This is a genomic window from uncultured Ruminococcus sp. (assembly GCF_946415235.1).
In the GTDB taxonomy this organism is placed as follows: domain Bacteria; phylum Bacillota; class Clostridia; order Oscillospirales; family Ruminococcaceae; genus Ruminococcus.
This window is the reverse complement of the sequence record NZ_CAMKRR010000003.1, coordinates 57,278-113,333: the sequence shown is the minus strand read 5'-3', so window position 1 is coordinate 113,333 and position 56,056 is coordinate 57,278. Positions and strand designations below refer to the sequence as shown.

The following is a 56,056-nucleotide window of genomic DNA, read 5'->3' as shown; positions in this document are numbered from 1 at the left end:
GCGCCACCTTGCCAAGGTGGAGGTAGCGAGTTCGAGCCTCGTAATCCGCTCCAAAGACGGCGCTATAGCCAAGTGGTAAGGCGTGGGTCTGCAACACCCTGATCCCCAGTTCAAATCTGGGTGGCGCCTCTCCTAAGCACTTGCGTTCGCAGGTGCTTTTTTACTTTTGTGAAGTACGTTCTTTCTTTATGGAAGAGCGTTTTTATTTTATAATGATATTCTTTTTATATATCCTTTTTTCTATCGAAAACAGGTGTTTTGTTTGTTAATGATATAATTTGTTCTCAGAATATTATTTTTTTGTAAAAACCTCTTGAATATTTCCTTGAAATAATATATAATTATATTGTATGGGCTTTTTGCTCAACTTTTTACATAATATTATGCATTTTAATTTGCAGATTTTCTGCTTTTCAAGGAGATCTATATGAAAAAACTGAACGGAATAAAGCTGAAGCACCGTAAAAATACGGAAAACAGCGCAACAGTTCAATTTCCTGTTCCCGATATCGTCCGTATCCCTATGTCAATGACTATGGGTGCGCCCTGCCAGCCTCTTGTGAAGGTCGGAGACGAGGTCAAGGTCGGACAGAAAATAGGTGATACCGATGCAGCCTTCAGTGCTCCCGTACATTCGGGAGTTTCGGGCAAGGTAAAGACTATAGCTGATTATCGAAATGCTATGGGTGTCGTCTGTAAAATGATTGAGATAGAATGTGACGGTTTGCAGACTGTTTCGGATGAAGTAAAGCCGCCTGTTGTGACTGATAAGGAAAGCTTTATAAAAGCTGTTAGGGAGAGCGGTGCCTGCGGACTCGGCGGTGCAGGCTTCCCGACGCATATAAAGCTTAATCCCAAAAATGATATAGATACGCTTATTATAAACGCTGCCGAATGTGAGCCTTATATTACTGCGGATTATCGTGAAATGATCGAAAATCCCGAGGATATAATAAACGGTATCAATATGGTAAAATCTCAGCTCGGCATAAAGACCGCAAAGCTTGCCATAGAGTCAAATAAGCCTGAGGCTATAAAGAACTTTACGGAAATGGCTAACAATGACGACAGTATAGACATCATAACTCTGCCGTCAGCTTATCCTCAGGGAGCCGAGAAAGTGATTATATACAATTCTACAGGCAGAATTGTCAACGAAGGAAGCCTTCCCGCTGATGTCGGCGTAATAGTAATGAATGTTTCCACAGTCGCTTTTCTTTACCGTTATATGCAGACTGGAATGCCTCTTGTTACCCGCAGACTTACTGTTGACGGAAATGCTGTGAGAGAGCCTAAGAACGTCAGTACGGTTATCGGAACATCATTCAGGTCTGTCCTTGAATTCTGCAAAGCGGATGTGGATTCCATAATAAAGCTTATTGCGGGCGGTCCGATGATGGGAATGAGTGTTCCCGATATTGATATGCCTGTTGTAAAGACCTCAAATGCGCTTCTTGCTTTTAATAAATATGATGAGCGTCAGACCTCGAGCTGTATACGCTGCGGACGCTGTGTCAGAGTATGTCCTCTCGGGCTTATGCCTGCTGAAATTGACAGGGCTTATAAGATAAAGGACATTGAGGAGCTCAAAAAGCTTAAGGTCATGCTTTGTATGAACTGCGGAAGCTGTACTTACGTATGTCCTGCGAACAGGAAGCTTGCGGAGACAAATCAGCTTGCAAAAGCTCTTATCCCCAGAAAGTAAGGAGACTGACCGTTAATGGATAAACTTATCGTTTCACCGTCACCGCACGATGAAAATTATACCAAAACCTCTACTATCATGCTGAATGTTATAATAGCTCTGCTTCCTGCATGGGGAGCTGCTGTGTACTTCTTCGGCATGAGAGTTATACCGCTTACAGCCGTTTGTATCGGCAGCTGCGTTTGTTTCGAGTATTTCTGCCGCTCTCTTATGAAGCGCTCAAATACTATCAGCGATCTTTCAGCCGTTGTTACGGGTCTTCTGCTTGCCATGAATCTTCCTGTCACAGCTCCTTACTGGATGGGCGTCATAGGTTCATTTGTTGCTATCGTTGTTGTAAAGCAGCTTTTCGGCGGAATAGGACAGAATTTTGCAAATCCTGCCATTACAGCACGTATCGTGCTTATGGTAAGCTTTCCGTCGATGTCACACTGGATAAAGCCGCTTGAATATAATTATGATGCTGTTTCCTCGGCAACTCCCCTTGTACTCGCAAGCAGCGGCGATAATGTGCCGTCTTACCTTGATCTTTTCATAGGTAAAACAGGGGGCTGTCTCGGAGAGGTCTGTGCTTTAGGACTTCTTATCGGCGGACTGTATCTTGCGTTCAGAAAGATAATCTCACTGGCAGCACCGATATCATTTATCGGAAGTGTTTTCCTGCTCAGCTGGCTCGGCGGTGAAGACCCTGTATACCAGATACTTGCAGGCGGACTTTTCCTCGGTGCTTTTTTTATGGCTACCGATTATGCAACAACGCCTATCACAACAAAGGGTAAGATCGCATTCGGTCTCGGATGCGGTATCATCACCTTTGTTATCAGACATTTCGGTACATATCCCGAGGGTGTGTCTTTCTCCATACTTCTCATGAATGTGCTGACTCCCTATATAGAGCAGCTTACAAGAACAAAGGTGCTCGGTGCGAAGGAGGCGGCAAAGAATGAAGGATAAGATAAAACCTACTCTCGTGCTTACGGTTATCTGTGTTATTTCTTCACTGCTGCTTGTATTTGCTTATGAGCTCACAGCAGACAGGATAGAAGAACAGAAGGCGCAGAAGTTCAACACCTGTGTAGAATCTCTTTTCGGCAAGACCGAAAGCAGGATAGTTTCTCTGAAATGCAAGCTCGATGACATTGAGACGATTGCGGTCACACCCGATAAAAAGACTGTTATACAGGTCTGTTCCGACGGTTATGTCAAGGACGGAATAAATATCCTCGTTGGTATCGACGAGAACGGTGCGATTTCGGGAATTGAATTTGTTTCACTGGGAGAAACCCCGGGTCTTGGCTCAAAGGTGCGTGATGAAGCGGATTTCCGCAAGCAGTTCTACGGACTCAAGCATCCTCGGAATGAATTTGACGCTATAAGCGGAGCAACCTTTTCTTCAAAGGGAATGAAGCACGCAGTTGATACTGCACTTAATGCATATAATGAAAACAAGGAGGCGATCCTCGGTGGCTGACAAGAAAATATCTCTTACAAATGAGCTGACAAAGGGCATCATCAAGGAAAATCCCACACTTGTAATGCTTCTCGGAATGTGTCCGACTCTTGCGGTCACTACTCAGGCTCTCAACGGAATAGGCATGGGACTTGCCACGACTTTCGTTCTTCTTGGCTCAAATATCGTTATATCAGCACTCAGAAAGGTGATCCCCGATAAGGTGCGTATACCTGCATTTATCGTTGTAATAGCAAGCTTTGTAACGCTTATCGGCTTCCTGCTTGAGGGCTTTGTGCCGAGTCTTTATGACAGCCTCGGAATATACCTCACACTTATCACCGTAAACTGTATCATATTCGGCAGAGCAGAAATGTTTGCCAGCAAGAACGGAGTCACAGCTTCGGCATTTGACGCGATCGGAATGGGAATAGGTTTTACTCTTGCACTTTTCCTTATGGGCTCTGTCAGAGAGATAATAGGCTCGGGAAAATGGATGGGAATAACTCTCCCTGTGCTGAGTGATGATCCTATGCTCCTGTTTATAATGCCCGCGGGCGGATTCTTTACACTTGGTGTAATAATCGCAGTTGTCAATAAACTGTCAAACAAAAAGCCGCCGCAGGAGCTTGGCTGCAAAGGCTGTCCCAATGCGGAAGCCTGCGGAAAGGCAGGTGACTGTCAGTGAAAGCTATATTTGTTATAATGTTTTCGGCGATGCTTACCGACAATTTCGTGCTTTCAAAATTTATGGGAATATGTCCCTTCCTTGGTGTATCGAAAAAGCTTGACAGCGCTTCGGGCATGGGAATTGCGGTCACTTTTGTAATGATATGTGCGACAGTTGTAACATATCCTATCCATCACGGTATACTTGTCCCGAATCATCTTGAATACTTTGATACCGTTGTATTCATCCTTGTTATAGCGCTGTTTGTGCAGCTTGTGGAGAATTTTCTCAAGAAATGCGTTCCTGCACTTTACAAGTCACTGGGAGTATATCTTCCGCTTATAACCACCAACTGTGCTGTGCTTGGCGTTACAGTCCTTAATATAGACAACGGCTATAGCTTTGGTCAGTCTGTTATAAACGCACTCGGCGGCGGACTTGGCTTCATGCTTGCACTCGTTATTTTCTCGGGAGTCCGTAAAAAGCTTGAGTATGCGGATATCCCCGAGACATTCAAGGGAGTTCCTGCAACGCTTATTGCGGCTTCTATAGTTTCCGTAAGCTTTATGGGCTTCTCGGGACTGTTTAACTGAGGAGGTGGGATAATGACTTATTTAATTCCTGCACTTATCCTCGGAGGCTGCGGAGTTCTTGCAGGTGTACTGCTCACTGCTGCGGCTAAGGTGTTCTATGTAAAGGTCGATGAAAGAATAGAAAAAATAAGCGGATCCCTGCCGCAGGCAAACTGCGGAGCCTGCGGATTTGCAGGCTGTGCCGACTATGCGGCTGCTATAATCCAAAAGGGCGCTGCTGCAAATTTATGCCGTCCCGGCGGTGCGGAAGCCGCAGGCAAGATAGCAGAGATCCTCGGAACTGCTGCCGCGGAGGTCGTTCCAATGACAGCCGTGGTACATTGCAGCGGAGACTGTGAAGCTACAGATAAAGCTTTCATTTTTGACGGAGTTCAGTCATGTAAGGCAGTAAAGCGCTTTTACGGCGGAAACGGTATGTGCAAGTACGGCTGTATCGGTCTTGGCGACTGCGTAAAGGAGTGCGAGCACGACGCTATAAAAATAATAAATGGAGTAGCAAAGGTCAATCCCGCATTATGCGGAGCCTGCGGACAGTGCGCGGCAGTATGTCCGAATCAGCTTATTTCTATAAAGCCTGTCGCAAAGCGCATGGACGTTATGTGTTCATCGGGCGATAACGGAAAGGCTACCAAGCTTGTCTGCAAAAACGGCTGTATCGGCTGTAAGATATGCGAGAAAAAGTGTCCTAATGAGGCTATCATCGTTAATAACTTCCATGCTTCCATTAATTACGGGCTGTGCACGAACTGCGGCATATGTATGGAAGCCTGTCCTTCAAAGGTTATCCGCAGATGTGAAAGCACCTGACAAAAAATGTAATTATCAAGGCAGTCTGTATAAAAAATACAGGCTGCTTTTTTAGTAGATAAAAGTGCTGAAAATAAAGAAGCGTGAAAAAAGTACTTGATTTTTTTATATCAAGGTGATATAATATTAAAAGTGTAACAGGGGAGCTCGCATTACGGGCTGAGAGGAAGGTATTCCCTTCGACCCTTTGACCTGATTTGGGTAACGCCAGCGTAGGGAGTCTGTTATGTGATGAAGATACATTCAGGGAACTGCGTCTGACGGTTCCCTGAATTTTTTTATCGGGAGTGAGCAGAATGGTAAAGATAAACGGTGAAATACTTGATAAGGACGGAAAAAGCGTTTCGGAAGTATTGTCCGAAATGAATATAAACGTTAAGCAGGTCGCTGTGGAGCTGAATGAAGAAATAGTTCCGAAAGTGAAGTATGACGAGACCATACTAAAAGACGGCGACGTTGTTGAGGTCGTCCGTTTTGTAGGAGGCGGCTGATATGAGTATTCCTTCAAGGGAAGAGATGTATGCGGCGCTTGCAGAAAGGCACGGAGCAGAGCTTCAGGAAAAGCTGAGCAGCGCTTCGGTCGCAGTATGCGGACTCGGAGGGCTCGGCTCGAATACTGCGATCGCTCTTGCAAGGGCAGGAGTAGGAAAGCTGCATATAATTGATTTTGACAAAGTTGATATATCAAACCTTAATCGTCAGCAATATTTCCCTGAGCAGCTCGGTGAGCCCAAAACAGAAGCACTTTTCGACACATTGAAGCGTATAGCGCCATATTGTGAGATAAAGAAAGACTGTGTAAGGCTCTCGGAGAAAAATATGAAGCAATTGCTGTCAGATGAGAGCATTATTGCCGAAGCCTTCGATAAAGCAGATCAGAAAGCCATGCTTGTTAACTATGTTCTTGAGAATATACCCGAGAAGTACCTTGTTTCTGCTTCGGGAATGGCAGGGCTTGCACCGTCAAATATGATAACCACAAAGCGGATAGCATCTCGTTTTTATATGTGCGGCGACGGAGTAAGTGATATCGCCGATGGTATGGGACTTATCTCGTCAAGGGTACTCATATGTGCCGCGCATCAGGCTCATGCGATCATAAGGATAATTGCGGGCGAATATGAAGTTTAAGGAGTAATAGCAATGAAAGATGATAAGCTTATTATTGGAGGACATGAGTTCTCCTCGCGTTTTATTCTCGGCTCGGGAAAATATTCTCTCAGTCTTATTGAAGCTGCGGTGAAGTATGCAGGTGCAGAGATCATTACTCTTGCAGTCAGAAGGACAAATTCAAAGGAGCATGAGAATATTCTGGACTATATTCCGGAGGGAGTTACATTGCTCCCCAATACCTCGGGTGCAAGGAATGCCGATGAAGCAGTCCGAATAGCAAGGCTTGCCCGCGAGCTTGGCTGCGGCGATTTTGTAAAGATAGAGATAATGCGTGATACGAAGTATCTTCTTCCTGATAATCAGGAAACTGTAAGGGCTACGGAGATACTTGCCAAAGAAGGCTTTGTCGTAATGCCTTATATGTATCCCGACCTCAATACAGCCCGTGACCTTGTGAATGCGGGAGCGGCTTCCGTAATGCCGCTTGCTTCTCCTATAGGTTCAAATAAGGGGCTTGCGACTAAGGATTTCATACAGATACTCATTGACGAGATAGACCTGCCCATAATAGTTGACGCAGGTATCGGCAGACCTTCACAAGCCTGCGAGGCTATGGAAATGGGTGCAGCTGCCGTAATGTCCAATACTGCTCTTGCTACGGCAGGCGACCTCCCGGTAATGGCGGAGGCATTCAGACAGGCTATAGAAGCTGGCAGAAAGGCATATTTGTCGGGTCTCGGAAGAGTACTTACAAGGGGGGCTTCACCATCCGATACACTCACGGGCTTCCTTAGAGACTGAATTTATAAAGAGGGTAATTCAATGGAAAATCATTATTTTGTGGACTCGGACAAGCTCTCCGAAGCTGCACTGAAAAAGAAGCATGAGCTTGAAAATGATCCGTCGTCGCGTACCGATCATATGGAATATATGGAGGGCATGGAGCACATCAACTCCGATATTATGGAAAAAGTCCTTACAGAAATGGATGACTACGATTATTCGCAGTATACTGCCCGTGACGTAAACGCAGCGCTGAGCCATGAGATATGCACGGTGGAGGACTTCAAAGCACTTCTTTCGCCTGCCGCGGAGCCGTTTCTTGAGAAAATGGCAGAAAAGGCAAGACTTGAAACACAAAAGCACTTCGGAAATACAGTATATCTCTTCACACCCTTGTATATTGCCAATTACTGTGAGAATTACTGCGTATACTGCGGTTTCAACTGCTATAATGATATCAGGCGGATGAAGCTGGATATGGAGCAGATAGAGCATGAAATGAAGGTCATCGCAGACAGCGGCATGGAGGAGATACTTATCCTCACAGGCGAAAGCCGTGCACAGAGCGGTGTTGAGTATATAGGTGAAGCCTGTAAGCTTGCCCGTAAATACTTCCGAATGGTGGGTATAGAGATATATCCTCTCAACACCGATGAATACAGATATCTTCATGAATGCGGAGCCGACTATGTGACTGTGTTTCAGGAAACATACAACAGTGACCGCTATGAACAGCTCCATCTTCTCGGACACAAGAGAGTATTCCCGTATCGCTTTGATGCTCAGGAGCGTGCTTTGATGGGCGGTATGAGAGGTATTGCCTGTTCGGCTCTGCTCGGGCTTTCCGATTTCAGAAAGGACGCACTTGCAAGTGCGCTTCATGTTTATTATTTGCAGAGAAAGTATCCGCAGGCTGAGATATCACTGTCCTGTCCGAGGCTTCGCCCCATAATCAATAACGAGGGGATAGATCCTCTTGATGTTCATGAAAAACAGCTCTGTCAGGTACTTTGCGCGTACAGGATATTTCTGCCGTTTTGCGGTATAACCGTATCCTCACGGGAAAGCGAGACATTCCGCAACGGTATTGTAAAGATAGCTGCTACAAAGGTATCGGCAGGCGTATCCACGGGTATCGGAGATCATGAAAGCAAGTACACGGGAAAGGAAAATGAAGCTGCAGAGGGGGACGAGCAGTTTGAGATAAACGACAGCCGAAGCTTTGAAAAGATGTATAATGATATGTCTTCTGAGGGACTTCAGCCTGTGCTGAATGATTATCTTTATGTCTGATATTGTATGTGTTACGGCGAGAAAGCTGTGTTCTGGCGGCTTTCTTGAACAGCTTGAACTTATAGCCGATGCAAGGCCGAAATTTATTATCCTGCGTGAAAAGGATCTGAGTGAAGAAGAATATACCGCTCTTGCTGAAAGAGCGGCTGAAATATGCAGAAATAAAACCGAGCTTGTGCTTCATTATTACTGGAAAGCGGCAATTGCTCTCGGAGCAGGCGGTATACATCTTCCGCTTGGGATCTTTCGCACTCTTACAGATGGTGACAAAAGAAAATTTTGCCGTATAGGAGTTTCGTGTCATTCTGTTGAAGATGCCGTGGAAGCCCGGAAGCTTGGTGCCGATTATATAACGGCAGGTCATATTTTTGAGACTGACTGCAAGAAAGGACTTGCTCCTCGGGGACTTGACTTTCTTCACAATGTCTGCTATAGTGTTGATGTACCTGTATATGCCATAGGCGGAATATCACCTGATAATATAAGCTCTGTTCGTAAATGCGGAGCAGCAGGAGCCTGTGTTATGAGCGGATTTATGCGATGCTCTGATCCGTCTGCATTTATAGGCGAATTTGACAGGAAGTGATATATATGAAAATAGACAAGGATTCTCTTTTACTTTACGCGGTTACAGACAGAGGCTGTCTTCGGGACATTAGTATCGAAGAAGCCGTAGAACAAGCTATACTCGGCGGAGTAGGAGTAGTTCAGCTGCGCGAGAAGAACATCAGTGAGCATGGGCTTTTGAAAGAAGCGGAAAAGCTTCTTAAGATATGCCATAAATACGATGTGCCGCTTATAATAAACGATGATTATGAGGCTGCTCTGAAATGCGGAGCTGACGGTGTCCATGTCGGCATAGAGGATGCTCCCGTGTCTGAGATAAGGCGGATCGCAGGCAATGATTTTATTATTGGAGCAACTGCGAAAACAGTAGAACAGGCAAAGCTTGCAGAGCGCTCGGGAGCTGATTATCTTGGAGTAGGCGCTGTTTTTCCGTCCCCGACTAAGAAAAATGCTGTAAGGATAACTCCGCAGCAGCTCAAAGAGATATGCAGCAGTGTAAATATCCCTGCTGTGGCTATAGGCGGAATAACAGCTGAGAATGTTAAAGAGATAAAAGGCTGCGGACACTGCGGTATTGCAGTAGTATCCGCTGTTTTCGGAGCAGCCGACATAAAGAATGCAGCTGATGAGCTTCGTATGGCTGCTCTGGACACTATATAAGGAGATAATATGATAAAATACTATGATATCGGGCTCAATCTTTTCTGCAAGCAGTTCAGGGAGCCTGAAAAGATAATAAATGACGCAATGAATGAAAATGTCAGCTGTATACTTACAGGTTCTGATATGAAAAGCAGTGAAAGTGTAAATATATTTGTAAAAGATCATGAGTGCTTCGGTACCTGCGGAATACATCCTCATGGTGCAGACAGAGCCAAAGCTGAGGATTTTGCGCGTATACGTGAGATGGTTTCGGGCAATGAAAAGATAGTAGCGGTAGGGGAGTGCGGACTTGATTACGACAGGATGTTCTCCACCCGTGAAAATTAGATACGCTGTTTTGAACATCATATAAAGATCGCGGAAGAGTTTGGAAAGCCGCTGTTTCTCCATGAAAGAGAAGCTGCCGATGATTTTGCTGCAAGATTCAGAAAGCACAGTGATATATGCAGCCATTCTGTAGTGCATTGTTTTACAGGAAACAAGGAAACCCTGAAAAAATATCTTGATATGGGCTTTTATATCGGCATAACAGGCTGGATATGCGATGAAAGAAGAGGAGGAGCACTTCGTGAAGCCGTTAAAATGATACCATTGGACCGCGTGATGATAGAAACTGATGCTCCGTATCTTACTCCGCACAATATAAAGGGCCTTGACCGCACAAATGTGCCGCAGAATATAAAATATGTTGCAGCCGAGCTCGCAAGGAATATGCGTATAGACGAAGATGAGCTTACAGCGGCGGTAAAAGAGAATACGGAACGTTTTTTCAAAATATAAAAAGCTGCATGGGCATGACCATGCAGCTTATACTTATTTTAATGGGATAATGCTGTTAAATACAGCATAAAAACTCAGGGGGATGCGCTTATCTATATGGCATTTCCCGAAAAACCACTTCTTATATCTGCAAACCTTTATAATTTCTTCAAAAAAGGCGTGCATTTCGATCCTTTGGAGCACATCGACTCCGAGGCAGTCTTTCAGCGATGAAGGCGGTTCATGGGTTATGATATAATCAATGTCGTAACTGTTTTCTTTAAGGTTGGCGATACCCTCCATTATTTCCTGATGAGTCGGCTGTTCACGTTCCCACCAGTCGGTATTTTCTCTGAAATCCTTGTCCTGACTGTGACCGCCGCCGAATGTGAATATCTTCTTTTTCTCGATAGTATAGACCTGTCCGCGCATGAGATGAAAGATGTTTTTTCCTATTTTTCGTATCTTTCCGCCGTTCCATGTCTCTACAGGGTATTTTTCAAGAATGTCGAAGTTTTCATGGCAGCCGTCAACAAAAGCGATCCTGTAATTCTTTTCGGCGAGCTTCTTTAAATTTGCTCTTTCTTCCTTTGAATTGTTCCAGATAAAGCCGAAATCTCCTGCGACGATCAAAGTATCGCCGTATGACAGCTTTTTCATTTCAGGGCTTTTAAAGCGGGTGATGTCTCCGTGCATATCTCCTGTAACAAAGATCACATTAAAAACCTCCGTTCTTTTCTTTTGTTCTGTATTATAGCAGCTTTTTCTTTGTACTGCATTCTTTTTGTATGTATTTTTATTTTATCACATTTTCCTAAAAAGGTAAAGAGCTGATGAAAAATTTTAAAAAATAAAATTTTTTAGAAACCCCTTTTAAAATTATAAAAAATCTGCTATAATAATATAGTATGATTAATTTTATCGTACATTTTATTTTTAATAAGATATCATCGCGGTATTTCCGCTTATATAAAGGAGTTAAAATGAAAAGAGTATTGTCATTGCTGTCGGCGCTTGTCATTGCGCTGCCTTTTCTTGGATCATTCGGGGCAAAAGCTGTAAATTTCCCTCTTAATACAACTATAATGAGTGAATCGGCAGTTTTGCTCAATCTTGATACAAATACTGTTATACACCGTAAAAATTCGGACAGGCGGCAGGCTCCCGGACCACTCGTAAATATAATGACAGCTGTGGTCTGTCTTGAAAATTACAAGACACTTTCACAGCAGATAACGATAGACAGTTCTGTTTATGAGCATCTGTACAATATCGAATATCCCGAAGACCTGATATTTATCGGTATAGAGGACGGAGATGTGCTTACAATGACGGATCTTCTCTATGCGATGATGCTCAGATCCTCTGTGGAAGCTTCGGAAACCATTGCCTATACTGTTGGAGATAAGGATACTTCAAAATTTGTTGAGATGATGAACGAAAAAGCTGCGGAACTCGGGCTTATAGATACCCATTTCACCAATGCTACGGGTATGTATGACAAGGATCAGTATACCACAGCAGATGATATGGCAAAGCTTACTGTCTACGCGCTGGGAGTTCCCGGGTTTGAAAAGATCGCAACGACTTACACATATACGCCGTCTCTTCCGAATATCAAGAATCATCCCGATCAGGAAGAATGGTACTGGACTCATTCAAATATTATGATGGAACCCGAAGGTGATTATACTTATAACGGCGCAAAGGGTATAAAGACTGCTAATCTTGAGGTCGCGGGAAGAAACAGTATCATTATGGCAAGCAGAGACGGAAACAAGTACCTTTCTGTGCTTATGAAGTCGCCGCTTAACGATGAAAGAGGAGAAATAACTTTTTATCATCTTACCGATGCAAAGGCTTTATTCAACTGGGCGTTCAATCATTTTTCGTATCAGGTTATACTTGCCGATACTGCTGAGGTCGGTGAGCTTCCTGTTGAGCTTGCAGAGGGAAATGATTATGTGCTTGTCCGTCCAAAAGAAGAATTCACGCTGCTTTGGTATGACGGCGTTGATATATCGACCATAAGCCGTGATAAGGTAGTATGGTACAAGAACACTCTTCAGGCTCCCGTAGTCAAAGGACAGCCCCTTGGAACTGTCACACTGGAATATTCGGGAGAAGAGCTCGGAACAGTTGAGATAGTGGCAGTAAGCAATGTTGAACGCTCAACATCAAAATACAATATATATGCAGCAAAAATGTTTACTAAATCAAGGTGGTTCCATAAAGCTCTGCTTATATCGTTCCTTTTGTGTGCTATTTATATCATGCTCTGTGTGTATTCGTATATTGTTTTCAAGAGCAAATCCAAGCCTATGAAGCCTATATACGCTGTTCCTAAGGTCGATGACAAGGCAAGGCGCAGAAGAGGACTTCCGCCTGAGGATGATGAATAAACCGTTTATATAACGTCAAATACCGTACAGCTGAGCTGTACGGTATTTTTTCATATTGTAATGAAGCTGCTGCTTGAATATCCTGTTATACCGTTATAATTTACGACATACCAGCCATTTGTCTCTCCGTTTATCATCACAGATGCCCCGTCAGGCATAGAACCGATTATTGTTCCCGATAAACTCGGATAGCTTCGTATATTAAGATTGCTGCCGTTTGTTGTAACTGTACCCCAACGAACTGCTCCTGCAGGTACAAATGGGATTCCGAAATAATCGCATAAAGAAGCTGTGATATTCCGTGCGATGTTTTCAAGGTTATTCTTCAGCCATGCTTCGTCGGCATAATTATCATGATATCCGAGCTCACACAGGACTGCTACCGCTTTTGTACGCAGGACCTCACCAAGACTGTATGTGGGTACTGCCCTGACCTTATCGGGAAGGGGATAGATTGATTTAAGGTTATTGGCAATTATATTTGCCAGTTTTTCGCTCAGATTACTTTTGGGGGCGAAATATATATCTATCCCGCGTAATCTTCCTGACAGATCGGGAGGAGCAGCGTTGGAATGGAGGGCAAGGTGTACATCATAGCTGCCTGCGTTAGAATCGGCGATAGCTCCTGTAACATTTCTGTCAGGATCGTTTCTGACAAAGCTTATACCGCAGGATCTGAGATAGGGTTCTATTCTGTCTGCAAGAAGGTTCATATAGAGCTCTTCGTTGCCGCTTGTTGCGTATTCGTTCCATTCCTGAGTGGAAGGACTTAAAAATACCTTTGGCATAAAACCATTCCTTTCATAGGATTTGAGAGAACTCTCTCTACTATTTTATGCCGTTTGAAAATAAATGTTATTTTTATATAAATTAGCACTTGACTTTTTGCATTTAAAGCGTTATACTTTAAATGATAAAAGAACAGGAGGAGTTTCCATGAATATTCTTGTTGTTGGACTTGGTCTTATAGGCGGTTCATTATGCAAAGCATTGAAAAAGTATACATATCACACTGTTACAGGATGTGATCTTAACCATGATATCGAAAACGCTGCCCTGAGGGATGTTGCGCTTGATAATGTATTCAACGGCAATTATAAGGGATATGACCTTGTTATTATTGCTCTTTTCCCCGAAGCGTCCGAAAAATTCCTTGAAGATCACGCTCATGAAATTGAAAAAGGTACGCTTATCACTGATGTATGCGGCATAAAAGGCGATTTTTCCGACAGAATGAAAAAAATATCCGAGTCAAACGGACTCAGATATGTCGGTATCCATCCAATGGCAGGAAAAGAGTTCGGCGGTTATTACAACAGCACAGCCGATCTTTTCTTAAAGGCAAATTTTATCGTTGCACCTTTTGCGGACAGCAGTGAAAAGGATATCGAAATGCTTACAAGTGTGGCAAAGGAGATAGGCGCGGGAAAGATAGTTGTTACAAGTCCCGAAAATCATGATAAAATGATAGCTTATACATCACAGCTCGCACATATCGTATCCAGCGCTTATGTAAAAAGTCCCGAGCTTAGTCTTGAATGCGGTTTCAGCGGAGGAAGCTTCCAGGATATGACACGTATTGCCACAATGAACGAAAAAATGTGGACCGATCTTTTCATGCAGAACAGGGAAAACCTGCAGTATGAGCTCGATACGCTGATCGCTAACCTTAATAAATACAGTGAAGCTCTTAAAAGAGGCGATTCCGAAAAACTACGTTCGCTTATTGCAGAGGGCAGAGAGCTCAAGGAAGAAAATCTTCGTCACAGAGTCGGACAGCCTAACTAAAGAACTTCTTTTCAAAATCAGGCTTGGGAGCATTTATTTCCAGCGAATTAAGGTAAAAAAGCTCGGAATCTTCACTTAATCCAAATCTGAGAGAGTAAGCACAAAGAGCCTGCCTGAAAACTCCGTAACGCTTGTTTACGGCTGTTATACCATATTTTCCGTCACCGAGCACGGGTGCGCCGATATGGGCAAGGTGAGCTCTTATCTGATGAGTGCGTCCTGTATACAGTGTTACTTCCGCAAGAGAAAGAGGCGGTTTTGAGTCAAGCACACGATAGCCTGTTTTTATTGGCTTGAAGCCATCCGATGGAGCATCAATTATTTTAACGGTGTTTCTTGCTTCGTCCTTCTGATGATATGCAGTGATTATGTCCTCACGTTTCGGCAGAGGAGCTGCAGTGATGCAGTGATATATTTTGCTTACTTTTCCGCTTCGTATCGCTTCGTTTATCTCGCGCAGCGCAGCGGCTGTTTTGGCGGCAGTTATGAGCCCGCAGGTGTTTCTGTCAAGTCTGCTGCAAAGTGCGGGAGCAAATGAGCTTTCAATCTCGGGTATATATTCTCCCTTGGCATACAGATATTTTTTTATACGGTCGATCATAGTATCTTTCATGGGACTGCCGTTAGAATGAGAGTCAAGTCCAACAGGCTTATTGACTATAATAATGTTCTTATCCTCATAAACAATATCCATCTCAGATGGTGACCTGAGAAAGCTCATATCATGCTTCTTTTCGGCTGAGACTTCGTCTTTGACATAAACAGTTATAATATCTCCGTTTACCAGACGGGAAGAGCTATCGCATCTCTTTCCGTTTATTTTTATATCCTTTTTGCGGATAAGCTTGTACATCATGCTTTTTGGCAGTTCAGGCAGAGCTTTTGATATGAATTTATCTATTCTCTGTCCGCTGTCGTTCTCATTTACATTAAATTTTTTCATTTAATTATACCTCAAATATTACATAAATGTATCTATAAGTTACAAAAAGATTGCAGGAATTTCTTCAATCCTGACAAAAATAAGCGCTTCCTCCGATTTTATGAGCTATTTGTATTGAAATAAATTAAAAACTATGTTATAATGAACAAAATACACAACGTAGAAGTTCATTTTTCTGACGCTTTAGAAAAGAAGGAGTACGATCAGTTATGAAGATATTCAGAAGCTTAATTTCGATATTGATCGCCTGTTCCGTCGGTGCAGGTTCGGCTTTAACTGCCTCTGCTGTATTTGCGGCTGAAAATAACGGCTCTTATACATATGATAGCATATTTGAAACAGAAAGTAAAGTGGGTGCTGTTTCTGCCGAAATAGACGGGCAGCCCGTTGAAACTGCCGATGAAACACCGTTCAACGTTTTTGACATTTATGACGCTCATCAGTCATATGCCAAATCGCATTCGGGTGATAAGAGCTATATGTACAAAAAGAGCGAGGGCATAGATGTTTCACACTGGCAGGGCGACATTGACTGGGAACAGGTCGGAAGATCGGGCATAGATTATGTAATAGTCAATGCAGGATACGGTAAGGAACTGTATCAGAAGGACCCTAAGTTTGATGAAAATATGCGCGGAGCACAGTCCGTGGGACTTGACTGCGGCGCTTACTGGTACAGCTACGCCCTGAGCGTTGAGGATGCTTATAAGGAAGCGGAGGTATGCTATGAGGTCATCAAGGATTATGATTTCAAGTATCCTATTTATTTCGATATAGAAGATCCGAGCCAAAAAAGGCTTTCTACTGCTGAGGTTTCAGCTATAATCGAAGCTTTCTGTTCAACTCTTGAGGCAAAGGGATACTATGTGGGAATTTACAGCTTTGCAAATTTCCTTACTACGAGAGTATATGAAGAAACACTTGAAAAATATGATATATGGGTAGCTCACTTTAAAGTTGAAGCTCCTTCGTATTTCAAGGATTACGGAATGTGGCAGTATACAAGTGAGAGCAGAATTGACGGTATCAATGGCGATATAGACAGAGATCACTGTTATATCAACTATCCGTATATAATCTCTCCGGATACATATGTTTTTGACGGTACCGAATCGGGAAACTGCGATTCATTGTTCCCTGTAAGCGTCAATAAGGGCGTAGCCTGCGGAATAGATGTTTCGGTATGGCAGGGAGAGATAGACTGGGAACAGGTCGGAAAATCAGGCATTGATTACGCAATGATACGTGCAGGATACGGAAATCTTTCAACTCAGAAGGACAAGTACTTCGATGATAATATTGCAGGAGCTGAAAAGGCGGGACTCGATTACGGGATCTACTGGTACAGCTATGCTGATTCCCCTGAGGACGCTGCTCTTGAAGCGGAAGCCTGTTATGAAGTAATAAAGGATCACAGGTTTACTTATCCGATATATTTCGATATTGAGGATCAGAGCCTTGCGGATCTGAGCAAGAAGGAGCTTACTGATATAGTCAAGGCGTTCTGCTCGGTTCTTGAAGAAAAAGGCTATTATGTCGGAATAAAGAGCTACGCCAATTTCCTGAATACACGGCTTGACGAGTCGGTTTATGCAAAATACGATGTATGGGTAGCACATTACGGAGTTTCAAGGCCGGCTTTCAAGAAGGGCTATAATATGTGGCAGTTTGCTTCGGATGCAAAGATAGACGGCATAAACGGAACAGTAAACTGTAATTATGCTTATCTTAATTTCCCGAGTGTAATGAACGAAGCTCATCTTAACGGTTTTTGATATTTGAATTGTATATGCATACCGTTCCTTTGCGGTATGCATATTTTATATAACAGGAGTCTTTATGATTGAATTTATAACAGGACCTGCAGGAAGCGGAAAAACAACTCTGATGTTTGAACGCATCAGGAGCAAGTGTGCGGAAGCTGACAAGCTCTGTATCATCGTTCCGGAGCAGTTTTCCCAGAATTTTGATAAAAAACTCTATTTTTACCTTGGAGCTGAAAGCTTCAACGAATTGTTCTCACTGAGCTTTACGGGACTTGCGAGACAGCTCTTTCAGCTGTACGGAGATCCCGGCAGAAGCGGTGAATTTGCAGGCGAAATGGCTAAAATGATACTTGTTTATCAGGCTGTTGAGTCTGCTTTGTCGCGTCCCGAGGCAGTCAGCAGTCTTCGCAGACAAAGCGCATATGACGGCTTTGCGGAAGAAATGTTAAAGATTATACGTGACATAAAGCGTTCGGGAGTTACGGCTGACGAGCTTTTAAACAAAGCACAGCTTCTTGACAGAAGATTAATGGACAAGACATGTGATATCGCCGTTATTTATCTTGAATACCAGCGTCTTATGTCTGAATACGGGTTCAAGGACGAGCTCGATAATATCCGTGCGGCAGCCGCTGTTGCCAATCTTAACAGGTATTTCAAAGAGAAAACTGTCTTTATAGACGAATTTGAAAGCTTTACCGCAGATCAGTATGAAATGCTGCGAGTAATCATATCAGCAGCCGAAAATGTGTGCATAACACTCAGGACAGATGATGTCTGCGCGGGAGAATACACTCTTTTTGAGACAGTAAATGATACATACAGGAAGATCAAAGGGATATGCACCGATCTCGGCAAGGATAGCTGCATAGTATTATGTAAAGATATATACCGTTTCAGCTCCCCTGATCTGGAATACATCAGCCGCAATGCGCTGAGTCATTCATCGTTCGATGCCAAAAGTGCTCCGAAAGCTGAGAACATCCGCATTTTTGAAGCAAGGGATATGTACAGTGAAGCAGAATATGTATGCGCTTCCATAAAACATCTTCTTTATGAGGATAAAACGCTTCATTATAATGATATCGCAATTATCTCGAATGACATAGCAGGATATTCCGAAGTTCTTAAGGCAGCGTTCAAAAGGTATGATATCCCGTATTTCATGAGCCTTGAGAAATCAGTAGAGCATACAGCTGTTATGGTATTCTTTACAACTCTTATTGATCTGCTCAGCAGCAGAAAGCTTCACTCTGAACAGATCTTCAGGATGCTAAAGACAGGCTTGCTCGATGTCGAGCTAACTGAAACTGCTCTTCTCGAGAACTACTGCTATAAATGGGATATCGAAGGCGAAACATGGGAAAATGAATTTACTGCTGACGATAATCGGCTCGAACTTATTGAGAGTGTGAGAAACAGAGTAATATCGCCGATCATTAAGCTGAAAAAGAAGCTGAAACGCAAAAATACAGCTTCGGCTGTATGCAGGCTGCTTTACGATCATCTTATAGACTGTCGGGCGGAAAAGAACACAGGGCGGCTCATGAGTGAGCTTATCAGGCAGAATAAGGACTATGAAGCAGCTGAGATCAAAAGACTGTGGGGCTGTCTCATAGATGTACTTGATTGCATAAACGAGACCTTGGGTGAAAGTGAGATAAGCTTCTCTGATTTTGCGCGGCTCATACGTTCTTTGATAGGAAGAATAAAATATTCCATGCCGCCGCAGACTCTTGATTCCGTAACGGCTGCTTCTGCAAGAACTGCAAGGCTTGATTCCCCGAGAGTGGTTTTTGTTATGGGAGCCAATGATAAGGATTTCCCGAATCAGGTAAGTGTGCATGGTTTGTTTTCCGAGGCTGACAGATCAAAGCTTGCCGAAAACGGTATAGTTATATCAACTCCCGTTGCAGAGCTGATAGCTTCTGAGCGACTTGTTGTGTATAAGGCTGTTTCGGCAGCTTCCGATAAACTGTACATAACATATCCGCTTTCCGATCTTTCAGGGCAGGCGAAGTATCCTGCACAGATAATCGACCATATAATAGGCTTGTTCGGGGATGCAGAGATAAGGAAAACAGATGAAGATATACCTGTTGACTACTATGCGGTAACGCTTCATTCTGCGTTTTATCATTATATGCAGGAAAGAGATAGGACAGATAAGTCTGTAGTCTCCATAAAAAGCATTCTGATGAGCGACCGCGAGTATAAAAGGCGTCTGTCATATGTATTCAGCAGAGGATATCACGATCAGAATTATCGTATTGACAGCGATATAATGGAAAAGCTACAGAGCTTTGAGCCGCTGACACTTTCTTCAACAGGATTTGAGGAGTACAACCTCTGCCATTTCAAGTATTTCTGCGATAAATGTTTAAAGCTCAGGATAAATGAAAAGATCGAGCTTGATACAAGAATAGCGGGAGAGCTTACTCACGAATGTTTTCTCGGCATACTCGGTTCGCGTTCAAAGCAGGAATTCTTAGGTATGTCATATGATGATGTGAAGCAGGAGATAAATCTTTGTGCCGAGAAGTACAAAAACGAGGCTCTTGCAGGTGATTTCGGAAAAGATGCAAAGTTTGAACTCATTTTCAACAAGCTTACCGATCGTATGTCAGAGGTCGTTATGTATACTCAGCATTCACTTATGGCTTCGGAGTTCATACCTCACAGCTTCGAGCTTGATCTGCGTGAAAGCCATTCGGTGGTTTTGCCTTTTGGCGGCTGCAAACAGCTGAGTTTTGGCGGAATAGTTGACAGAGCTGACGTTTGCAAGGTCGGAAATACCGATTATCTCAGGATAATTGATTATAAGAGCAGTCACAAGGAAATCACTGCGGAAACTCTCTCCTGCGGTATCAATATGCAGATGCTTCTTTATCTCTTTGCAGCTACGGACAATGGCGGGTTATTCGAGAAATATACTCCCGCAGGAGTGCTTTACTCGCCTGTACGTATTTCTGACGTTCGCCTTGAAGCTTACAGGATAGATTCAAAGAACAGCAATGCAGTTAATTCCGCACTTCGTACAAGCGGTCTGGTGCTTGGCGATAAGGAAGTGCTTCAGGCTATGGAAAAGAGCATAAACGGTGAATATATTCCCGTAAAGCTTGACAAAAACGGTGTGCCCGACAAGAATTCCGAGTGTATTTCGGCTGACGGTATGGCTCTTTTGAAGGATTATACCTATAAAAAGCTTACTGCTATGGCTGAATCGCTGTTCAGCGGTGATGTGGAAGCTGTACCTCTCTCTCTTGGCGGAAAGATGCCGTGTACATACTGCAATTATATCAATATATGTGATAATTCCGAAATGACAAGATACAGAGAGCCTGCCGAAGCCGATATTGCGGAAGCACAGAGTATACTTGACAAAAAATACAGCGAAAGGGGGGATTGAGAGTGGCATGGACCAGGCAACAGCAGGAGGCGATAGACGCAAGAAATACGTCGCTTATCGTATCTGCTGCCGCAGGAAGCGGTAAGACAGCTGTTCTTACCGAGAGGCTCGTACAGCTGATCGCAGACAAGAACTCGGGAGTCAGAGCGGACAGGATCGTTGTTGTAACTTTTACAAATGATGCAGCTGCCGAACTGAAAAAGAGGCTTGAAAACAAAATAAGGGCATTGATAAATGAGCACCCTAAAGACAGGCATCTTCTTAAACAGCAGATCTTGCTCCAGAATGCAAAGATATCCACTATCAATTCCTTCTGTTTTGATCTTATACGCGATAATATAGGCGAAAACGGTATTACATCGAGTTTTAGCGTGCTTGATGATATTGATAACAAGGTCCTAAGATCAAAGGCACTTGAAGAGCTTATCAATTATTTAAGCGAAAATGAATATGATAAGATATCCTTTTTGTTTGACCGCTTTTGTATAAAAGACGAAAAGCGTCTGACGGAAGTTATCGAGAGATCTGATAATTTCCTTTCTTCTGTGGCTTTGCGTGATAAATGGCTGGAAAAAGCTGTTGAGATGTACAGCTGTGAGTTTGAAAGCTCTGAATACTACAAAAGACTGGTGGGAAATCTTCGCATATATGTTGAAAAGGCTCTGAAAGCCGCTGATGAAAATCTTGGTATGATAAGGGAGATCTTTCCCGATATGTCTGCGGCTGCTGCCGAAAAGTCGTCTGCACAGGCAGAAGAGGACTATGATACAGTATCCGGGCTGCTGACTGTCTTAAAAAGCGGACGGCTTCCGAGTGAAGCTGAGGCTTCTCTTGTTTTTTCCGATCTTGTCAGGATAGGAAAGAAGGAGCATAATAAGAGCTTAAGGGAGCTTTACAAGAAAAAGCGTGATTACATCAAAAAAACTGCCGCAAAAGTCGCTAACAGCATTATAGCTGTTGAAAGCGATTATAACGAATGCGGAGAGGTTACAAAAGTCCTTGTTGAAGTACTGAAAAAGTATCATGAGATACTATGGGAGAAAAAATGCGAAAAAAACGCCCTGAGTTTTGATGACGGTGAGCGTATAGCACTTGAAATGCTTGTTTCTGTGGACGATGACGGGCGTATAATGCAGTCTGAAGTCGCTCAGAGGATATCCGAGTACTTTGATATCATCATGATAGATGAGTATCAGGATTCCAACAATAAGCAGGACCTCATTTTCAAGCTGATATCAAAGAATTATAAGCTTGATGAAAACGGCGAGCCGCTTTATGGTGATAACGTGTTCCTTGTGGGCGATGTGAAGCAGTCTATTTATCGTTTCAGACTTGCCAATCCGAAAAACTTCATCAGAACGCTGAGACATTCTGACAGATACAGCCGGGAAAGCACAAGTAAAAATCAGTATATCATGCTGAACAGGAATTTCCGAAGCTCCGAAAAGGTCATAGACTTTGTCAATGATCTTTTTTCGCAGATCATGTCGGAAAGCTGCGGAGATATCGAATATTCGCAGGATGAGATGCTTTATTTCGGAGCGCAGCAGTATTCTGACTGCCAAAGCAATGAGTGCCTTACCCATTTTGCTTTCATTAATGATGATGCAGAGGAAGACGATGAAGACGAGGAAAAGCTTCAGGACATCAATAATGAGGTGGTATATACAGCTTCAAAGATATCGGAGATGCTGAAAAACGGCGCGGAGGTAGTTGAAAAGGACGGGAGCAGACGCAATTGCCGTCCTTCTGATTTCTGTATACTTGTCAGGAACAATTCGTATATCAATATTTATGTTGAAGAGCTTAACAGGATAGGCATACCTGCAAAGGGAAATGAAGAGACTGGATACCTTAAATCACGTGAGATCGCTGTGCTCATTGATCTTCTGAGGATCATCAGCAATCCTTTGCAAGATATCTCAATGGCAGCTGTAATGACTTCGCCGATGTATATGTTCAGTATTACTGATATGGCTGTTATCAAGTCCTATGACAGGCAAAGAGCTTTATTCCCGATAATAAGAGGACTTGCGGACGGTGGATATCCCGAATGTACAGATATGTTCCTGAGGGAGCGATGTGTGGACTTCCTTGAGTCCATAGACAGCTTCAGGCTGGATTCGGTTACTATGACCATAGGCGAGCTTATCGGTGAAATATATGATTCCACTGATTTTATATCGGTCATGCAGCTTTATGATGACGGGGAGAAAAAAAGAGCCAATCTTCGTGCTCTGATCCTTTATGCAGAGAATTATGAAAGCATGGCTGCACATGATGGTTCGGGCGGACTGAGCGGTTTCCTGCGTCATATCGACAGGGTAATGGAAAACGGCGATTACGCACAGGGAAAGGTATCTGCGTCGTCAGGGGAGACGGTCAGTGTTCAGACAATGCATCGTTCAAAAGGACTTGAATATCCTTTTGTTTTCATAGCGGAGACTTCTGTTAAATTCAAATTTGACTCAAAGCCCGTAATGTTCAGTCCTGACGGAAGGATAGGCTATGTTCTGTACGATCCCAACATATATAGAAAATATAAGACCTTCCAGCAGACAATGCTTGCTTCCGAAGAGGAAAGAGACACACGAAGCGAAGAAATGAGGCTTCTGTATGTCGGGCTGACCCGCGCACAGCAAAAGCTTTTCATAAATCTTAAATGCGGTGAAAAGGCATTGAAGAGAGCAGGCGGTCTGATTGAAAACTGTGTTCTTCATAACGGTGATATTTCGGAAGTCGTCAGTGAAGCCAAAAGCTTTTCCGACTGGCTGTGGCTCGGGATCATCCGCGATCCTTCATTTGCTAATATCGCAAAGCAGCTTGGCATTGATGCAGACGAACAATTGAAAGTGTCAGGTGGCACTCAGACACTTTGGGATCATGAGATAGTCCGTGAGATAAGCCGCGAAAAAAATGAAGGATCTGATTCTGTTCAGGAGGAAAGTCCTGATGAGGCTATAGTATCGCGTTTAAATGATATTATTTCATATAATTATGACAGAACGCTTTCTGAAATGCCTGCAAAGCTCAGTGTTACACAGATCACCAAGAAACTAAAAGACAGCGACGAAGCTTTTGATTTCAAGCTTAAACGGCCTCGCTTCAAATCCGAAAGCTCTGCGCTTACAGGAGCTGAAAGGGGAACGGCTATACATACTTTCTTTCAGTACTGTGACTTTGACAGGGCTGCTTCGGATATTGTATCCGAGATCGGAGATGTAACGAAAAAAGGATATATCAGTGCTGCGGAAGCAGGATCTATAGATATAGAAAATGCCGCTGCCTTCTTTATGAGCGGCCTTTATAAAAGGATATGCGGTTCTTTAAATTACGTCCGCGAGAAAAAGTTTATGGTAGCTGTGCGTGAGCTTGCCCTTGAGGATGAAATGATAGGAAAGCTCAAAAATTCGGATGGCATGATAAAAGGTATCATCGACCTTATGTTTGAGGAAAAAGACGGTATAGTTATAGTTGACTATAAATCAGACAGGGGAATATCGCTTCAAAAGCTTAAAGAGCGGTATTCTACGCAGCTGAAGCTTTATAAAGCGGCTGTGGAGCTTACAACGGGTAAAAAAGTGAAAGAGGCAATGCTTTATTCGTTTGAGCTTCGTGATCATATAAAAGTTGATATCTGATATACAAAGCTCTTTGACATTGTGTCGAAGAGCTTATTTCTTTGCGGTAATTTTATGTTTTGTGATATTCTTACAATTATTAAAGCGGACTTTGTGCATTCTGTAGATTTTTTGATTTTTATTGACAAGTAAATATATTTGTATTATAATGGTAATTACAGAGATATATATTAAAAGTGTAGAATGAACAAAAGAAGGAAACATAACAAATGCTAAACTTGTATTTTACAGGCACAGCAGTTTTCTTTTAAGTTCTAAATATTTTCGGAATTAAAGAAATAAGTTGTCATTATCGGTTTGGGGACGTACTGTTTTTAGGCTGATGATTTTGTTGGGCACTTATTGCAGATTATGTGTTATTTCCGCAATATAATAAGGAACAGGCATAAGAAAACGGCAGTGTCTTTTATTTATTTCAGAAACGGACAAGTTTCTGAGGTGATGATAAAGATTAACTGCTTAAAAGCCGAGCCTGAACAATATTGTACATAACGGCGCGGACAGCGTTTTATATATAACAGGTGTAGAAATATACAAATAACCTGAAGAAAGATAAAGAAATAAAAAGCACAGATATATAATTTCAGTGATGTAGAACAAAATCTCGGAGGATATGATAATGAAGGAGACGAAAAAATGTCGGCTCAGAGCAGACCGCGTTTTTCTCGCTATGGGTATAATCGTCGGAACACTCTTCGGTGCTGACGGACTCAGAAGAAGTCTTGTCAGACAGCAGCCGAATAATATAACGATAAAAGGTGAATTCCGCAATTCTGAAGCAGGTACGGAAGCTTCTACGGGAAACAGCCTTTCATACAGCACAACGGATCAGTTCACAACGGCATTTGACGGCTTGAAAAATCTCGGATATTCCGAGCGTGAACTGTATATGGACGATGTTTCAACAGGCATTTTGGCTGTTTATACTGAAGACAGGCCTGCACGTGAAACAGATCAGGGTATAATGGTTGATCTTGCTGACGAAAAGAACGAATATTATTCACTTGTTGACAAGCACGTATATCTGAACAGGGATGCTGCGGATGCTCTCAACAGCATGATGGAAGATTATGCCAATACAACTGCTCTTGCTGATTTCATAGTGTATGGCACTACAGATACATATACAGGGCCCGATTCGTATTGCCCAAAGTCTTTTTCTGAATCAAAGGCAGGATACTGCGTTGATTTGGCTTTGAATGCATACGGCTCGGTGCTTACATATGACGGTAATGACAATGAGGGCTGGATAGTTGATAATTGCTGGAAATACGGCTTTATTGTAAGATGTCCCGAAGGCTGGAAGGATAGGACAGGCAGTGAGTACTGCCCATGGCACCTGAGATACGTGGGAGAGATAAATTCCGCTATCATGAAGCAGAAGGAAATGTGCCTTGAGGAATATGTTGATTTCCTTAAGCAGTACAGCTTTGACGATCCGTATACATTTGCTTTTAATGGTAATGGCTATCAGGTATACTCCGCAACAGGAGAAGGAGAAAAACTCGTCACAAGAGTACCTATATCTGGCAGCTATGAGCTTTCAGGCGATAATAAGGATTCATTTATAATAACCATCCATAAAAACTGATTTTCAGAGCGGCTTTTGCCGCTCTTTTTTCATTTTTAGTCGTATTATCACATATACTCAATTTGAGGTGAGTTATATGCATAAGCTTTTGATGCTATTCGGTTTATTATTGATATCATGCTCGTCATTTCTGCTCATTGGCGCAGATAAGGCTTTGCCTGACGAGCCGAAGGGTTATATACTTATGGAAGCGGAAACAAAAACTGTTCTTGAAGAGCATAACTCTGATCTGAAATTAAATGCCGGGTATCTTACGAAACTTATGAGCTTGCTTGTTATTGCCGAAAAGATCAATAACGGTGAACTGCTCATGACAGATATGCTTGCTGCTTCCGAAAGTGTAAAAAATACCAAAGGTGCTGTCATATGGCTTGAAAGTGGCGATAAGCTGTCTGTAGAGGAGCTTTTGAAAAGCGTTATCATTGGTAATGCGAATGATGCGCTTACTGTTCTTGCGGAGGCTGTTTCGGGGGATACAGGTACATTTGTAATGGACATGAATGCTAAAGCCTTTGATCTCGGGCTGAGGAACACTTTTTATTTTTCTCCTTACGGATATTTTGAAGAGAACGAGTATACGACCGCTCATGATATAGCTGTTATTTGTTCGGAACTTGCAAAATATGATTTTTTGACACCCGCTTTTTCAACATGGAGAGATTTTGTAAAAGAGGGCAGTGTAGAGCTTGTAAGCGAGAACAAGCTTACCAGAAGCTACGGCTTGCATATAGGCTTCAAAGCGTGCCATTCCGATGAAAGTGGATACTGTACAGCTGAATGCGGCAGAAATGACAGCGGCAATACGTTTATAGCTGTTGCGGTCGGTGCAGAAAATGAGGATATCTCTTATAAGACCGTAAAATCTCTTCTGAAAAACGGATTCCGTCAGTATAAAGTTACATCAACAATGTTCCCGGAAGAGATGCTGAAGCCTTTGTCAGTGATCGGAGGTACTGAAAAAGCCGTTGAAACAGGGCTTGCGATGCAGGGAAAAGTTACGGTATCCAAGGACAAGCGCGACCTTAAAACAAAGGTCGTATATCCCGAATTTATAAATGCGCCAGTCCATATTGGTCAGCCAATTGGCTGCGCTGCGTTCTACAGCGGTGATACGTTGGTTTTTGAAACGGATATCATTGTAAAAAAGGATATTCCTTCACTTAGCTTCGGATATGTTTTTAAGTCAATGTTGTTGAAATTGATAGAATAATATTGTTGAAATGGTAGCAAATGCACAAATGTTGAAAATGTTACGTAAAGGTACTTGAAAAAAGTCCGAAAATATAGTATCATAAAGATGGTAAATTATATTGTATGGCTTATCATACATATTGGAGGTAAATTCTAATGTCTTTGAAACTCAACACCAAATATTTGAAGGACTTTGTTAATGCCGATGAACTGACCGGTATCAAGGCTCAGGTCGAAGCTGCTGCTAAGTCTCTTCAGGAAAAATCTGGTCTTGGCAATGATTTTTTAGGCTGGGTAGATCTTCCTACAGCCTATGATAAGGAGGAATTTGCTCGTATCAAGGCTGCGGCTGAGAGAATAAAGGCAAATTCGGATATTCTTATCGTTATCGGTATCGGTGGTTCATATCTTGGCGCAAGAGCTGCGATCGAGCTTCTCAAATCGCCTCTTTATAACAATATAAAGAAGGATACACCCGATATCTACTATGTAGGAAACAGCATCAACCCTGCTTATCTTAATGAGATCATTGCTCTTTGTGAGGGCAAGGACTTTTCGGTAAATGTTATATCAAAATCAGGCACTACTACAGAGCCTGCACTTGCTTTCAGGATCTTCAAGAAAATGGTTGAGGATAAGTACGGCAAGGAAGAAGCAAAGAACCGTATTTTTGCAACTACTGACAAGGCAAGAGGAACTCTCAAGAATCTTTCCGACGCAGAGGGCTACGAAACATTTGTTATCCCAGATGATGTAGGCGGACGTTTCTCTGTTCTTACAGCTGTGGGACTTCTTCCTATTGCGGTCGCAGGCTGCGATATAGATGCTCTTATGAAGGGCGCTGCAAAGGCACAGGCTGATTTCTGTGCAGACTTTGATAATAATGACTGCTATAAGTATGCTGCTCTCAGAAACATACTTTACAGAAAGGGCAAGTCTGTTGAGATGCTCGTTTCATACGATCCGAGCTTTGTAATGATGTCTGAGTGGTACAAGCAGCTCTTCGGTGAGAGTGAAGGCAAGGACAATAAGGGAATATTCCCGTCAGCTGCTGTTTTCTCTACAGATCTTCATTCAATGGGTCAGTACATCCAGGACGGTGCAAGAATACTCTTCGAGACAGTCGTTGACATCAAGAAGCCCAAGACAGACCTCTTCCTGGAGCCTGATGCTGAGAACCTTGACGGACTTAACTTCCTGACAAATCAGAATATGTCCGTTGTTAACAGAAAGGCTTTCGAGGGAACAGTTCTTGCTCATACAGAGGGCGGAGTTCCGAATATCATTCTTGAGCTTGATGATACCACTGAGGAAAGTGTCGGCTATATGATCTACTTCTTTGAGAAAGCCTGTGCTATTTCAGGCTATGTTCTCGGAGTAAATCCGTTCAATCAGCCCGGTGTTGAGAGCTATAAGTCAAATATGTTCGCACTTCTCGGTAAGCCGGGATATGAGGGCGCTAAAGCTGCTCTTGAAGCTAAACTCGGCTGATAGTCCGTTTAGTTTTTAAACAAAATATAATACGTCACAAATGCCGAAAGGCACGGAAGGAGTAAATTATGATTAAGCTTATTACAGGAAAAAAAGGTACAGGAAAAACCAAGATACTCATCGATAAGATCAACGAGGCAGTAAAATCAACCAATGGTGATCTTGTATGTATCGAAAAAGGTGACAATATCAGACGTTCTATCAGCTTCAGAGTAAGATGGTGCGATACAGAGCGCTTTTCCATCGAGGGCGTTGATGCTTTCTACGGCTTTGTAGCAGGTATGCTCGCAGGAAACTATGATATCAAGGACGTTTTCGTTGACGGTATCCTTAAGATAGTTGGCCGTGACTACGAAGCTCTTGGCACACTTTTCGAGAAGCTTGACAAGCTTACAGGCGAGGAAGCTACAATAGTATTTACAGTTTCAGCTGACGATTCCGAGCTTCCCGAGAGCGTTAAGCAGTTTATCAAGTAATTTTTCAACGGAAAAATAAAATTTTACATTGAGCTATTGACAGATTATAGCGTTTGGTGTATAATATATTTTATAGTGCTCTGAAGGATTATGATATGAAGATCAATTTAAAACAGATATTCAGTATTGTCGGTGAGAAAAAAGATTTTTCTTATGAGATCCCTGCCGAGGAGTTCAGTGATGTAAAAGGCTATTCCTTTGATTCGGCTGTTGAGCTCAGCGGTAAGCTCCATAACAGGGCAGGTGTTGTCTATCTTGATTACTCTGTCGTGTTCAGGCTTCTTCTTAACTGTGACAGATGCCTGAAGGAGTTCACAAGGGAGTATGACCTTTCGTTCGACCATATTGTTGTTCCTTATGTCAGCAATGATGATAACGATGATTATATAGTTGCAGACGGTGAGAGCATTGATCTGAATGAAATTGCACTGAATGATATACTTCTCAGCCTTCCGACAAAGATACTCTGCAGGGATGACTGTAGGGGAATGTGTGCGGTATGCGGCTGCGATCTTAATGAAAAACAGTGCGATCATCTAAATTAATCTGAGCTGTGAAGCTCTGTAAGGAGGTGCCAGAATGGCTGTACCGAAGAGAAAAACTTCCAAGGCAAGACGTGATAAGAGACGTTCAGCAGTATGGAAGCTTGAAGCACCCGCAATGTCAAAGTGTGACAACTGCGGCGCATATAAGGCTCCGCATAAGGTTTGCAAAAACTGCGGATTCTATAAGGGCGTTGAGGTCCTTAAGATCGACGCTGAATAATTGGCTTGATCCGATAAAAGAGAAGGAGAGGAGGAATGAACCTTCTCTCCTTTTTAAGTTTTTTGGAGAAGATATATGGTTAAGATCAACGGCATTATGCATGGCTCTCCTGCTGAAAGAGCGGGAGTAAAAAACGGCGATACTCTCGTTAAAATAAATGGTCATGACATAAAGGATGTCCTTGACTATATGTATTATGCTGCCGATACGGATATTGCTCTCGAGCTTGAACGTGATGACGCTCCTTTGGTTATTGAGATAAAAAAGGATGAATACGATGACCTCGGGCTTGAATTCGAGACTTTTCTTATGGATCAGAAGCAGTCATGCAGCAATAAATGCGTTTTCTGCTTTATTGATCAGATGCCGCCCGGTATGAGAGAAACGCTGTATTTCAAAGATGATGATGCAAGATTATCTTTTTTACAGGGGAATTATGTAACTCTTACCAATATGAAACAGGAAGATATCGACCGTATTATCGAAATGAAGCTCAATATCAATGTTTCTGTGCATACGACAAATCCCGAGCTCAGAGTCAAAATGATGCATAACCGTTTTGCGGGCGAAAAGCTTAAATTTATCAGACAGCTTGCCGAAAACGGCATAAAGCTCAATTGTCAGATAGTTTGCTGTCCGGGGCTCAATGACGGAGACGAGCTGAGGAGGTCTCTCAGAGATCTTGGTGAGCTTATGCCAAATATCACAAGTATGGCGGTTGTGCCTGTTGGAGTCACCAAATTCCGTCAGGGACTTTACCCCCTTGAAAGCTTTGATAAAAAAGGTGCAGGGGAGACTATTGATATAATTGAAGAATTTCAGCAGAAATTCCTCAAAAAATTCGGGACAAGAACTGTTTTTCCATCGGACGAGTTCTATCTCATAGCGGAAAGAGAGCTTCCGCCAATGGAAGCCTATGAGGATTTTTCACAGTATGAAAACGGAGTCGGAATGCTTCGTTCGCTTATTGACGAATTTGAAAAAGCACTTGATATGGCTGAATGGGAAGGCGAAGAGCGCCATGTATCCATTGCTACAGGTTATTCTGCTCACGGAACTATAAATATGCTGGCAAAAATGGCTGAGGACAGGTTCCCTTTGCTGAAGTGCGATGTATACAGGATAAGAAACGATTTTTTCGGAGAAACTATCACTGTTACGGGGCTGATAACGGCTCAGGACCTTATAGCGCAGCTTAAAGGCAATGATCTCGGAGATAATCTGCTGCTATCACAGGCTATGATAAGGCGCGATTCTGACGTTTTCCTTGACGATCTAACTATAGAGGACGTTGAGAAAGCTCTCAACGTGGAAATAAGAACGACGCCAAGTGACGGATATGAGCTCCTTGATGCAATAATGGGGATCTCATACTGAAAAGATCGGATTATAATATTGACCTTGAAAATAAGAAACAATATGTTTTTTTTATAGATATTTCTATTTTATCGGAAGAAAGGAGATGCGGAAATGGCTTTACCGATAGTTGCTGTTATCGGACGTCCGAATGTTGGTAAATCAACGCTTTTTAACAAGCTTATCGGACAGCGGCTCTCAATTGTTGAAGACACTCCCGGTGTTACAAGAGACCGTATTTACTCAAAATGCGAGTGGCGCGGCAAGGAGTTCATGGTAGTTGATACAGGAGGTATCGAGCCTGACAGTAACGATGTTATACTTGCACAGATGAGGAGACAGTCCGAGCTTGCTATTGAAAAAGCAGACGTTATCGTTTTTGTTACAGATATACGCTGCGGTGTTACGGCTGATGATTATGCAGTTGCACAGATGCTTCTGAAAAGTGGAAAACCTGTTGTACTTGCAGTAAATAAGGTAGATAATCTCGGAGATCCGCCCTTGGAATTATATGAGTTCTATAATCTCGGACTGGGCGATCCGTATCCCATATCGTCTGTACACGGTCACGGTACGGGAGATATGCTGGACAAGGTCTATGAAAGCCTTCCTGACAGTGAAGATACCGAATATGACGAGGATCACATAAAAGTTGCTGTCATAGGAAAGCCGAATGCGGGAAAATCCTCTCTTATCAATAAAATAGCAGGAGAGGAGCGCGTTATTGTTTCCGATATCGCAGGAACTACCCGTGATTCAACGGATACGGTCATCGAAAACGAATACGGTAAATTCGTTTTTATTGATACGGCAGGTATACGAAAGAAATCAAAGGTGACCGAAAAGGTCGAGCATTTCAGCGTTCTCAGGGCTTATATGGCGGTTGACCGAGCTGATGTGTGTGTTATAATGCTTGACGCAACAGAAGGATTTACCGAACAGGATTCAAAGGTTGCAGGATATGCTCATGAACAGGGAAAAGCCTGTGTTGTAGCTGTAAATAAGTGGGATCTTGTTGAGAAAGACGATAAGACCATGCAGGAATTCAGAACAAAGCTCGAAAACGATTTCAGTTTTATGTCATATGTCCCTTTTGTTTTTATTTCCGCAAAGACAGGACAGCGTATCAACAAGCTTTATGAACTTATCAAATATACCTTTGAGCAGAACAGTATGAGGATCTCAACAGGTATGCTGAACGATGTTCTTGCATATGCGACTACAAGAGTCCAGCCGCCGTCGGATAAGGGAAGGAGGCTGAAGATATACTATATGACTCAGCCGTCCACAAAGCCTCCGACATTTGTTACGTTTGTCAACAGAGCTGATCTGTTCCATTTTTCATACAGAAGATATATTGAAAACCAAATACGCTCTACATTCGGACTTGAAGGAACTCCTGTTCGTTTCATAGTTCGTGAAAGAGGAGGGAATGATAAATAATGAAGGTGTTTTTTGCAATACTTATCAGTGCGGGTCTCGGTTATTTTCTCGGAAGTCTTAATTTCTCCATAATTGTTGTCAGAATGATGACAGGAAGAGATATTCGTGACATGGGCAGCAAAAACGCGGGACTTACCAATACATTCAGATGTGCAGGCAAAAACTGTGCCCTGCTTACCCTCATCGGAGACCTTTTGAAAGGCATTATAGCCGTTGTGCTTGCAAGATTTTTCTGTCATCTTTTACAGGCAGGGCTTATGCCGGGAAATGATACCCATTACATAGGATACATAGCTGGCTTTTTTGCGATAATTGGTCATATTTTCCCGATATATTACGGATTTAAGGGCGGAAAGGGCGTTCTTGTCGGCGCTGCTTCATTTATTGCTATAGATTACAAAGTATTCATTGCACTTCTTGCGATATTTGTTGTCATGCTTGCAATTTCAAAGTATGTTTCACTTTCGTCCATTATTTCAACTGCATACTGTCCTCTTGCGACTCTGCTCATGTCGCTTGTAGTTGACGAATATACTGTTGGCAGGAGTTTTCTGTATATGCTGCTGTCGATACCAATGGCAGCGATAGTTATCTGGATGCATCGCTCAAATATTCAGAGGCTTATCGACGGGAATGAGAATAAATTCTCATTCCATCACATAGAAATAAGCAGAGACTGATATATTGAGAGGAGTTTATCGGTATGGCAAATATAGTTATACTTGGTTCGGGCGGATTTGGTCTCAGTCTTGCAATAATGGCTGAACACTGTGGTAAGCATAAGGTAACAGTATGGTCTAAGTTTCAGTCTGAGATAGATGATATCCGCTCGCACGGAGAACACGTTCAGAAGCTTCCCGGAGTTCCTGTATCGGAGAGTATTGCTATGACAAGCGATATTTCATGCGTAAAAGGCTGCGATATGCTGCTTTTCGGTATCCCTTCATCATTTGTCAGGGATGTTGCGAAAGCGGCAGCTCCGTATGTTGACGATAAAATGGTAGTTGTAAATACAGGAAAGGGCCTTGAAGAGGGAAGCCTTAAAACTCTCAGTGAAGTGATATGTGAAGAGATAAAAACTGACAAAATGGTCGTGCTTTCAGGTCCTTCTCACGCGGAAGAGGTGGCAAGATGTGTTCCGACTACGATAGTTGCAGCTTCTCATAACCATGAGGCTGCCGAGTATGTTCAGCGTGAATTCGGCAACGAATATCTCAGGATATATCTTAATGATGACGTTAAAGGCTGCGAAATAGGCGGTGCTTTGAAGAATATCATCGCTCTTTGCGTGGGAATATGCGACGGACTCGGCTACGGCGATAACACAAAGGCTGCTTTAATGACGAGAGGTATCCATGAGATAGCTCGTCTTGGCAAGGCCTGCGGAGCTGATGCAGCAACATTCAGCGGACTTACGGGCATCGGCGATCTGATAGTTACCTGTACAAGTATGCACAGCCGCAACAGACGTGCAGGTATCCTTATTGGACAGGGCGTGTCACCCGAGGAAGCTGTCGAGCGTGTGGGCACCGTAGAAGGATATTTCTGCTGTAAGGCGGCTTGTTCACTGGCAAAGAAAATGAATGTGTCAATGCCTATCACAGAACAGCTTAACGAGGTGCTGTTCAACGGAGGCGATGTGAGACTTGCTCTCGGTGCACTAATGAAACGCCCCCTTAACTCGGAAGAAATATTATAATATAATGCGAACTCAATAACCGATATACACTAATCAAGAGGTGAAATTAATTGATCAATATCTGCGATTACAGAGGACATATACGCAATTGGCATGAACTTTGCAGTGAACTCAGCATAGATTCCTGTCTTTCACGCGAAGAAAGAGAAAATGAAATTATCATCGGGGCATATAAAAAATGGGGGAGGGAAATGGCAGACCATATTTACGGAATGTTTGCATTTGCCCTTTTCGATACCGATGAAAATAAGTATTTCTGCCTCAGAGACCATTTCGGAACAAAACCGTTTTATTATTACATTACAAAGGATAACAGGCTTCTGTGCGGAACAAACATAAGCAGGATCATCGGTCAGGAAGGTTTTGCCAAGGAGCTCAATGTTGATATGCTCCAGATATATATGACTCTGACTTATGTTGCGGGAGAAGACACATTCTTTAAGGGCGTTAAAAAGCTCATGCCCGGTCACTGGCTTGAATTCAGGGACGGCGTATTGAACATCGGACGCTACTGGACACCCACATTCAAGCCTGATGATTCAAAATCACTTGATGAATGGGCTGACGAGATACATGAAACATTAAAGAGTATTTTCCCCGAAGTGAAGGATGACAATGAGGTTGCCGAGTCCTTCTTGTCGGGAGGAGTTGATTCTTCGTACGTTCTTGCGATGTCCGATGCTAAAAGAGCAGATTCATGCGGATATGACGAAGAAAGGTTTGATGAATCACGAATCGCCTCAAAGACTGCGGAGCTTCTTAATGTCGAGCACAGTGTGGCAAATATACAGCCAAAGGATTTCTTTGATATAGTTCCGTTCGTAATGTATAATATGGAGCAGCCTCTCGGAGATGCTTCCGCGATCGTATTTACACTGGGCTGCAAGGCGACTGCCGAGCATACAAAACTTTGTTATTCGGGCGAGGGCGCCGACGAATTCTTCGGCGGATACAATATGTACCGCAATGCCGAGCGCTACGGCGAAAATCTCAAGACTTTCTATGTCGGAAACACCAATATAATGAAAGAGGACGAAAAGCTGAGGATACTTAAGCATTACGATCCGAATGTGCTCCCGATAAATCTTGTTAAATATATTTATGACGAAACCGAAGGCTTAGACCCGCTTACGAAGATGTCAGATGTAGATATCCAGATCTGGCTTGAAGGAGATATTTACCTCAATGTCGATAAAATGAGCACAGCCTGCGGCCTTGAGATAAGAATGCCCCTTACAGACCGCAGGATATTTGATATAGCTTCACGTATGCCGTCAAAGTACAAGGTAAACGATGAGACGAACAAGGTAGCATTCAGAACAGCAGCTGCTAAGGTACTTCCCGATGAGATAGCATTCAGAAAGAAGCTCGGGTTTATTGTTCCAATAAGGATATGGCTCGCTGATGAACGCTATAACGCTGATGTACGTAATAAATTCAGAAGTGACATGGCAGCTCAGTTCTTTGATCTTGACGAGATAAATGCCATATTCGACGATTATGTGGGCGGAAACTCAGATAACTGGCGCAAGGTATGGACTATATATACTTTCCTTGTATGGTATGAGGAATACTTTGTAAAACGATAAAACGAAAAAGCACCCTTGATATATTATCAGGGGTGCTATGATATTTATTGAGAAAAACAGCGAGGAATACACTATGAACGCAAGAGAATACCTTGAAATTTTACACGTTGCAGAAAGACTGAAGGATACACCGAGACACTGCACAACTTCCAAAGGAAGAACGGAAAGTGTTGCAGAACACAGCTGGCGTGTATCATTGATGGCTTTTTTGTTAAAGCATGAATTTACGGATATAGATATGAGCAAAGTAATTGAAATGTGCCTGATACATGATCTCGGAGAATGCTTTACAGGTGATATCCCAACATTTGATAAAACTGATTCAGACAGGGCTGAGGAGGAGGTTTTACTGAAAAAATGGGTAGATAAACTCCCGTCTGAGGTATCTGAGGAGCTTTCAATGCTTTTCAGTGAGATGGATAAGAAAGAGACAAAGGAAGCAAAGCTTTATAACGCACTTGACAAGCTTGAAGCTCTGATACAGCATAATGAATCGCCGCTGGACACATGGTCGGAAAACGAAAAGGAGCTTAATAAGACATATGCTTTTGATAAAGTGTTTTTTTCGGAATGGCTTACCGGTCTCAGACGTGAAATACTTGATGATACGCTGGAAAAGCTCGGAGAAATGACTGTATGATACTGATTTAAAAGACCAATCATGTAAAAAGTGAAGTATAAGATAAAGAGCGTTAATATCAAAAATCTGCCTTTTCTTCCAGTATTTTTGCATTGAAAGCACAGCAGAAATCTGCTATAATAACCTTATCCTACATAAGAGGAAGGGGGCAATGCTTCATGTGCTGCAATAACTGGTTTCAGTCGCTTTGCGAGCTTCTGAGAAGCATCTGCGGCGGTTGCTGCTGATGCCGGATTGGCAGGGATATTTTGATATCAAAAAGCACCGTTGAGATTTATACCAACGGTGCTTTCCCATTTGTTCGCATTAGCGAGCATAATATGCTTTTTTATTACTTTAACTTTAATTTTGAATTGGCTTTGGAGATAAATTTTTCTCCGTAAACTATAAAGCGTTTATGTATGCCCTCACCGATATCTCTGGCTTCGTCATATGCTTTAACCGAAAAGACAAGCTCTCTGCCGTTTACTTCCGTAAGCTCGGCTTCCGCACATACCTTCATTTTGTTCGGGGTAGCTGAGATATGCTTTACATTTATTTCTGTTCCGACAGAAGTCTCGTCGTTTTCAAGGTATTCGGATATGCAGCTGCAGGCAGCTTTTTCCATCAGCGTGATCATATCCGGTGTGGAGAATACTTCAAGTCCGCCGCTTCCAACATTTACAGCAAGGTTTTTGTCGCTGACGGTAAGCTCTGATGTGCCTGTTATACCTAATTCAAGTTCTTTCATACCATGTGCTCCTTAATCCTGAGTCGTGATCTCATCATCCGGGATCGGAGATGGAGAATATTCTTCCATAACAACTCTGTCAATAGTAAGAATGTCAAGTTCATCGTCTCTTGGCGTAGAACTGTTGTATTCATCCGAATAAACAGGAAGTTTATCCATAAAGCCGTTCATTTTTTCAATAAAAGCATCTCTCGGAGCATCTATGATATTGAATATCACATAAGGTATATAGAAGAAAGAGATCTCGTGATCGGGGATACACGAAAAGTCGGCATTGTAATTGCTCCAGAAGAAGTACTTCTGCTTATAAAGGTCCTTGCAGTTTTCGCCGTTGAGACCAAGCTGATTATAAACGCTCGTTTCTCCGCGGAGCGATGGGAAATGATCTCCTACAAAGAAAACGAGTACAGGTTCATTGATAGTTTTCAGTTCCTTGAGGAATACGTCAAGGCCATCGTATGAATGGCTTATCCATGTCAGATAATTTGTGAATTCATCTTCGGGATCTTCACCTTGATTATACGGCTGATGGTTCTGCATAGTCGTTGTGTGAAGATATATCGGCTGATCGGATATTTTTATCTCTTTGATTATCTGGTCAAAAACGGTCGCGTCGTCCACATATGTTCCGAAATGCTTAACAGGTACGGTAAAATCCGTAGTATGTTCATAATCATCGTGATATATCATTTTTTTGAATCCGAAATGACCGTAGATCTTTGATCTGCTGTAGAAATTGTTCTGGAACGGGTGAACATAGATAGTATTGTATCCCCAGCTTTTATAATACTGAGCAAGAGCGGGCTGTTCACGGTCTGCAAGCTCACGCTGAGGCATATTCGGAGTGTTTATACCTCTGACAGGCAGACCGAATAGAAGCTCAAACTCTGAGCGGACTGTCCAGCTTGCATATGTAGGGGTAATAGCAATGCCGCCTTTACCCTCCGCAACGGCTTTGTCGAATTTTTTATAGTATTTTTTATCTATGTTTAATTCGTCAAATACTCGGAAATCAGCATTTGATTCGCTCATTATCACAATAACGTTCGGTTTTTTGCCGCCGTTGAAATCCTCCTGATCGTCAACAGCTACATTCATTATTTCATCGATATAGGCTTCACTGTAATCTCTGGGAACGATGAGACGGTTTGAATAGCTTTCCGTTGCGGTCTGTATAAGGAAGGCAATAAAGCGATTGTGTACAAATTTTTCGTTCAGTATAAATGAGTTCGTTGCGCTTTTCGTGTCTACAGCAAAGATCTTGTAAACAGGCTTATAAAAGGAAGGGAGAACGATCAGCGCTGCTATAGATATGACGGATGCACAGGCAAAAGCAACGCGTTTCATAGGTGCCGATTTCAGCTTCGGATTGAAATATACCGAGAGCAGGATAAATGCGATAACAATGATGTAATAGATTATAAGTCGCGGCGTGATTTTAATATATGCAAATGAGGTAAGGCTTTTTACACTTCTGAGCAGCTTCATATCCGACAATATGAGATGATTTCCGTTCGTACCGTATTTGAACAGCTCGGTCGTACTCAGAGCCATGTATATGAAGCTGTGTACCAGTATTGCTATCCAGCCTTTTTTGAATAAGGAAAGCAGAAAAGCAAATAAAACCGCAGTAATAAGAATGTCAAAGAGGATAACAGTCGGCCTTTCCGCTGCGAATTTAAAAAAAGATGAAAAGTATTTCCCCTGATTGACCTCTGCCATGAAGCATATGAAAACAGGGAAAATAAAAAGAAGAAAGGTATTGAATTTCGGATACTTGGATGTATTTTCATTTCTTTTCTCGTTTAACTGCTTGATCCTTTTGAAATGAACTTTTTTGACTTTTTCTTCTGCATTTGTTGCTTCTTTAATTGAATTAACGTCGGGCATAACAGCCTTTTCAGCACTGATTGCTGACCTTTTTTTCATCAATGATCATCCTTCGCTCAAAGAATTATTATAGGTATTCTTATTATTAATTACATTATAAATATATCATAATAAATCCTGAAATTCAAGTTATGGATAAAATTATCATCGTTTATTCACGAAATTCAGCGGTTTAGTAATAGTATACTGTAATAAGACATTAAATTTGTGCATTATGCAGTTTTATGTTTTCAGCCATCCTTTTTGAGCAGCATCGTCGATCAGCGATAATATAAGCTCGGCTATCTCGTCAGACTGTGAAAAATACTCCTTATTCCTGTTTATGACCTGTTCCTTGTAAATACCATGCTCTTTCCATGATATGCCCTTTTTGGTATAGTTCAGCATAAGCGGCTGAAGTCTGTCAAGTACAGCGGCAAATCTCGCTTCATTTGACTTACTGTCCTCGAATTCACGCCAAAGCATATAATATTCATCACGCTGATCCTCGGGAAGCAGTCCGAAAATACGCTGTGCAGCTGTTTCCTCGCGTTCTGCTTTGGTTGAGTTGCCTTTTTCGTCGTAGCAGTAGGTGTCTCCTGCATCAATTTCAACAATGTCGTGTATAAGTACCATTTTCATGACTTTAAGGACATCTATCGTATGATTTGAGTATTCGGACAGCATAAAAGCCATTATGGCAAGATGCCAGCTGTGTTCTGCGTCGTTTTCTTTTCTGTCATCGTTAAGAACATAGGTCTGCCTGTATAAATTTTTCATTTTGTCTATCTCAAGTATAAAATATATCTGTTTTTTGAGCCTTTCTTTCATATAGCCATCTCCTTAAATAACCATTCCGCCGTTAACTGCCAGTATCTGTCCTGTTATATATTCCGATCTGTCAGATGCCATAAACGATACGGCTTCAGCTACATGATCGGGAGTCCCGAAGATACCGAGAGGGATATCTTCGCGTATCATTTCAAGCTCTTCTGCTGTAAAGCGCTTGTTCATTTCGGTCATTATAAATCCCGGAGCTATGCAGTTTACTCTTATGCCCGAAGGAGCAACTTCCTTTGCGATGGCTTTTGTAAATCCGATAAGACCTGCTTTTGAAGCCGAATAATCGACCTCGCAGGAAGCTCCGCACTGCCCCCACATGGAAGATATATTGATGATATTTCCGCTTTTTGCTTTTATCATCTCAGGCAGGAGAGCCCTTGCACAGTTCATAGCGCCTTTAAGGTTTATATTGAGTATATCGTCGGCTTTTTCGTCTGAAATAGAGGTAAACAGGTCTATCTCCGATATTCCGGCGTTATTGACGAGCAGACCGACAAAGCCTATGTCCTTTAGTGCCGAGCGAACAGATGTGCTGTCTGATACATCGAAGAATACAGCTTTTCCGCCGATCTCTGATGCGATCTTTTCAGCCCTTTCTTTAGAATGAGCATAGTTGACATATACGGTATATCCGTCATTTGCAAGCTTTTTGCAGACAGCTTCGCCTATTCCGCCACATCCGCCTGTTACAAGTGCTTTTTTCATGATTTACTCCTTAAAAGAAAAGATTTATTCTGTATTATATCATATAAGCGAAGCGTTATGATATAATCGCCGGATTGCAGGGAGCAAATCTTTGATTTGCGTATCTGCTGGGGCGTTCAGATCAAATATAATAAAAGTATTGCATTTATTATATCACATTGGGAAATAAAAATCCAGTATGATACTTGAAATTAATATGAATTCATGTTACAATAAAAATATATTTTTATTGGGAGTGTTGGATTTGGACCAGAAAAAGATCGACCGTATAAATGAACTTGCACATAAAGCCAAGGCAGAAGGTCTTACAGAAGAAGAGAAGGCTGAACAGACCGAACTCAGAAATGAATACAGACGAGCTGTTACGGGTAATCTTGCGGCTCAGCTCGAACATACCTATATTATGACGCCTGACGGCAAAAAGCGTAAAGTCGGAAAGGGAAGGTGAGCTTGTGAGCAATGAGGAACTCTTTCAGGCTGCTGTAAAGGCTGCCGAGAGATCATATTCAAAGTATTCGGGATTTTCAGTCGGAGCGGCGCTGCTTACAGCTGACAGAAAGCTTTTCACAGGCTGTAACATTGAAAATGCCTCGTTTTCACTGACGAACTGTGCCGAGAGGACCGCATTTTTTAAGGCTGTATCAGAAGGCTATACGGATTTTTCAGCTATAGCCATAGCAGGCAGCGGTACAGATGATTTTTCAAAGCCCTGTTTTCCCTGCGGAGCCTGTTTGCAGGTGATGAGTGAATTCTGCGGAAACGATATGAGGATAGTCCTTTCCGACGGCGAATATAAGCTGTCAGATTTCCTTCCGAAACGTTTTTGCGAGGAAAGCATGAAATGATAACCGTTGATGAGGTCGTATCGGGCAGGCGTGAATATATTGATCTGCTTCTTATGGGCGATGAACAGGAAGAAATGATAGAAAAATACCTTGACAGAGGCAGATTATTCGTCATGAAGAATAACAGGACGGTATGTGCTGCCTGTATTGTTACGGATGAGTCGGACGGAACTCTTGAATTGAAGAATATTGCGGTATACCCCGAATTTCAGCACCAAGGCCTCGGGAAAAGACTTATCTCATATATCGTGGAAAGATTCGGAAACGAATACAGACGATTGATACTCGGGACAGGGGACAGTCCGCTGACTGTTCCTTTTTATGAGAAATGCGGCTTTAGAAGATATGGAGTTATCAAAAACTTTTTTATTGATAATTATGATCACCCGATAATTGAAGCGGGTGTACAGTTATGTGATATGATATGTTTTGAAAAGGAGCTTTCCGCAGATGATAGATCAGATAGCGAAGGTTTTGCCCCTTAAAGGTGAAAATATAATTGCAGGAGTAATGTACAGGAGACATTTTGAATGGTACGTCGCTCCGAAAAATCTATGGAAAATGGATTATAAGAAGCTCTATATGATATGGAGATTCGCATATTCGAAGAGTGGTAAAACGGTTTCCGAGCTTGAGAACGATATCGGCAGCTATGAGCAGTTCTGCGCCAAACGGTGGGGAATAGAGGTGCTTGACAGCAATACCGTAAGCTTTTTCCTGGCTCACCTGTTCAAGTGCAGATATTCGGTGGATGAGTTGAGACTGCTTCGCATGGTATCGCGCGATGACAGAAAAACTGACTATACACCGTCGCTTTTCATTGATTTTGATAATAACATAATGTATTCTCAGTATCCGAGACCGGAGAATTTTGAGAATTTCGTCCCTGACGGCTGGACAGGGTACTACGAAAATTTTATATCTTTTATCCCCGAAGATAAAAGATATTGATATTAGTCGGAGGAAATATGCTAAAAGATCAGATAGAGAAGCACCTTCTGGAGGTCCAGAAGCCATCGCGCTATATCGGCGGAGAAGTCGGAAGTATAATAAAGGATAAGTCGAAGGTGGAACTGAGATTTGCCTTTTGCTTCCCAGATGCGTACGATATAGGCATGTCGCATCTCGGAATGAAAATACTTTATTCTCTCACAAACGAGCGTGAAAACTACTGGTGTGAACGGTGCTTCGCTCCGAGTGAGGATTTTGAAGCAATAATGCGCGAAAACAATATCCCGCTGTACGCTCTTGAGAGCCTTGATCCTATAAAGGATTTTGATTTTATCGGATTTACCATGCAGTATGAGCTTTCGTACACGAATGTGCTGAATATGCTCGATCTGGCAGGGATACCGATATTTGCAAAGGACAGGACACAGGAGCTCACACAGATCGTTATTGCAGGCGGTCCGTGTGTCTGCAATCCCGAGCCTTTGGCAGACTTTTTTGATATTTTTGTGCTCGGCGAAGGCGAGGAAGTCAATCTTGAACTCATGGATCTGTACCATGAAATGAAGAAAAACGGTGCGTCAAGAGACGATTATCTTCGCAAAGCTGCTCAGATCGAGGGAGTTTACGTTCCGAAGTTCTACAGCTTTGTTTATAAAGACGACGGTACGATAGATCATATGGAAGTTTCCGAGGGAGCTCCAGAAATTATCAGAAAGCGTATAATCAGAGATCTTGACAAAGTGTATTATCCCGAAAACTTTGTTGTTCCTTTCACGGAAATAGTACAGGACAGAGTATCTGTTGAAGTGCTCAGGGGATGTATAAGAGGCTGCCGTTTTTGTCAGGCAGGCTTTATATATCGTCCGTTTCGTGAGAAGCATACCGATACGATATGCAAAGAAGTAAAATGTCTCTGTGAAAATACGGGATATGACGAGGTCTCGCTCGCATCTCTCAGTACCAGCGACCATTCGGAGATAGATCCGATGCTTACAAAGCTCCTTGATTATACGGTCAGCGAAAGGATAAATCTTTCGCTCCCGTCCCTGAGAGTAGACAATTTTTCGGAATCTCTCCTTGAAAAGATAAAAAAGGTGCGTAAAAGCGGTCTGACATTTGCCGCAGAGGGCGGAACTCAGCGCTTACGCGACGTTATCAACAAAAATGTAAGCGAAGAGGAGATAATGAATACCTGCCGTATCGCTTTTGAAGGCGGATATTCAAGCGTAAAGCTGTATTTCATGATGGGACTGCCAACGGAAACTGATGAAGATATCGTTGGTATCGCCGAGCTTGCGAACCGCATAATAGACCTGTTTTACAGTATAGAGAATCGTCCGAAGGGAAAAGGTGTTCAGATATCCATAAGCTGTGCTACATTTGTTCCGAAGCCTTTTACGCCATTTCAGTTTGAACCGCAGGATACCCGCGAGATGATCGAACACAAGCAGGAGCTGCTCCTTGAGTCTGTAAAGACCAAGAAGATCAAGGTGAGCTATCACAATCCCGATGTCAGCCAGCTCGAAGTAATACTCGCAAAAGGTGACAGAAGGTTGTGCAAGGCGATTTACACAGCATGGAAGAAAGGCTGTAAATTCGACAGCTGGGAAGAATATTTTCATTTTGACAGGTGGTTTGAGGCTTTTCGGGAATGCGGCATAGACACAGCTTTTTATGCTAACAGGCGATTTGAATATGATGAGATACTTCCTTGGGATCACCTTGATTATCTTGTCTCAAAGGAGTTCCTGATAAGAGAGAACAAGACCGCACATCAGTCAAAGACTACGCCTAACTGCCGACTGAGATGCTCAGGCTGCGGAGTAAATAAAAAAGTCGGGAGGGAATGCTTTTGATACGTGTAAGAGCTACATTTGAGAAGTGTGGACGCGCAAAGTATATCTCACACCTTGATCTTAACCGCTGTATGCTGCGTACATTCAGGCGGTCACGCCTGCCTATATGGTACACCGAGGGCTTCAATCCCCATCCTTACTACAGTTTTGCACTTGCGCTTTCACTGGGATTTGAAAGCAGCTGTGAGATACTGGATTTCAACCTGAACGAGGATATCCCTTTTGATGAGATCAGAGACAGACTAAATGCAGTCATGCCCGAGGGAATGAGGATAGTCAAAGTTGCTGAGCAGAAACAGAAAATAACAGCTATAACCGAAGCAGAATACAGTTTTTCATTAGTATCCGATGATATTGACGGGATCTATGAGGATATTGGCAGAATGCTCGCACTGCCCGAGATACTTATTGAAAAGAAGACCAAAAAAGGTCTGAAAATGGTCGATATCAAACCCGATATCAATATAAAAAGCTGCGAAAAAGGCGATAGCTCCGTTAATGTAGTTATGAGACTCCCAGCAGGCACACAGACCAATCTGAATCCGACACTTTTTGTTGAATCTTTAAAAAAATTCAGTAATATCCGTTTTGAAGCTGAAAAAATACGACGTACAGGAATTTTTTGTGCCGATAATGAAATTTTTTCTTAAAAAAGCTTGCATTTTCTTTTAAAGTATGGTATGATATAAAAGCATTTGAAATCCGTTCGGATAATTATGTCCGAATGAGAGTTAATGCCGAAAGACATTAAATCGGATAGTCCGCTGCCTGCTGCTCGTTTTTATGAGACTGTGCGTTATTTGCACATATTTTGTTATTCCTGCATTTGCCGAATGCTGAACGGTTTCTGCGGGACAGGTAAGAATGTTCGGAAATTTTAGGAGGAAAATAAAATGGATGCACTCAAGTTAATCAGCGAATCAAGCATGAAGGAAAATGTTCCGCAGTTCAACGTAGGTGATACCGTAAAGGTTCACGTTCAGATCAAGGAAGGCGACAAGAGCCGTATCCAGGTCTTTGAGGGAACTGTAATCGCTAAGAAGCACGGCGGAATCAACGAGACTTTTACTGTAAGACGTGTAGCTCACGGCTGCGGTATCGAAAGAGTTTTCCCGCTCCACTCTCCTGTTGTTGACAAGGTAGAGGTCATTAGATGCGGTAAGGTTCGCAGAGCTAAGCTTTATTACCTCAGAGACAGAGTTGGTAAGGCTGCTAAGGTTAAGGAACAGCTCCGCTAACAGGTTGCAGACTGAGTTCAGCCGATTTATTTCGGCTGACTCATCTTCTTTCCTTGAGGGACTTAAAGTCCCTTTTTTGCTACATTTTCATAGTTAAAAAGTTTGGAGAAGCATATTATGGCCGATAACATCAAGAATGACACAGAAATAAATGAAGCAGAAGAAATAAAAGAGGCTGAGTCAGAGCTTACCGAGGATATTGATGAAGCTTTAGCAGATAATACCGATAATAATGATGAAAATGAAGACGAAATATCAGAAGCCGAGAAAAAAGAGGGCAGGATAGTCGACGATATCCTTGAAATAGTCGAATCGACACTTATAACGGTTTTTGTTGTTATTATGATATTTACATATATACTGCATCCCGTAACTGTCAGCGGCCCGTCCATGAACAATAATCTGTTCAGCGGAGACAGGATCTTTATGACTACTGTTTACGGCGGACTGCGTTACGGTGATATAATAATCATAAACAATGATTATGCATACCTTCTTGATGATGCGGGAGAAGCTGTAAAAAAGGATATTACAGGTTCTGTATATAAGGAATGCCTTATTAAGCGTATTATTGCAGAGCCGGGACAGACTATAGACATTGATCCCGAAAAGGAAGAGGTACGTATCAACGGCGAGGTCCTGGATGAGCCTTACATAAAGCAGACGATCAATTCCATGCCTTTTACGGCGTTTGATTACCCTATAACCGTGCCTGACGGCTATTATTTTGTTATGGGGGATAACAGAAGAGAGTCTGCGGACAGCAGATATCCTGATATCGGTTTGATAAAAAAGGATCAGATCTACGGAAAAGCACTAGTAAAGTATTCACCCGTAAAGGAATTTAAATTCCTTACATTTAAAGCGAAATAATTTTATTACTGAATTTTCATTGTTTATAAAGTTGGAGGCAGCATATTATGGCTGAGGAAAATAAAAATACCATCGAAGAAACGGATGAAATAAACGAAACTGCGGATACTGCTGATGAAGTTGGCACCGCAGAAGCTGTAGTATCGGCTTCTGAAGATAGTACGGATGATAACGGCGAAGCTGAAATAGCCGAAAAAAAAGAGGCGAAAATAGTCGATGATATACTTGAGATAGTTGAATCGACCCTTCTTACGGTATTTGTCGTTATTATGATATTTACGTATCTATTGCATCCTATAACCGTTGAGGGAACTTCCATGAACGATACACTCTTCAAGCAGGACAGGGTATTCATGTCAACAGTTTATTTCGGACCGCATTACGGAGATATTATTGTTATTAATAATGATGCTGCATATCTTCTTGATGAAAACGGAGAAGCAGTAAAAAAGGACATTACAGGCTCTGATTATAAGGAATGCCTTATAAAGCGCGTTATTGCGGAACCCGGTCAGACTATAGATATAGATCCTGAAAAGGAAGAGGTACTGATCGACGGCAAGGTATTGGATGAACCATACATAAAGGATACGATCAATTCACTTTCATTTACTGCTTTCGATTTCCCGATAACTATTCCTGAGGGTTATTATTTTGCTATGGGAGATAACAGAAGGGTATCGGCAGACAGCAGAAATCCCGCTATCGGACTGATAAAAAAGGATCAGATATACGGTAAAGCGATCATCAGGTATTATCCTTTGAAGGATTTCAAATTCCTGACTTTCAGGAAGTAAAGAGTAATATTAAAAATATTATATATCAGGGAGGCGGTTATGGATAATATCGACATGAAACAGATCCAGTGGTTTCCCGGACATATGGCAAAGACCCGAAGGCTTATAGCGTCAAATCTGTCGCTTGTGGACGCTGTTGTCGAGATAGTCGATGCACGTCTGCCTTTAAGCAGTCAGAATCCGGAAATGGATAAAATGACGAAGGGCAAGCCAAGAATAGTTATCCTTAATAAAAGTGACCTTGCAGACGAACGTACGACTCAGCTCTGGATAGATCATTTCAGGGCGAACGGTAAAGAGGCTGTTGCGATCGACTGCAAATCGGGAAGAGGATTAAAAAACATAATCCCGACTATACGGAAGACGATACTCAAGGAATTAATGGAAAAACGTCAGAAGAACGGTATGTCAACTTCATCTGTCAGACTGATGATAGTTGGTATCCCGAATGTGGGAAAATCGTCTCTCATAAATAAAATGGCAGGTTCAAAGCGGGCTAAGGTCGAGGACAGACCGGGTGTTACACGGACAAAACAGTGGGTAAAGCTCGATAATAATACAGAACTTCTGGATATGCCGGGAGTTTTGTGGCCTAAATTTGAAGATCAGAGCATTGCGGTAAGGCTTGCCTTTACAGGCGCTATAAGCGATGATATCCTTGATATTGAAACTTTAGCAATGAAGCTGCTGGTCTATCTTGCGGAAAACTACAGCGATTCACTCAAAGAACGCTATAAAATCGAGCTTACAGGCGAAGAAGACGGTTTTGAACTGCTTGAGGCTATAGGCAAGAAACGCGGAATGATGATAGCAGGCGGTGAAGTAAATACCGAACGCGCGGCAATAATGATACTTGACGAGTTCAGAAGCGGTAAGCTTGGAAAAATAACGCTTGAAGCTCCGCCGCGGGAGGAAAAGCTATGCCAAGAATAACCCTGCATAAAGAGCTTTTTGATTATGATTCCGAGCTGAGAAAAGAATATCCCATAATCTGCGGAGTCGATGAGGCAGGCAGAGGTCCTCTTGCGGGAGATGTTTATACAGCTGCTGTAGTCCTCGGAGATCAGGTCCTTATAGATTATTTGAACGACAGTAAAAAAATCTCGGAAAAGCGCAGAGAAATGCTTTATGATGAAATAATACTGAAAGCAGATGCGTATTGTATCGCTTCAGCAAGTGTTGAGGAGATCGACAGGCTAAATATTCTTAATGCAACTATGCTTGCAATGAAACGAGCTGTTGAGGGGCTCGGCATAAAGCCTGATATTGCGCTGATAGACGGAAACAGACTGCCCGAGCTTGAATGTGAGAGCAGATATGTCATACACGGTGATGCAGTCTCGGCTTCCATAGCAGCTGCGTCGATACTTGCAAAGGTAACACGAGACAGGTATATGTGCCGGCTGGATGAGCAGTACCCTCAGTATTGCTTCGGCAAGCACAAGGGCTACGGTACAAAGCTGCATTACGAGAAAATAGCTGAATTCGGCATTTCGGAAGTCCACCGAAGGACATTTTTGAAAAAGCTTTATGAATAAAACAGAGGTAGGACGCCTTGGCGAGGAAGCTGTCTGCAAATATCTTGCCGACCGCGGATACAGTATCGTTGAGCGAAATTATCGCATTAAAGGCGGAGAAATTGATATTATCGCCGATAACGGCGACTATATAGCTTTTGTGGAGGTCAAATCCCGTAAGCCCGACAGCATGGTCTCGGGATTTGAAGCCGTAAACAAACGTAAACGCAGTCTGATAATAAAAACAGCTGCTGATTATTGCTGCAAGCATCCAAGTATGCTCCAGCCGAGATTTGATGTTGCACAAGTCATCATATCTGGAGAAAAGGTGCTCAGCATTGATTATATTACAAATGCCTATGATACAACAGGCTACAATTTAATATTTTAAAGGGTGATAATATGTTCTATAACAGCACAAGGAACAGTAATGTCAAAGTGAGCAGTGCTGAGGCGATTACTCAGGGAATATCAGTTGACGGCGGTCTTTTCGTACCTGAGAGTATTCCGCAGCTGACACTTGATGAAATAAAGGCTATCGGTGATATGAAGTATGCCGACAGAGCAGCATATATTTTTGCTAAATATCTTACTGATTTTACAGAGGCTGAAATACATCATTGCACAGATAATGCTTACAGCACCAGTAATTTCGAGACTGAGAGCATTGCTGAGATCGCTCATCTTTTTGACGGTACATATATGCTTGAGTTATGGCATGGTCCGACCTGTGCATTCAAGGATATGGCACTTCAGATACTGCCGTATTTCCTTACAACGTCTGCAAAGAAGATAAAGCTCGATAAGAAGATAGTTATTCTTGTAGCTACTTCCGGCGATACAGGAAAGGCTGCTCTTGAGGGCTTCAAGGATGTTGAAGGAACTTCTATTCTTGTTTTTTATCCCGAGGACGGTGTAAGCCCTATGCAGAAGCGCCAGATGAAGACTCAGGAAGGTTCAAATGTGGGAGTTTGTGCTATAAAGGGCAATTTTGACGACTGTCAGAATGGCGTAAAAGCCATATTCACAAATGATGAAGTGAAAAAAGCGCTTGACGCTAACGGAATGATCTTTTCAAGCGCTAATTCTATTAACTGGGGACGTCTTGTACCGCAGGTAGTATATTATATTTCTGCATATGCCGAGCTTGTCAAGGATGGAGAGATAAAGCTTGGTGAAAAGATCAACATAGTTGTTCCGACAGGTAATTTCGGCAATATACTTGCCGCTTATTATGCAAAGCATATGGGAATACCTGTAAATAAGCTCATATGTGCTTCCAATATCAATAATGTTCTTACCGATTTTATAAATACAGGCGTTTATGACAGGAACAGAAAGTTCTATGCAACTGTTTCGCCGTCGATGGATATCCTTATCTCAAGCAATCTTGAGAGACTCCTTTACCTTATGACGGGCAGAGATGACGCGATCATCCGTGAGTGGTTCGGCAAGCTCTCCTCAGAAGGCAGGTATGAAGTAAATGATGATGTAAAAGCCAAGCTGAAAGAGGAATTTGCCGCAGGCTTCTGCGATGACGGTCAGACGAAAGCTACTATACATTCGATATATGAGAAGTATTCCTATACCTGTGATACTCACACAGCGGTAGCTGTCAAGGTGTACAAGGATTATAAGGAAACAACGGGCGATAACACAAAGACAGTCATAGCTTCGACAGCAAGTCCGTATAAGTTCAGTGCAGCTGTTCTTGAAGCCCTTGAAGGCAGGAAGTCAGATATAGACGAATACGACAAGGTCGGCAGGATCGCTGAGATTTCAAATATCCCCGTACCTTCGGCACTTGCTGATCTTAAAAATAAGCCCGAGCGTTTCGATGACGTTATAGATAAGACGGAGCAGAAGGATTACGTGCTCAGGACACTGGGCATATGATCCATGAGCTTGTTTGTACTTGCCGATCTTCACTTGTGTAAAGGCGATCCGTCGAAAACCATGAGCGTTTTCAGCGGGTGGGAAGATTATCAGGAGAGGATCGAGAAGAACTGGCTTGAAACGATAAAGGACGATGATACCGTAGTTCTTCCCGGGGATATATCATGGGGAATGTCTCTTGAAGAGGCAGCTCCCGATTTCCGTTTTATCGAAGAGCTTCCCGGACAAAAGATAATCATTAAGGGAAACCATGATTATTGGTGGACTACCATGAAAAAGATGGAAGGCTTTCTTGAAGCAGAGGGCTTAAAATCCATCAGGATACTGCATAACAATCATTACAGATACGGCGATCACGGTATATGCGGTACAAGAGGCTGGGTCAATATGCCGGGAGAAACTCAGGACGAAAAGATACTGAAAAGGGAAGTCCAGCGGCTTGAAACTTCTATCAGATCAGCTCTGGCAGAGGAACTGATACCAATAGTGTTTCTTCATTATCCGCCTATTTTTGCTTCAAATTTTAACTATGATATCCTTGAGATACTTTATCGTTATAAGATAAAAGACTGTTACTACGGACATATACATGGTCGGTCCGCACATGAGCTATGCGTAAAAAATACTTATGATGATGTGAATTTTCATCTTATATCAGGTGATTATTTACAATTTATGCCTGAGAAAGTTTTTTGAATTGTGCATTATGCAGAAGTGCGTAAAATCAGTAGAAAAATTTTCCGAAATGTGGTATAATATTCCAAGTATGTTATATAAATATTGGAGGACGTATTAAAATGAGTTTAAAATCATCAAACAAAACAGATGTGAATACTACAGAGTTAGTGATCTCTATTGACCCTGAGGCATTTGAAGCTGCTGTTGAAAAGGAATATCAGCGTCAGAAGAAAAATATCCAGATCAGAGGATTCAGAAAGGGCAAGGTCTCAAGAAAGCTTGCTGAGAAAGAATTCGGCGAGGGTGCTTTCTATGAGGGCGCTATCAACCTTCTTCTCGGACCTGAGATAGATGCAGCTGTTAAGGAGACAGGTATCGTTCTTGTTGACAGACCTAATATCGAAGTTACATCTATCGACAAGGAAAAGGGCGTAGAGCTCAAGGCTGTATGCGTTACCAAGCCTGAGATAGAGATCTCCGACTACAAGGGAATCAAAGCACCCAAGGAAGTAAAGGAGATCACTGATGAGGATATCGACAAGCAGATCGATATTATCAGAAAGAAGAATGCTCGTATCGTTTCTGTTGACGACAGGGCAGCTCAGCTCGATGATGAAGTTATCATTGACTTTGAAGGCTTCTTCGGCGACGAGCCTTTTGAGGGCGGAAAGGGCGACGATCACCCGCTTCGTCTCGGCAGCGGTCAGTTTATCCCCGGATTTGAGGATCAGATTGTTGGCCACAGCATCGGCGACGAATTCGATGTAAATGTTAAATTCCCCGATGATTATCAGATGACTGATTACGCAGGCAAGGATGCAACATTCAAGTGCAAGCTCAAGGGCATCAGCTATGAGGAGCTTCCCGAGATCAATGATGATCTTGTAAAGGATGCTACAGAATTTGAGACAGTTGCTGAATATAAGGAAGATATCAAGTCAAAGCTTGAAGAAGCAGCTGTACAGCAGGCTGAGTCAGGATTTGAGAACGCAGTTATGAATGCTCTCATTGCTAAGGTAGATTCACCTATCCCTAACTGCATGTATGAGCAGAGAATAGATGCTCTTATGAGAAACTTCGAGCAGCAGCTCCAGCAGCAGGGAATGGATATAAAGCTCTATTTCCAGTATACAGGTATGGATATGGAATCATTCAGAGAAACATACAGAGACAGAGCTGTTAATGAAGTTAAACTCAGACTTGCTCTTGAAAAGATCGCTGAGCTCGAAAACATCGAAGTAAGCGAAGAAGAGATCAATAACGGTCTTGGCGAGATCGCAGCAGCAAATAATATAGATGTTGAAACTGTTAAGCGTTTCATTCCTGTTGATGAATATACTACAGATCTCAGAGTTCAGAAGGCAGTGGATTTCGTAAAGGAAAATGCCGTCGTAGATAACACAGTTGCCGAGGAAAAGGCTGAATAAAGCTTTATTCGACAGATTGCAATAAAATAACATCATTGTCCCGCAGCTCATTGTGGGACAACTGTTTTTAAAGAAAGGGCGAAAAAATATGAGCGTACTTGTACCTTACGTCGTTGAACAGACAAGCAGAGGCGAAAGATCCTACGATATCTATTCACGTCTGCTGAATGACAGGATCATAATGCTTTCGGATCAGGTCAATGACGCAACAGCCAGCGTAGTTGTTGCACAGCTCCTGTACCTTGAAAGCCAGGATTCGGAAAAAGATATTTCATTGTATATAAACAGCCCGGGCGGTTCGGTTACCGCAGGAATGGCTATTTACGATACGATGAATTACATTAAATGTGATGTTTCTACGATATGTATCGGTATGGCTGCTTCAATGGGCGCGTTCCTTCTGTCATCAGGTGCAAAGGGAAAGCGTATCGCTCTTCCGAACAGTGAGATAATGATACATCAGCCTCTCATAGGCGGCGGTCTTGGCGGTCAGCAGACCGATATCATGATCCATGCTAAAAATCTTGAAAGAACAAGAGATCGTCTTGAAGAAATAATCGCCGCTAATACCGGAAAAAGTGTTGAAGAAATCCATTCAGCTTGTGAAAGAGATAATTACATGACAGCTCAGGAAGCTCTTGAGTTCGGACTTATTGATAAGGTAATCACAAAAAGGTAGGGGAATTGAATGGCTGAGACGTTTAAATCCTGTAGTTTTTGCGGAAAAGGGGAAAACAGGGTACGCAGTATGTTTTCGGCAGGCTCATCGAATATATGCGATGAGTGTGTTACTTACTGCTATGAAATGCTTTACGGACCGGGTGTTGCAAAAGCTCACAGAAAAGCAGCAAAAAATGATAATGATAACGATATATCTTCCCTTAAGCTTATGAAGCCTACGGAGATAAAGGAATTTCTTGACGAATACGTTATTGGACAGGATGATGCAAAGATATCACTGTCTGTTGCCGTATACAATCATTATAAACGTATAATGAGTCAGGAAAACGAGAAGGACTTCCCTTCAAGCGATGGTGTTGAGCTTCAGAAGAGCAATGTTCTTCTGCTCGGACCTACAGGTGTAGGTAAGACCTTCCTCGCTCAGACACTTGCAAAGCTTCTTAATGTTCCGTTTGCTATTGCAGATGCAACAACTATCACAGAAGCAGGTTATGTCGGCGACGATGTTGAGAATGTACTCCTGCGTCTTATACAGGCTGCTGATTTTGATATAAAAGCAGCCGAAAGAGGTATCATCTATATCGATGAGATAGACAAGATAGCAAGAAAATCTGAAAACACCTCTCTTACACGTGATGTAAGCGGTGAAGGCGTTCAGCAGGCTCTTCTTAAGATAATAGAGGGTACAGTTTCAAATGTTCCTCCTCAGGGCGGAAGAAAGCATCCTAATCAGGAAGTAATACAGATCAATACTAAGAATATTCTGTTTATATGCGGCGGTGCTTTTGACGGACTTGAAAGGCAGATCCAGAAGCGTATCGGTAAATCGCCTATAGGCTTCGGCAGCGAATTAAAGTCCAACAGCGAAGATATAAACAATATCTTCAAACAGGTAATACCAAAGGATCTTGTGAAATTTGGTATGGTTCCCGAATTTGTCGGAAGACTTCCTGTTATTTCTGTACTGGACGAGCTTGATGAGGCTTCGCTCGTAAGGATACTTACAGAGCCTAAAAATGCGCTTGTTAAGCAGTATAAAAAGCTTTTCAGCTATGATGACATTGAGCTTGAGATAGATGATGCTGCTCTTATTGAGATAGCCAAGAAGGCTATTGTACAGAAAACAGGTGCCCGCGGATTAAGATCAATACTGGAAGCTATCCTTATGAAGACTATGTTTACGGTTCCTTCTGACGGAAGTATTGCAAAGGTAACAGTTACAGCTGACTGCGTTATCAACAATGTTGAACCTCTGCTTACAAACCGCAGAAATAAGCTTCTTAAAGCTGAATAAAAAATCACCTCCTATGGTATGTTTTGTGCATCCATAGGAGGTTTTTGTATGCTTTTCAGTGCCCGAAGAGCTTTTTAGCAGCCACAGCCGCAGTTATTGCCATTGTCGCAGCCACATCCGCAGCCGTTATTGCCGCAGCCTGAGAAAAGAATGATAACAAGAAGAACTAAAATGATCGAACTCCAGCAATTATTTCCACCAAAGCATGAATTACACATATTAAAGCAACTCCTTAAGATTAATGTATTTGAACCGTTTTCTGCGATCCATAGTACATAATATGCTTATGGTGAAAAAGTGTTACAGTGAAAAGGCTTTTATATCCCTGTCAGGTCGAAATCAGGGACATATTCTTCCGACGCCGAGCTTTTCTGCTGTGTAAAACCGTTTAGTCCAAGCTCTGCTGCGTAATTTACAACGCTGTTATACTCCATTTTTGTTACACGGCGTTTCAGCTCACTGTATTCATCTGATATGAAATCAAAAGGTGTAAACTGATTCATAATGCTTACGATCACGTTCTTTGGTGTGGTGTTTTCAGCGATCCATTCAATTATTTTCATTGAATCATGTCTGTGTGAGGGGAGAACAAGATGGCGTATAACAGTCCCCTTTATAAGACCGCCTTCAGAGTTGTAGGTGAGCTCTCCTGTCTGTTTTATCATGGTTGAAACTGCTTTTGAGGCAATTTCAAAATAATCGGGAGCGTTTGAGTACTTTTGAGATATTTCCGATGAATAATACTTGATATCGGGCAGGTAAATGTCGATGTAACCGTCAAGAAGGCTGATCGTCTCGCAAAGCTCATATCCGCCGCAGTTATAGATAACGGGGATATTCAGCCTGTGCTTTACAAGATCAAGAGCTTTTATAATGTTATCAGCAAAGTGAGTAGGAGTTACAAGATCAATATTATCAGCGCCCATATCCTGTAATGAAAGAAAAATATCAGCTAACTTTTGATCACTTATCTCTTTGCCGAAGAGCTCGTTACTTATCTGATTGTTCTGACAGAAGCAGCAGTGAAGGTTACAGCCTGAAAAAAAGACCGTACCTGCTCCGTTTTTGTAGGAAATACAAGGTTCTTCCCATTTGTGCAGTGAAGCTCTTGCTACGATAGCTTTATTGCCTGCTCCGCAAAAGCCTTTGCCGTTTTCTCTGTCGGCGTTGCATTTACGCGGACATATATTACATTTATTCATCAAATTCATCTTCCAGATAATCCTTATAGTTGAAATTTTTATCATTTGAAACATATTCAAG

Annotated in this window: 56 protein-coding genes, 1 tRNA gene, 1 pseudogene and 1 riboswitch (1 of these 59 only partly in view); of the genes and pseudogenes, 48 read left to right on the top strand and 10 right to left on the bottom strand. The window is 42.4% G+C overall.

All coding sequences use genetic code 11. The features are described from left to right. Nucleotides 1–58: 58 nt before the first annotated feature. From Q0R37_RS01780 to Q0R37_RS01715, 14 genes and pseudogenes are all read left to right on the top strand, one after another. Nucleotides 59–129: transfer RNA gene (locus Q0R37_RS01780), tRNA-Cys, on the top strand. A gap of 298 nt (nucleotides 130–427) precedes the next feature. After that, nucleotides 428–1,705 carry an electron transport complex subunit RsxC gene (gene rsxC, locus Q0R37_RS01775; protein ID WP_294750460.1) on the top strand — a complete coding sequence of 426 codons (1,278 nt, stop codon included), beginning with the start codon at nucleotides 428–430 and terminating at the stop codon, nucleotides 1,703–1,705. 15 nt (nucleotides 1,706–1,720) lie between these two features. Beyond that, entirely contained in the window at nucleotides 1,721–2,659 is a 939-nt protein-coding gene (locus Q0R37_RS01770; protein ID WP_294750458.1) for an RnfABCDGE type electron transport complex subunit D, read from the top strand. Next, nucleotides 2,649–3,176 carry an FMN-binding protein gene (locus Q0R37_RS01765; protein WP_294750456.1) on the top strand — a complete coding sequence of 176 codons (528 nt, stop codon included), beginning with the start codon at nucleotides 2,649–2,651 and terminating at the stop codon, nucleotides 3,174–3,176. The genes Q0R37_RS01770 and Q0R37_RS01765 overlap by 11 nt, the downstream gene beginning before the upstream one ends. Then, nucleotides 3,169–3,843 carry an electron transport complex subunit E gene (locus Q0R37_RS01760; RefSeq protein WP_294750454.1) on the top strand — a complete coding sequence of 225 codons (675 nt, stop codon included), beginning with the start codon at nucleotides 3,169–3,171 and terminating at the stop codon, nucleotides 3,841–3,843. Before Q0R37_RS01765 ends, Q0R37_RS01760 begins: the two co-directional genes overlap by 8 nt. Further along, a complete protein-coding gene (locus tag Q0R37_RS01755; RefSeq protein WP_294750453.1) occupies nucleotides 3,840–4,418 on the top strand; it encodes an RnfABCDGE type electron transport complex subunit A in 579 nt (192 codons plus the stop codon). The genes Q0R37_RS01760 and Q0R37_RS01755 overlap by 4 nt, the downstream gene beginning before the upstream one ends. Before the next feature lie 12 nt (nucleotides 4,419–4,430). Further along, nucleotides 4,431–5,225 carry an RnfABCDGE type electron transport complex subunit B gene (locus tag Q0R37_RS01750; protein WP_294750451.1) on the top strand — a complete coding sequence of 265 codons (795 nt, stop codon included), beginning with the start codon at nucleotides 4,431–4,433 and terminating at the stop codon, nucleotides 5,223–5,225. 129 nt (nucleotides 5,226–5,354) lie between these two features. Further along, a riboswitch (TPP riboswitch) is annotated at nucleotides 5,355–5,461 on the top strand. 60 nt (nucleotides 5,462–5,521) lie between these two features. After that, on the top strand, nucleotides 5,522–5,716 hold the full coding sequence (gene thiS / locus Q0R37_RS01745; RefSeq protein ID WP_294750449.1) for a sulfur carrier protein ThiS: 195 nt from the start codon (nucleotides 5,522–5,524) through the stop codon (nucleotides 5,714–5,716). Nucleotide 5,717: 1 nt separating this feature from the next. Then, nucleotides 5,718–6,356: a sulfur carrier protein ThiS adenylyltransferase ThiF gene (gene thiF / locus Q0R37_RS01740; RefSeq protein WP_294750447.1), complete on the top strand. Its 639-nt coding sequence runs from the start codon at nucleotides 5,718–5,720 to the stop codon at nucleotides 6,354–6,356. A gap of 12 nt (nucleotides 6,357–6,368) precedes the next feature. Further along, nucleotides 6,369–7,139 (top strand): thiazole synthase, encoded by a 771-nt coding sequence (locus Q0R37_RS01735; protein WP_294750445.1) that lies wholly within the window; start codon nucleotides 6,369–6,371, stop codon nucleotides 7,137–7,139. A 21-nt stretch (nucleotides 7,140–7,160) separates the two neighbouring features. Beyond that, nucleotides 7,161–8,414 carry a 2-iminoacetate synthase ThiH gene (thiH, locus tag Q0R37_RS01730; RefSeq protein ID WP_294750443.1) on the top strand — a complete coding sequence of 418 codons (1,254 nt, stop codon included), beginning with the start codon at nucleotides 7,161–7,163 and terminating at the stop codon, nucleotides 8,412–8,414. Next, entirely contained in the window at nucleotides 8,407–9,000 is a 594-nt protein-coding gene (locus tag Q0R37_RS01725; protein ID WP_294750441.1) for a thiamine phosphate synthase, read from the top strand. The genes thiH and Q0R37_RS01725 overlap by 8 nt, the downstream gene beginning before the upstream one ends. A 5-nt stretch (nucleotides 9,001–9,005) precedes the next feature. Next, nucleotides 9,006–9,641: a thiamine phosphate synthase gene (gene thiE, locus Q0R37_RS01720; protein WP_294750439.1), complete on the top strand. Its 636-nt coding sequence runs from the start codon at nucleotides 9,006–9,008 to the stop codon at nucleotides 9,639–9,641. 9 nt (nucleotides 9,642–9,650) lie between these two features. Then, nucleotides 9,651–10,424 (top strand): annotated as a pseudogene (locus tag Q0R37_RS01715) (TatD family hydrolase). Nucleotides 10,425–10,457: 33 nt separating this feature from the next. On the opposite strand, the gene Q0R37_RS01710 reads toward Q0R37_RS01715, so the two are convergent. Continuing rightward, the gene (locus tag Q0R37_RS01710; RefSeq protein ID WP_294750437.1) at nucleotides 10,458–11,120 is read right to left on the bottom strand and encodes a metallophosphoesterase; all 663 of its coding nucleotides are present in this window, start codon (nucleotides 11,118–11,120) and stop codon (nucleotides 10,458–10,460) included. Nucleotides 11,121–11,386: 266 nt separating this feature from the next. Between Q0R37_RS01710 and Q0R37_RS01705 the strand changes: the two genes are divergently transcribed. Next, on the top strand, nucleotides 11,387–12,805 hold the full coding sequence (locus tag Q0R37_RS01705) for a serine hydrolase (protein WP_294750436.1): 1,419 nt from the start codon (nucleotides 11,387–11,389) through the stop codon (nucleotides 12,803–12,805). A gap of 50 nt (nucleotides 12,806–12,855) precedes the next feature. Here Q0R37_RS01705 and Q0R37_RS01700 read toward each other — a convergent pair whose 3' ends face one another. Continuing rightward, nucleotides 12,856–13,593, bottom strand: a complete 738-nt coding sequence (locus Q0R37_RS01700; RefSeq protein WP_294750434.1) for an SH3 domain-containing protein — start codon at nucleotides 13,591–13,593, stop codon at nucleotides 12,856–12,858. Between the two features lie 148 nt (nucleotides 13,594–13,741). Between Q0R37_RS01700 and Q0R37_RS01695 the strand changes: the two genes are divergently transcribed. Continuing rightward, a complete protein-coding gene (locus Q0R37_RS01695) occupies nucleotides 13,742–14,593 on the top strand; it encodes a prephenate dehydrogenase (protein WP_294750432.1) in 852 nt (283 codons plus the stop codon). Here Q0R37_RS01695 and Q0R37_RS01690 read toward each other — a convergent pair. Then, nucleotides 14,586–15,536 carry an RluA family pseudouridine synthase gene (locus tag Q0R37_RS01690; RefSeq protein WP_294750430.1) on the bottom strand — a complete coding sequence of 317 codons (951 nt, stop codon included), beginning with the start codon at nucleotides 15,534–15,536 and terminating at the stop codon, nucleotides 14,586–14,588. The genes Q0R37_RS01695 and Q0R37_RS01690 overlap by 8 nt on opposite strands. Nucleotides 15,537–15,745: 209 nt before the next feature. Here Q0R37_RS01690 and Q0R37_RS01685 point away from each other — a divergent pair, with 209 nt between their 5' ends. The 15 genes from Q0R37_RS01685 to Q0R37_RS01615 all read left to right on the top strand — a co-directional run bounded on the left by Q0R37_RS01685 (nucleotide 15,746) and on the right by Q0R37_RS01615 (nucleotide 36,593). Further along, nucleotides 15,746–17,311 (top strand): glycoside hydrolase family 25 protein, encoded by a 1,566-nt coding sequence (locus Q0R37_RS01685; RefSeq protein ID WP_294750429.1) that lies wholly within the window; start codon nucleotides 15,746–15,748, stop codon nucleotides 17,309–17,311. A gap of 64 nt (nucleotides 17,312–17,375) precedes the next feature. After that, complete coding sequence (locus Q0R37_RS01680; RefSeq protein ID WP_294750427.1) at nucleotides 17,376–20,711, top strand: PD-(D/E)XK nuclease family protein; 3,336 nt, start codon at nucleotides 17,376–17,378, stop codon at nucleotides 20,709–20,711. Nucleotides 20,712–20,713: 2 nt separating this feature from the next. Beyond that, a complete protein-coding gene (gene addA / locus Q0R37_RS01675; protein ID WP_294750425.1) occupies nucleotides 20,714–24,352 on the top strand; it encodes a helicase-exonuclease AddAB subunit AddA in 3,639 nt (1,212 codons plus the stop codon). A gap of 619 nt (nucleotides 24,353–24,971) precedes the next feature. Beyond that, nucleotides 24,972–25,943 carry a D-alanyl-D-alanine carboxypeptidase family protein gene (locus Q0R37_RS01670; protein ID WP_294750423.1) on the top strand — a complete coding sequence of 324 codons (972 nt, stop codon included), beginning with the start codon at nucleotides 24,972–24,974 and terminating at the stop codon, nucleotides 25,941–25,943. A 76-nt stretch (nucleotides 25,944–26,019) separates the two neighbouring features. Next, nucleotides 26,020–27,153, top strand: coding sequence for a serine hydrolase (locus tag Q0R37_RS01665; RefSeq protein ID WP_294750421.1), 1,134 nt, complete (start codon nucleotides 26,020–26,022; stop codon nucleotides 27,151–27,153). A 137-nt stretch (nucleotides 27,154–27,290) separates the two neighbouring features. After that, nucleotides 27,291–28,625 (top strand): glucose-6-phosphate isomerase, encoded by a 1,335-nt coding sequence (locus Q0R37_RS01660; RefSeq protein ID WP_294750419.1) that lies wholly within the window; start codon nucleotides 27,291–27,293, stop codon nucleotides 28,623–28,625. A gap of 68 nt (nucleotides 28,626–28,693) precedes the next feature. Then, on the top strand, nucleotides 28,694–29,101 hold the full coding sequence (locus Q0R37_RS01655; RefSeq protein ID WP_294750416.1) for a hypothetical protein: 408 nt from the start codon (nucleotides 28,694–28,696) through the stop codon (nucleotides 29,099–29,101). A 95-nt stretch (nucleotides 29,102–29,196) separates the two neighbouring features. Next, nucleotides 29,197–29,646 carry a DUF177 domain-containing protein gene (locus Q0R37_RS01650; protein ID WP_294750414.1) on the top strand — a complete coding sequence of 150 codons (450 nt, stop codon included), beginning with the start codon at nucleotides 29,197–29,199 and terminating at the stop codon, nucleotides 29,644–29,646. Between the two features lie 34 nt (nucleotides 29,647–29,680). Beyond that, a complete protein-coding gene (rpmF, locus tag Q0R37_RS01645; protein WP_019678749.1) occupies nucleotides 29,681–29,866 on the top strand; it encodes a 50S ribosomal protein L32 in 186 nt (61 codons plus the stop codon). Between the two features lie 75 nt (nucleotides 29,867–29,941). Next, nucleotides 29,942–31,243 (top strand): DUF512 domain-containing protein, encoded by a 1,302-nt coding sequence (locus Q0R37_RS01640; protein ID WP_294750413.1) that lies wholly within the window; start codon nucleotides 29,942–29,944, stop codon nucleotides 31,241–31,243. 93 nt (nucleotides 31,244–31,336) lie between these two features. Next, nucleotides 31,337–32,665, top strand: coding sequence for a ribosome biogenesis GTPase Der (gene der / locus Q0R37_RS01635; RefSeq protein WP_294750411.1), 1,329 nt, complete (start codon nucleotides 31,337–31,339; stop codon nucleotides 32,663–32,665). Beyond that, nucleotides 32,665–33,345, top strand: a complete 681-nt coding sequence (plsY, locus tag Q0R37_RS01630) for a glycerol-3-phosphate 1-O-acyltransferase PlsY (protein ID WP_294750409.1) — start codon at nucleotides 32,665–32,667, stop codon at nucleotides 33,343–33,345. The genes der and plsY overlap by 1 nt, the downstream gene beginning before the upstream one ends. A 23-nt stretch (nucleotides 33,346–33,368) precedes the next feature. Next, nucleotides 33,369–34,364, top strand: a complete 996-nt coding sequence (locus tag Q0R37_RS01625; protein WP_294750407.1) for an NAD(P)H-dependent glycerol-3-phosphate dehydrogenase — start codon at nucleotides 33,369–33,371, stop codon at nucleotides 34,362–34,364. A gap of 50 nt (nucleotides 34,365–34,414) precedes the next feature. Continuing rightward, entirely contained in the window at nucleotides 34,415–35,953 is a 1,539-nt protein-coding gene (locus tag Q0R37_RS01620) for an asparagine synthase-related protein (protein ID WP_294750405.1), read from the top strand. A 37-nt stretch (nucleotides 35,954–35,990) separates the two neighbouring features. Then, entirely contained in the window at nucleotides 35,991–36,593 is a 603-nt protein-coding gene (locus tag Q0R37_RS01615; protein ID WP_366517389.1) for an HD domain-containing protein, read from the top strand. 331 nt (nucleotides 36,594–36,924) lie between these two features. Here the strand turns inward: Q0R37_RS01615 and Q0R37_RS01610 are convergent, their stop codons facing one another. The 4 genes from Q0R37_RS01610 to fabG all read right to left on the bottom strand — a co-directional run bounded on the left by Q0R37_RS01610 (nucleotide 36,925) and on the right by fabG (nucleotide 40,740). Beyond that, on the bottom strand, nucleotides 36,925–37,323 hold the full coding sequence (locus Q0R37_RS01610) for a thioesterase family protein (RefSeq protein WP_294750403.1): 399 nt from the start codon (nucleotides 37,321–37,323) through the stop codon (nucleotides 36,925–36,927). Nucleotides 37,324–37,335: 12 nt separating this feature from the next. Beyond that, the gene (locus Q0R37_RS01605; protein ID WP_294750401.1) at nucleotides 37,336–39,252 is read right to left on the bottom strand and encodes an alkaline phosphatase family protein; all 1,917 of its coding nucleotides are present in this window, start codon (nucleotides 39,250–39,252) and stop codon (nucleotides 37,336–37,338) included. A 183-nt stretch (nucleotides 39,253–39,435) separates the two neighbouring features. After that, nucleotides 39,436–40,023, bottom strand: a complete 588-nt coding sequence (locus Q0R37_RS01600; protein WP_294750399.1) for an HD family hydrolase — start codon at nucleotides 40,021–40,023, stop codon at nucleotides 39,436–39,438. A 12-nt stretch (nucleotides 40,024–40,035) separates the two neighbouring features. Next, nucleotides 40,036–40,740, bottom strand: coding sequence for a 3-oxoacyl-ACP reductase FabG (gene fabG, locus Q0R37_RS01595; protein ID WP_294750398.1), 705 nt, complete (start codon nucleotides 40,738–40,740; stop codon nucleotides 40,036–40,038). Between the two features lie 244 nt (nucleotides 40,741–40,984). On the opposite strand from fabG, the gene Q0R37_RS01590 reads away from it, so the two are divergent. The 17 genes from Q0R37_RS01590 (at nucleotide 40,985) to clpX (ending at nucleotide 54,793) form a co-directional block, all read left to right on the top strand. Beyond that, on the top strand, nucleotides 40,985–41,188 hold the full coding sequence (locus Q0R37_RS01590) for a DUF896 domain-containing protein (RefSeq protein WP_294750396.1): 204 nt from the start codon (nucleotides 40,985–40,987) through the stop codon (nucleotides 41,186–41,188). Between the two features lie 4 nt (nucleotides 41,189–41,192). After that, entirely contained in the window at nucleotides 41,193–41,585 is a 393-nt protein-coding gene (locus tag Q0R37_RS01585) for a cytidine deaminase (RefSeq protein ID WP_294750394.1), read from the top strand. After that, complete coding sequence (locus Q0R37_RS01580; RefSeq protein WP_294750392.1) at nucleotides 41,582–42,070, top strand: GNAT family N-acetyltransferase; 489 nt, start codon at nucleotides 41,582–41,584, stop codon at nucleotides 42,068–42,070. The genes Q0R37_RS01585 and Q0R37_RS01580 overlap by 4 nt, the downstream gene beginning before the upstream one ends. Then, the gene (locus Q0R37_RS01575) at nucleotides 42,036–42,536 is read left to right on the top strand and encodes a hypothetical protein (RefSeq protein WP_294750391.1); all 501 of its coding nucleotides are present in this window, start codon (nucleotides 42,036–42,038) and stop codon (nucleotides 42,534–42,536) included. The genes Q0R37_RS01580 and Q0R37_RS01575 overlap by 35 nt, the downstream gene beginning before the upstream one ends. 17 nt (nucleotides 42,537–42,553) lie before the next feature. Then, nucleotides 42,554–44,392, top strand: coding sequence for a TIGR03960 family B12-binding radical SAM protein (locus Q0R37_RS01570; protein ID WP_294750389.1), 1,839 nt, complete (start codon nucleotides 42,554–42,556; stop codon nucleotides 44,390–44,392). Then, nucleotides 44,389–45,042 carry a TIGR03936 family radical SAM-associated protein gene (locus Q0R37_RS01565; RefSeq protein WP_294750387.1) on the top strand — a complete coding sequence of 218 codons (654 nt, stop codon included), beginning with the start codon at nucleotides 44,389–44,391 and terminating at the stop codon, nucleotides 45,040–45,042. The genes Q0R37_RS01570 and Q0R37_RS01565 overlap by 4 nt, the downstream gene beginning before the upstream one ends. A 243-nt stretch (nucleotides 45,043–45,285) precedes the next feature. Continuing rightward, the gene (gene rplS, locus Q0R37_RS01560; protein ID WP_294750385.1) at nucleotides 45,286–45,630 is read left to right on the top strand and encodes a 50S ribosomal protein L19; all 345 of its coding nucleotides are present in this window, start codon (nucleotides 45,286–45,288) and stop codon (nucleotides 45,628–45,630) included. 117 nt (nucleotides 45,631–45,747) lie between these two features. Further along, complete coding sequence (gene lepB, locus Q0R37_RS01555; protein WP_294750383.1) at nucleotides 45,748–46,503, top strand: signal peptidase I; 756 nt, start codon at nucleotides 45,748–45,750, stop codon at nucleotides 46,501–46,503. A gap of 47 nt (nucleotides 46,504–46,550) precedes the next feature. Continuing rightward, nucleotides 46,551–47,300 carry a signal peptidase I gene (gene lepB, locus Q0R37_RS01550; RefSeq protein ID WP_294750381.1) on the top strand — a complete coding sequence of 250 codons (750 nt, stop codon included), beginning with the start codon at nucleotides 46,551–46,553 and terminating at the stop codon, nucleotides 47,298–47,300. Nucleotides 47,301–47,339: 39 nt separating this feature from the next. After that, nucleotides 47,340–48,233 carry a ribosome biogenesis GTPase YlqF gene (gene ylqF, locus Q0R37_RS01545; protein ID WP_294750379.1) on the top strand — a complete coding sequence of 298 codons (894 nt, stop codon included), beginning with the start codon at nucleotides 47,340–47,342 and terminating at the stop codon, nucleotides 48,231–48,233. After that, on the top strand, nucleotides 48,221–48,838 hold the full coding sequence (rnhB, locus tag Q0R37_RS01540; RefSeq protein ID WP_294750378.1) for a ribonuclease HII: 618 nt from the start codon (nucleotides 48,221–48,223) through the stop codon (nucleotides 48,836–48,838). Before ylqF ends, rnhB begins: the two co-directional genes overlap by 13 nt. Beyond that, complete coding sequence (locus tag Q0R37_RS01535) at nucleotides 48,831–49,208, top strand: YraN family protein (protein WP_294750376.1); 378 nt, start codon at nucleotides 48,831–48,833, stop codon at nucleotides 49,206–49,208. The genes rnhB and Q0R37_RS01535 overlap by 8 nt, the downstream gene beginning before the upstream one ends. Before the next feature lie 11 nt (nucleotides 49,209–49,219). Next, nucleotides 49,220–50,713 (top strand): threonine synthase, encoded by a 1,494-nt coding sequence (gene thrC, locus Q0R37_RS01530; RefSeq protein ID WP_294750374.1) that lies wholly within the window; start codon nucleotides 49,220–49,222, stop codon nucleotides 50,711–50,713. Nucleotides 50,714–50,716: 3 nt separating this feature from the next. Further along, the gene (locus tag Q0R37_RS01525; protein WP_294750372.1) at nucleotides 50,717–51,409 is read left to right on the top strand and encodes a metallophosphoesterase; all 693 of its coding nucleotides are present in this window, start codon (nucleotides 50,717–50,719) and stop codon (nucleotides 51,407–51,409) included. A gap of 101 nt (nucleotides 51,410–51,510) precedes the next feature. Continuing rightward, on the top strand, nucleotides 51,511–52,818 hold the full coding sequence (gene tig, locus Q0R37_RS01520; RefSeq protein WP_294750370.1) for a trigger factor: 1,308 nt from the start codon (nucleotides 51,511–51,513) through the stop codon (nucleotides 52,816–52,818). Between the two features lie 88 nt (nucleotides 52,819–52,906). Continuing rightward, nucleotides 52,907–53,497 carry an ATP-dependent Clp endopeptidase proteolytic subunit ClpP gene (clpP, locus tag Q0R37_RS01515; RefSeq protein WP_294750369.1) on the top strand — a complete coding sequence of 197 codons (591 nt, stop codon included), beginning with the start codon at nucleotides 52,907–52,909 and terminating at the stop codon, nucleotides 53,495–53,497. A 9-nt stretch (nucleotides 53,498–53,506) separates the two neighbouring features. Then, nucleotides 53,507–54,793, top strand: a complete 1,287-nt coding sequence (gene clpX, locus Q0R37_RS01510) for an ATP-dependent Clp protease ATP-binding subunit ClpX (RefSeq protein WP_294750367.1) — start codon at nucleotides 53,507–53,509, stop codon at nucleotides 54,791–54,793. Nucleotides 54,794–54,867: 74 nt separating this feature from the next. Here clpX and Q0R37_RS01505 read toward each other — a convergent pair whose 3' ends face one another. The 3 genes from Q0R37_RS01505 to Q0R37_RS01495 all read right to left on the bottom strand — a co-directional run. Next, nucleotides 54,868–55,011, bottom strand: coding sequence for a hypothetical protein (locus Q0R37_RS01505; protein WP_294750365.1), 144 nt, complete (start codon nucleotides 55,009–55,011; stop codon nucleotides 54,868–54,870). Nucleotides 55,012–55,110: 99 nt separating this feature from the next. Further along, entirely contained in the window at nucleotides 55,111–55,995 is an 885-nt protein-coding gene (locus Q0R37_RS01500) for a radical SAM protein (protein ID WP_366517388.1), read from the bottom strand. Beyond that, a protein-coding gene (locus tag Q0R37_RS01495; protein WP_294750362.1) for a hypothetical protein crosses the window boundary here: on the bottom strand, nucleotides 55,988–56,056 show its 3' end. Its footprint extends 198 nt past the window's final position; the window shows 69 of its 267 coding nt (coding positions 199–267); its start codon lies off the right edge, out of view; it ends in the stop codon at nucleotides 55,988–55,990. The genes Q0R37_RS01500 and Q0R37_RS01495 overlap by 8 nt, the downstream gene beginning before the upstream one ends.

Excerpts from the sequence above, each read along its gene's own strand:
- tig (WP_294750370.1), top strand. The coding sequence starts at position 51,511 with ATGAGTTTAAAATCATCAAACAAAACAGATGTGAATACTACAGAGTTA.
- Q0R37_RS01615 (WP_366517389.1), top strand. The coding sequence starts at position 35,991 with ATGATATTTATTGAGAAAAACAGCGAGGAATACACTATGAACGCAAGA.
- Q0R37_RS01570 (WP_294750389.1), top strand. The coding sequence starts at position 42,554 with ATGCTAAAAGATCAGATAGAGAAGCACCTTCTGGAGGTCCAGAAGCCA.
- Q0R37_RS01685 (WP_294750429.1), top strand. The coding sequence starts at position 15,746 with ATGAAGATATTCAGAAGCTTAATTTCGATATTGATCGCCTGTTCCGTC.
- lepB (WP_294750381.1), top strand. The coding sequence starts at position 46,551 with ATGGCTGAGGAAAATAAAAATACCATCGAAGAAACGGATGAAATAAAC.
- ylqF (WP_294750379.1), top strand. The coding sequence starts at position 47,340 with ATGGATAATATCGACATGAAACAGATCCAGTGGTTTCCCGGACATATG.
- Q0R37_RS01610 (WP_294750403.1), bottom strand. The coding sequence starts at position 37,323 with ATGAAAGAACTTGAATTAGGTATAACAGGCACATCAGAGCTTACCGTC.
- thiF (WP_294750447.1), top strand. The coding sequence starts at position 5,718 with ATGAGTATTCCTTCAAGGGAAGAGATGTATGCGGCGCTTGCAGAAAGG.
- Q0R37_RS01660 (WP_294750419.1), top strand. The coding sequence starts at position 27,291 with ATGTCTTTGAAACTCAACACCAAATATTTGAAGGACTTTGTTAATGCC.
- der (WP_294750411.1), top strand. The coding sequence starts at position 31,337 with ATGGCTTTACCGATAGTTGCTGTTATCGGACGTCCGAATGTTGGTAAA.
- Q0R37_RS01500 (WP_366517388.1), bottom strand. The coding sequence starts at position 55,995 with ATGAATAAATGTAATATATGTCCGCGTAAATGCAACGCCGACAGAGAA.
- Q0R37_RS01705 (WP_294750436.1), top strand. The coding sequence starts at position 11,387 with ATGAAAAGAGTATTGTCATTGCTGTCGGCGCTTGTCATTGCGCTGCCT.
- fabG (WP_294750398.1), bottom strand. The coding sequence starts at position 40,740 with ATGAAAAAAGCACTTGTAACAGGCGGATGTGGCGGAATAGGCGAAGCT.
- lepB (WP_294750383.1), top strand. The coding sequence starts at position 45,748 with ATGGCCGATAACATCAAGAATGACACAGAAATAAATGAAGCAGAAGAA.
- Q0R37_RS01650 (WP_294750414.1), top strand. The coding sequence starts at position 29,197 with ATGAAGATCAATTTAAAACAGATATTCAGTATTGTCGGTGAGAAAAAA.
- Q0R37_RS01700 (WP_294750434.1), bottom strand. The coding sequence starts at position 13,593 with ATGCCAAAGGTATTTTTAAGTCCTTCCACTCAGGAATGGAACGAATAC.
- Q0R37_RS01770 (WP_294750458.1), top strand. The coding sequence starts at position 1,721 with ATGGATAAACTTATCGTTTCACCGTCACCGCACGATGAAAATTATACC.
- Q0R37_RS01535 (WP_294750376.1), top strand. The coding sequence starts at position 48,831 with ATGAATAAAACAGAGGTAGGACGCCTTGGCGAGGAAGCTGTCTGCAAA.
- Q0R37_RS01655 (WP_294750416.1), top strand. The coding sequence starts at position 28,694 with ATGATTAAGCTTATTACAGGAAAAAAAGGTACAGGAAAAACCAAGATA.
- Q0R37_RS01625 (WP_294750407.1), top strand. The coding sequence starts at position 33,369 with ATGGCAAATATAGTTATACTTGGTTCGGGCGGATTTGGTCTCAGTCTT.
- Q0R37_RS01690 (WP_294750430.1), bottom strand. The coding sequence starts at position 15,536 with ATGAAAAAATTTAATGTAAATGAGAACGACAGCGGACAGAGAATAGAT.
- Q0R37_RS01735 (WP_294750445.1), top strand. The coding sequence starts at position 6,369 with ATGAAAGATGATAAGCTTATTATTGGAGGACATGAGTTCTCCTCGCGT.
- clpP (WP_294750369.1), top strand. The coding sequence starts at position 52,907 with ATGAGCGTACTTGTACCTTACGTCGTTGAACAGACAAGCAGAGGCGAA.
- thrC (WP_294750374.1), top strand. The coding sequence starts at position 49,220 with ATGTTCTATAACAGCACAAGGAACAGTAATGTCAAAGTGAGCAGTGCT.
- Q0R37_RS01505 (WP_294750365.1), bottom strand. The coding sequence starts at position 55,011 with ATGTGTAATTCATGCTTTGGTGGAAATAATTGCTGGAGTTCGATCATT.
- Q0R37_RS01600 (WP_294750399.1), bottom strand. The coding sequence starts at position 40,023 with ATGAAAGAAAGGCTCAAAAAACAGATATATTTTATACTTGAGATAGAC.
- rpmF (WP_019678749.1), top strand. The coding sequence starts at position 29,681 with ATGGCTGTACCGAAGAGAAAAACTTCCAAGGCAAGACGTGATAAGAGA.
- Q0R37_RS01750 (WP_294750451.1), top strand. The coding sequence starts at position 4,431 with ATGACTTATTTAATTCCTGCACTTATCCTCGGAGGCTGCGGAGTTCTT.
- Q0R37_RS01765 (WP_294750456.1), top strand. The coding sequence starts at position 2,649 with ATGAAGGATAAGATAAAACCTACTCTCGTGCTTACGGTTATCTGTGTT.
- Q0R37_RS01725 (WP_294750441.1), top strand. The coding sequence starts at position 8,407 with ATGTCTGATATTGTATGTGTTACGGCGAGAAAGCTGTGTTCTGGCGGC.
- Q0R37_RS01605 (WP_294750401.1), bottom strand. The coding sequence starts at position 39,252 with ATGAAAAAAAGGTCAGCAATCAGTGCTGAAAAGGCTGTTATGCCCGAC.
- rsxC (WP_294750460.1), top strand. The coding sequence starts at position 428 with ATGAAAAAACTGAACGGAATAAAGCTGAAGCACCGTAAAAATACGGAA.
- plsY (WP_294750409.1), top strand. The coding sequence starts at position 32,665 with ATGAAGGTGTTTTTTGCAATACTTATCAGTGCGGGTCTCGGTTATTTT.
- clpX (WP_294750367.1), top strand. The coding sequence starts at position 53,507 with ATGGCTGAGACGTTTAAATCCTGTAGTTTTTGCGGAAAAGGGGAAAAC.
- rnhB (WP_294750378.1), top strand. The coding sequence starts at position 48,221 with ATGCCAAGAATAACCCTGCATAAAGAGCTTTTTGATTATGATTCCGAG.
- Q0R37_RS01680 (WP_294750427.1), top strand. The coding sequence starts at position 17,376 with ATGATTGAATTTATAACAGGACCTGCAGGAAGCGGAAAAACAACTCTG.
- Q0R37_RS01580 (WP_294750392.1), top strand. The coding sequence starts at position 41,582 with ATGATAACCGTTGATGAGGTCGTATCGGGCAGGCGTGAATATATTGAT.
- thiH (WP_294750443.1), top strand. The coding sequence starts at position 7,161 with ATGGAAAATCATTATTTTGTGGACTCGGACAAGCTCTCCGAAGCTGCA.
- Q0R37_RS01575 (WP_294750391.1), top strand. The coding sequence starts at position 42,036 with ATGATAGATCAGATAGCGAAGGTTTTGCCCCTTAAAGGTGAAAATATA.
- Q0R37_RS01665 (WP_294750421.1), top strand. The coding sequence starts at position 26,020 with ATGCATAAGCTTTTGATGCTATTCGGTTTATTATTGATATCATGCTCG.
- thiS (WP_294750449.1), top strand. The coding sequence starts at position 5,522 with ATGGTAAAGATAAACGGTGAAATACTTGATAAGGACGGAAAAAGCGTT.
- Q0R37_RS01670 (WP_294750423.1), top strand. The coding sequence starts at position 24,972 with ATGAAGGAGACGAAAAAATGTCGGCTCAGAGCAGACCGCGTTTTTCTC.
- Q0R37_RS01640 (WP_294750413.1), top strand. The coding sequence starts at position 29,942 with ATGGTTAAGATCAACGGCATTATGCATGGCTCTCCTGCTGAAAGAGCG.
- thiE (WP_294750439.1), top strand. The coding sequence starts at position 9,006 with ATGAAAATAGACAAGGATTCTCTTTTACTTTACGCGGTTACAGACAGA.
- rplS (WP_294750385.1), top strand. The coding sequence starts at position 45,286 with ATGGATGCACTCAAGTTAATCAGCGAATCAAGCATGAAGGAAAATGTT.
- Q0R37_RS01525 (WP_294750372.1), top strand. The coding sequence starts at position 50,717 with ATGAGCTTGTTTGTACTTGCCGATCTTCACTTGTGTAAAGGCGATCCG.
- Q0R37_RS01695 (WP_294750432.1), top strand. The coding sequence starts at position 13,742 with ATGAATATTCTTGTTGTTGGACTTGGTCTTATAGGCGGTTCATTATGC.